The 57,671-nt window shown below is 69.1% G+C and carries 47 protein-coding genes (2 of these 47 only partly in view); 29 read left to right on the forward strand and 18 right to left on the reverse strand.

Annotation, left to right across the window (positions count from 1 at the left end; genetic code table 11):
- Positions 1-131: the 3' end of a hypothetical protein gene (locus tag H4W30_RS38690; RefSeq protein WP_126734726.1), read on the forward strand. It extends 241 nt beyond the left edge of the window; 131 of the gene's 372 nt are visible here — the last part of the coding sequence; its start codon lies beyond the left edge, outside the window; its stop codon occupies positions 129-131.
- Between the two features lie 29 nt (positions 132-160).
- Positions 161-880 carry a TetR/AcrR family transcriptional regulator gene (locus tag H4W30_RS38695; protein WP_192747278.1) on the forward strand — a complete coding sequence of 240 codons (720 nt, stop codon included), beginning with the start codon at positions 161-163 and terminating at the stop codon, positions 878-880.
- Here the strand turns inward: H4W30_RS38695 and H4W30_RS38700 are convergent, their stop codons facing one another.
- The 3 genes from H4W30_RS38700 to H4W30_RS38710 all read right to left on the reverse strand — a co-directional run bounded on the left by H4W30_RS38700 (position 881) and on the right by H4W30_RS38710 (position 5,877).
- A complete protein-coding gene (locus H4W30_RS38700; RefSeq protein WP_192747279.1) occupies positions 881-1,618 on the reverse strand; it encodes a 3-oxoacyl-ACP reductase family protein in 738 nt (245 codons plus the stop codon).
- Between the two features lie 90 nt (positions 1,619-1,708).
- A complete protein-coding gene (leuS, locus tag H4W30_RS38705; protein WP_192747280.1) occupies positions 1,709-4,555 on the reverse strand; it encodes a leucine--tRNA ligase in 2,847 nt (948 codons plus the stop codon).
- Between the two features lie 170 nt (positions 4,556-4,725).
- Positions 4,726-5,877, reverse strand: a complete 1,152-nt coding sequence (locus H4W30_RS38710) for an esterase-like activity of phytase family protein (RefSeq protein WP_192747281.1) — start codon at positions 5,875-5,877, stop codon at positions 4,726-4,728.
- 65 nt (positions 5,878-5,942) lie between these two features.
- On the opposite strand from H4W30_RS38710, the gene H4W30_RS38715 reads away from it, so the two are divergent.
- Both H4W30_RS38715 and H4W30_RS38720 read left to right on the forward strand, forming a co-directional pair.
- Positions 5,943-6,365: an SdpI family protein gene (locus H4W30_RS38715; RefSeq protein WP_192747282.1), complete on the forward strand. Its 423-nt coding sequence runs from the start codon at positions 5,943-5,945 to the stop codon at positions 6,363-6,365.
- Between the two features lie 69 nt (positions 6,366-6,434).
- The gene (locus H4W30_RS38720) at positions 6,435-6,866 is read left to right on the forward strand and encodes a DUF6892 domain-containing protein (protein WP_192747283.1); all 432 of its coding nucleotides are present in this window, start codon (positions 6,435-6,437) and stop codon (positions 6,864-6,866) included.
- A gap of 16 nt (positions 6,867-6,882) precedes the next feature.
- Here H4W30_RS38720 and H4W30_RS38725 read toward each other — a convergent pair whose 3' ends face one another.
- Positions 6,883-7,464: a YqgE/AlgH family protein gene (locus tag H4W30_RS38725; protein ID WP_007032276.1), complete on the reverse strand. Its 582-nt coding sequence runs from the start codon at positions 7,462-7,464 to the stop codon at positions 6,883-6,885.
- A 209-nt stretch (positions 7,465-7,673) separates the two neighbouring features.
- Here H4W30_RS38725 and H4W30_RS38730 point away from each other — a divergent pair, with 209 nt between their 5' ends.
- The 10 genes from H4W30_RS38730 to H4W30_RS38775 are packed head-to-tail and all read left to right on the forward strand — an operon-like array spanning position 7,674 to position 26,464.
- Positions 7,674-8,981 (forward strand): MFS transporter, encoded by a 1,308-nt coding sequence (locus tag H4W30_RS38730; RefSeq protein WP_192747284.1) that lies wholly within the window; start codon positions 7,674-7,676, stop codon positions 8,979-8,981.
- 55 nt (positions 8,982-9,036) lie between these two features.
- The gene (locus H4W30_RS38735; RefSeq protein WP_318780754.1) at positions 9,037-9,651 is read left to right on the forward strand and encodes a YbaB/EbfC family nucleoid-associated protein; all 615 of its coding nucleotides are present in this window, start codon (positions 9,037-9,039) and stop codon (positions 9,649-9,651) included.
- Positions 9,651-9,980 carry a WXG100 family type VII secretion target gene (locus H4W30_RS38740; RefSeq protein ID WP_126734733.1) on the forward strand — a complete coding sequence of 110 codons (330 nt, stop codon included), beginning with the start codon at positions 9,651-9,653 and terminating at the stop codon, positions 9,978-9,980. Before H4W30_RS38735 ends, H4W30_RS38740 begins: the two co-directional genes overlap by 1 nt.
- Positions 9,981-9,990: 10 nt before the next feature.
- Entirely contained in the window at positions 9,991-17,196 is a 7,206-nt protein-coding gene (locus tag H4W30_RS38745; protein ID WP_192747976.1) for a WXG100-like domain-containing protein, read from the forward strand.
- A complete protein-coding gene (locus tag H4W30_RS38750) occupies positions 17,193-17,639 on the forward strand; it encodes a hypothetical protein (RefSeq protein WP_192747285.1) in 447 nt (148 codons plus the stop codon). The genes H4W30_RS38745 and H4W30_RS38750 overlap by 4 nt, the downstream gene beginning before the upstream one ends.
- Before the next feature lie 5 nt (positions 17,640-17,644).
- Positions 17,645-19,114 carry a TNT domain-containing protein gene (locus tag H4W30_RS38755; RefSeq protein WP_192747286.1) on the forward strand — a complete coding sequence of 490 codons (1,470 nt, stop codon included), beginning with the start codon at positions 17,645-17,647 and terminating at the stop codon, positions 19,112-19,114.
- On the forward strand, positions 19,115-21,361 hold the full coding sequence (locus H4W30_RS44665) for an ADP-ribosylglycohydrolase family protein (protein WP_192747287.1): 2,247 nt from the start codon (positions 19,115-19,117) through the stop codon (positions 21,359-21,361).
- Between the two features lie 16 nt (positions 21,362-21,377).
- Positions 21,378-23,402: a YrhB domain-containing protein gene (locus H4W30_RS38765; protein ID WP_192747288.1), complete on the forward strand. Its 2,025-nt coding sequence runs from the start codon at positions 21,378-21,380 to the stop codon at positions 23,400-23,402.
- 4 nt (positions 23,403-23,406) lie between these two features.
- Positions 23,407-24,495 carry an ADP-ribosylglycohydrolase family protein gene (locus H4W30_RS38770; protein WP_192747289.1) on the forward strand — a complete coding sequence of 363 codons (1,089 nt, stop codon included), beginning with the start codon at positions 23,407-23,409 and terminating at the stop codon, positions 24,493-24,495.
- Between the two features lie 40 nt (positions 24,496-24,535).
- Positions 24,536-26,464, forward strand: coding sequence for a TNT domain-containing protein (locus tag H4W30_RS38775; RefSeq protein ID WP_192747290.1), 1,929 nt, complete (start codon positions 24,536-24,538; stop codon positions 26,462-26,464).
- A gap of 249 nt (positions 26,465-26,713) precedes the next feature.
- Here H4W30_RS38775 and H4W30_RS38780 read toward each other — a convergent pair whose 3' ends face one another.
- From H4W30_RS38780 to H4W30_RS38790, 3 genes are all read right to left on the reverse strand, one after another.
- Positions 26,714-27,565 carry a class I SAM-dependent methyltransferase gene (locus tag H4W30_RS38780; protein WP_192747291.1) on the reverse strand — a complete coding sequence of 284 codons (852 nt, stop codon included), beginning with the start codon at positions 27,563-27,565 and terminating at the stop codon, positions 26,714-26,716.
- Positions 27,566-27,581: 16 nt separating this feature from the next.
- Positions 27,582-28,889: a sensor histidine kinase gene (locus H4W30_RS38785; RefSeq protein WP_192747292.1), complete on the reverse strand. Its 1,308-nt coding sequence runs from the start codon at positions 28,887-28,889 to the stop codon at positions 27,582-27,584.
- 79 nt (positions 28,890-28,968) lie between these two features.
- On the reverse strand, positions 28,969-30,387 hold the full coding sequence (locus tag H4W30_RS38790; RefSeq protein ID WP_192747977.1) for a CCA tRNA nucleotidyltransferase: 1,419 nt from the start codon (positions 30,385-30,387) through the stop codon (positions 28,969-28,971).
- A 160-nt stretch (positions 30,388-30,547) separates the two neighbouring features.
- Between H4W30_RS38790 and H4W30_RS38795 the strand changes: the two genes are divergently transcribed.
- The 9 genes from H4W30_RS38795 (at position 30,548) to H4W30_RS38835 (ending at position 41,712) form a co-directional block, all read left to right on the forward strand.
- A complete protein-coding gene (locus tag H4W30_RS38795) occupies positions 30,548-31,072 on the forward strand; it encodes an NUDIX hydrolase (RefSeq protein ID WP_192747293.1) in 525 nt (174 codons plus the stop codon).
- Entirely contained in the window at positions 31,069-33,216 is a 2,148-nt protein-coding gene (locus H4W30_RS38800) for a DUF6049 family protein (RefSeq protein WP_192747294.1), read from the forward strand. Before H4W30_RS38795 ends, H4W30_RS38800 begins: the two co-directional genes overlap by 4 nt.
- A gap of 632 nt (positions 33,217-33,848) precedes the next feature.
- The gene (murJ, locus tag H4W30_RS38805) at positions 33,849-35,585 is read left to right on the forward strand and encodes a murein biosynthesis integral membrane protein MurJ (RefSeq protein WP_225950901.1); all 1,737 of its coding nucleotides are present in this window, start codon (positions 33,849-33,851) and stop codon (positions 35,583-35,585) included.
- A 120-nt stretch (positions 35,586-35,705) separates the two neighbouring features.
- Positions 35,706-37,262: a protein kinase family protein gene (locus H4W30_RS38810; protein ID WP_192747979.1), complete on the forward strand. Its 1,557-nt coding sequence runs from the start codon at positions 35,706-35,708 to the stop codon at positions 37,260-37,262.
- A gap of 31 nt (positions 37,263-37,293) precedes the next feature.
- Entirely contained in the window at positions 37,294-37,953 is a 660-nt protein-coding gene (gene sigM, locus H4W30_RS38815) for an RNA polymerase sigma factor SigM (RefSeq protein WP_126734747.1), read from the forward strand.
- The gene (locus H4W30_RS38820; protein WP_192747295.1) at positions 37,950-38,735 is read left to right on the forward strand and encodes a hypothetical protein; all 786 of its coding nucleotides are present in this window, start codon (positions 37,950-37,952) and stop codon (positions 38,733-38,735) included. Before sigM ends, H4W30_RS38820 begins: the two co-directional genes overlap by 4 nt.
- A gap of 215 nt (positions 38,736-38,950) precedes the next feature.
- Positions 38,951-39,946, forward strand: coding sequence for a thioredoxin-disulfide reductase (gene trxB, locus H4W30_RS38825; RefSeq protein ID WP_192747296.1), 996 nt, complete (start codon positions 38,951-38,953; stop codon positions 39,944-39,946).
- A 42-nt stretch (positions 39,947-39,988) separates the two neighbouring features.
- Positions 39,989-40,312: a thioredoxin gene (gene trxA / locus H4W30_RS38830; protein ID WP_101611569.1), complete on the forward strand. Its 324-nt coding sequence runs from the start codon at positions 39,989-39,991 to the stop codon at positions 40,310-40,312.
- 251 nt (positions 40,313-40,563) lie between these two features.
- Positions 40,564-41,712 (forward strand): N-acetylmuramoyl-L-alanine amidase, encoded by a 1,149-nt coding sequence (locus H4W30_RS38835; protein WP_007032252.1) that lies wholly within the window; start codon positions 40,564-40,566, stop codon positions 41,710-41,712.
- A gap of 288 nt (positions 41,713-42,000) precedes the next feature.
- Here the strand turns inward: H4W30_RS38835 and H4W30_RS38840 are convergent, their stop codons facing one another.
- On the reverse strand, positions 42,001-42,645 hold the full coding sequence (locus H4W30_RS38840; RefSeq protein WP_125679353.1) for a GNAT family N-acetyltransferase: 645 nt from the start codon (positions 42,643-42,645) through the stop codon (positions 42,001-42,003).
- Between the two features lie 196 nt (positions 42,646-42,841).
- Here H4W30_RS38840 and H4W30_RS38845 point away from each other — a divergent pair, with 196 nt between their 5' ends.
- Together H4W30_RS38845 and H4W30_RS38850 are read left to right on the forward strand one after the other, a co-directional pair.
- Positions 42,842-44,161 carry an aminotransferase-like domain-containing protein gene (locus tag H4W30_RS38845; RefSeq protein ID WP_192747297.1) on the forward strand — a complete coding sequence of 440 codons (1,320 nt, stop codon included), beginning with the start codon at positions 42,842-42,844 and terminating at the stop codon, positions 44,159-44,161.
- Between the two features lie 36 nt (positions 44,162-44,197).
- On the forward strand, positions 44,198-45,148 hold the full coding sequence (locus tag H4W30_RS38850) for a D-alanine--D-alanine ligase family protein (RefSeq protein WP_192747298.1): 951 nt from the start codon (positions 44,198-44,200) through the stop codon (positions 45,146-45,148).
- 49 nt (positions 45,149-45,197) lie between these two features.
- On the opposite strand, the gene H4W30_RS38855 is transcribed toward H4W30_RS38850, so the two are convergent.
- The 10 genes from H4W30_RS38855 to rpmH all read right to left on the reverse strand — a co-directional run bounded on the left by H4W30_RS38855 (position 45,198) and on the right by rpmH (position 51,787).
- The gene (locus tag H4W30_RS38855) at positions 45,198-45,584 is read right to left on the reverse strand and encodes a hypothetical protein (protein WP_192747299.1); all 387 of its coding nucleotides are present in this window, start codon (positions 45,582-45,584) and stop codon (positions 45,198-45,200) included.
- Positions 45,581-46,012, reverse strand: a complete 432-nt coding sequence (locus tag H4W30_RS38860) for an HAD hydrolase-like protein (protein WP_192747300.1) — start codon at positions 46,010-46,012, stop codon at positions 45,581-45,583. The genes H4W30_RS38855 and H4W30_RS38860 overlap by 4 nt, the downstream gene beginning before the upstream one ends.
- A 189-nt stretch (positions 46,013-46,201) precedes the next feature.
- Entirely contained in the window at positions 46,202-47,218 is a 1,017-nt protein-coding gene (locus tag H4W30_RS38865) for a ParB/RepB/Spo0J family partition protein (RefSeq protein ID WP_192747301.1), read from the reverse strand.
- The gene (locus H4W30_RS38870; RefSeq protein WP_016338354.1) at positions 47,215-48,144 is read right to left on the reverse strand and encodes a ParA family protein; all 930 of its coding nucleotides are present in this window, start codon (positions 48,142-48,144) and stop codon (positions 47,215-47,217) included. Before H4W30_RS38870 ends, H4W30_RS38865 begins: the two co-directional genes overlap by 4 nt.
- Before the next feature lie 64 nt (positions 48,145-48,208).
- A complete protein-coding gene (gene rsmG / locus H4W30_RS38875; protein WP_192747302.1) occupies positions 48,209-48,886 on the reverse strand; it encodes a 16S rRNA (guanine(527)-N(7))-methyltransferase RsmG in 678 nt (225 codons plus the stop codon).
- A gap of 335 nt (positions 48,887-49,221) precedes the next feature.
- Entirely contained in the window at positions 49,222-49,779 is a 558-nt protein-coding gene (locus H4W30_RS38880; RefSeq protein ID WP_192747303.1) for a Jag family protein, read from the reverse strand.
- A 30-nt stretch (positions 49,780-49,809) separates the two neighbouring features.
- A complete protein-coding gene (gene yidC / locus H4W30_RS38885) occupies positions 49,810-50,913 on the reverse strand; it encodes a membrane protein insertase YidC (protein ID WP_192747304.1) in 1,104 nt (367 codons plus the stop codon).
- A 4-nt stretch (positions 50,914-50,917) separates the two neighbouring features.
- Positions 50,918-51,223, reverse strand: a complete 306-nt coding sequence (yidD, locus tag H4W30_RS38890; RefSeq protein ID WP_016338357.1) for a membrane protein insertion efficiency factor YidD — start codon at positions 51,221-51,223, stop codon at positions 50,918-50,920.
- A 4-nt stretch (positions 51,224-51,227) separates the two neighbouring features.
- On the reverse strand, positions 51,228-51,620 hold the full coding sequence (gene rnpA / locus H4W30_RS38895; protein WP_126734759.1) for a ribonuclease P protein component: 393 nt from the start codon (positions 51,618-51,620) through the stop codon (positions 51,228-51,230).
- Between the two features lie 23 nt (positions 51,621-51,643).
- Positions 51,644-51,787 (reverse strand): 50S ribosomal protein L34, encoded by a 144-nt coding sequence (gene rpmH / locus H4W30_RS38900; RefSeq protein ID WP_005154511.1) that lies wholly within the window; start codon positions 51,785-51,787, stop codon positions 51,644-51,646.
- 603 nt (positions 51,788-52,390) lie between these two features.
- On the opposite strand from rpmH, the gene dnaA reads away from it, so the two are divergent.
- The 4 genes from dnaA to recF all read left to right on the forward strand — a co-directional run.
- A complete protein-coding gene (dnaA, locus tag H4W30_RS38905; RefSeq protein WP_126734760.1) occupies positions 52,391-54,025 on the forward strand; it encodes a chromosomal replication initiator protein DnaA in 1,635 nt (544 codons plus the stop codon).
- 1,124 nt (positions 54,026-55,149) lie between these two features.
- On the forward strand, positions 55,150-56,283 hold the full coding sequence (dnaN, locus tag H4W30_RS38910; RefSeq protein ID WP_016330460.1) for a DNA polymerase III subunit beta: 1,134 nt from the start codon (positions 55,150-55,152) through the stop codon (positions 56,281-56,283).
- A gap of 37 nt (positions 56,284-56,320) precedes the next feature.
- Entirely contained in the window at positions 56,321-57,211 is an 891-nt protein-coding gene (gene gnd / locus H4W30_RS38915; RefSeq protein ID WP_192747305.1) for a phosphogluconate dehydrogenase (NAD(+)-dependent, decarboxylating), read from the forward strand.
- A gap of 9 nt (positions 57,212-57,220) precedes the next feature.
- A protein-coding gene (gene recF / locus H4W30_RS38920) for a DNA replication/repair protein RecF (RefSeq protein ID WP_192747306.1) crosses the window boundary here: on the forward strand, positions 57,221-57,671 show its beginning. It continues 704 nt past the right edge of the window; the window shows 451 of its 1,155 coding nt (coding positions 1-451); it begins with the start codon at positions 57,221-57,223; its stop codon lies off the right edge, out of view.

Below are 57,671 nucleotides of genomic sequence, written 5' to 3' on the forward strand. Positions count from 1 at the left end.
AGGGCACGTGGGGTGGGCCGACGCTGGCGGGAGCGTGGATCGTGCACTTCCTCATCGCCGCCGGAATGGCCGTTCCGATCTTCCTGGCGCTCCGGCCGCTCACGAGGCTTCAGGCTCGCCTTCTGGGGTGATCCCCGTACTGACCACCTAGAATGCCCGGATGACCAACCCCAGCCGCAGGGTCCGCGAGCGGGCGGCGACGGATCAGGACATCCGCCGGACAGCGCGGACACTTCTGGTCGAGCATGGCCCGGAGGCCGTGACCCTGCGGGCGATCGCGCGCGAGCTCGGCATCACGGCGCCGGCGTTGTACCGCTACTACGGTTCCCGTGACGATCTGGTCGAGCATCTGCGCGCGGACGTCGTCGCGGATCTGGCGGCCGGGCTCGCCGAGGACATCGCGCAGTTGCCGGACGAGGGCGCGCTGCAACTTTTCGCCATCTGCAAGGGATTCCGGCGGTGGGCGCTCACGCACACCAAGGAGTTCACGCTGGTCTTCGCATCACCTGCGGGCGACGACACGTTGAGCAGGCTGGACGAGCCGTTCGGGCGGATCTTCCTGGCGGCGGCGGGGCAGGTGCTCGCGACACACGAGCTGGTGACGCCGTCGAACGACGTGGTCCCGGCCGAGCTGCGAGACGACCTCACGTCCTTCCAAGAGGAACTGCTCGCCGTGCTGAAGGAGTCCGGCGCGACGTTCCCGCTCGAAAAGCTCGACCTCGGCGTGACGTACCTGATGATCCAGTTCTGGGCCCGGCTCTACGGGCACGTCACGCTCGAGGTCTTCGGCAACTATCCGATCCCGTTCTCGAAACCGGACGTCCTCTTCGAGGCGATGCTGGCCGATCTCGCACGCGAGATCGGCCTGTCCACCGAGTAGCTACGCCGCGTGCCCGCCGTCGACCGAGACGGTCGAGCCGGTCACGTACTTGCTTTCCGGCCGCGCCAGGAACGACACGGTCGCGGCGACCTCCGACGGCGAGCCGTAGCGGTCGAACGCCGTCAGGCTCCGCTGGTCGGCGGCGTACGGGCCGTCGGCCGGGTTCATGTCGGTGTCGGTCGGTCCGGGGTGGACGATGTTCACGGTGATGCCGCGCGGCCCCAGTTCCCTGGCCAGGCCCTTGGTCATGCCCAGCAGCGCGGTCTTGCTCACCGCGTACAGCGACATCCCGGGGCCGGGCACCCGGTCCGAGACGCAGCTGCCGATGCTGATCACGCGCCCGCCGTCGCCGAGGTGCCGGGCAGCGGCCTGGGTGGCCACGTAGACACCGCGGACGTTGATCGCGAGCACGCGGTCGATGTCCTCCAGGCTCGTCTGGTCGAGCGGGCCGACGAAGCCGACGCCCCCGTTGTTGACCAGCACGTCGAGCCTGCCGAACTCGGCGACCGCGGTGTCGACCGCGGAAACCATGGCCGTGGCGTCGGCGCTGTCGGCCTGGATCGCCAGCGCGCGGCGGCCGAGCGCCTTGATCTTGTCCACGACACCGGCCGCGAGTTCGGCGTTGCTCTGGTAGGTGAGCGCGACGTCGGCGCCGTCCTCGGCGAGCCGGATCGCCGTGGCGGCACCGATCCCGCGGCTGCCGCCGGTCACCAAAGCCACCTTGCCGTCGAGGGTCATGAGGGTGTTCTCCGTTCGATTTCGTTGTCCTTGAACAACTCCATCGAATCGCCTCACGACCCTCGACGCTGGCGCGTTTCGGCCACGGCGTTACAGCACGATGTTGACCAACCGTCCGGGCACGACGATCACCTTGCGCGGCGTGCCGTCGCCGACCAGCGCGGCGACCTTCTCGTCGGCCAGCGCGGCCGCCTGCACGGCGTCCTTGCCCGCGTCGGCGGGCACGGTGACCCGCGAGCGCACCTTGCCGTTGACCTGGATCGGGTACTCCACGGAGTCCTCGACCAGGTACTTCTCGTCGACGACCGGGAACGGCCCGTGCACCAGGGAATCCGCGTGACCCAGCCGCTTCCACAGCTCCTCGGCCAGGTGCGGGGCCAGCGGCGCCAGCATCAGGACCAGCGGCTCCACCAGTTCCCGCGGCGTGGCCTCGGCCGAACCGTAGGTCTTGGTGACGTAGTTGTTCAGCTCGATCAGCTTCGCGCCGGCCGTGTTGAACCGCATCTCCGCGTAGTCCTCGCGGACCCCGGCGACCGTCTTGTGCAGCTGCTTGCGATCCTCGTCCGTGGCGTCCACATTGGACACACGCAGTTCGCCGGTCTCCTCGTCGACGACCAGGCGCCACAGCCGCTGCAGGAACCGCTGCGCGCCCACGACGTCCTTGGTCGCCCACGGCCGCGAGACGTCCAGCGGGCCCATCGACATCTCGTAGAAGCGGAAGGTGTCGGCACCGTAGTCGGCGGCCATCTGGTCAGGCGTCACGACATTCTTCAGGCTCTTGCCCATCTTGCCGTATTCCTGCTTGACCTCTTCGTCGCCGAAGAAGAACTTGCCGTCCCGCTCCTCGACCTGGTCGGCCTGGACGTAGACACCGCGCGCGTCCGTGTAGGCGTAGGCCTGGACGTAGCCCTGGTTGAACAGCTTCCGGTACGGCTCCTTGGACGACACGTGGCCCAGGTCGAACAGCACCTTGTGCCAGAACCGCGAGTACAGCAGGTGCAGCACCGCGTGCTCGACACCGCCGACGTACAGGTCCGTGCCGCCGGGGTCGTCGACGCCGTGTTCGGCGGGACGCGGGCCGACCCAGTAGGACTCGTTCTCCGGCGCGACGAACACGTCCGGGTTGGTCGGGTCCAGGTACCGCAGCTGATACCAGCAGGAACCCGCCCAGTTCGGCATCGTGTTGATGTCGCGACGGTAAGTCTTCTTGCCCTGCCCCAGGTCCAGTTCGACCTCGACCCAGTCGGTCGCGCGCGCCAGCGGCGAGGACGGCGTGCTGTCCTTGTCCTCCGGGTCGAACGTCACCGGCGAATAGTCGGCGACGTCGGGCAGTTCGACCGGCAGCATGCTGTCCGGCAGCGGGTGGACCTGGCCGTCCTCGTCGTAGACGACGGGGAACGGCTCGCCCCAGTAGCGCTGGCGCGAGAACAGCCAATCGCGCAGCTTGTACTGGACGGTGCCGCGGCCGTGGCCGTTCTCCTCCAGCCAGCCGATCATCGTCTTCTTGGCCTCGTCGACGCCCATGCCGTCCAGGAACCCGGAGTTGATCGCGGGCCCGTCGCCGGTGAACGCCTTGCCATCGAAGCCGTCCGACGGCTGGACGGTACGGATGATCTCCAGGCCGAACTTCTCGGCGAACTCCCAGTCACGGGTGTCCTGGCCGGGGACCGCCATGATCGCGCCGGTGCCGTAGCCCATCAGGACGTAGTCGGCGACGAAGACCGGGATCTCCTTGCCGTCGGCCGGATTCACCGCGTAGGAGCCGGTGAAGACACCGGTCTTCTCCTTGTTCTCCTGTCGGTCCAATTCGGACTTCCGCGCCGCCGCCGCACGGTAGGCGGCGATCGCTTCGGCGGGCGTCGCCGCGTCACCGGTCCAGCGGGCGTCGACGCCTTCCGGCCAGGTGGCGGCGGTCAGTTCGTCGACCAGCGGGTGCTCGGGCGCGACCACCAGGTACGTGGCGCCGAACAGGGTGTCGGGGCGGGTGGTGAAGACCTCGATGCGCTGCTCGCCGGCCTCGAACGACACGCGCGCACCGTGCGAGCGGCCGATCCAGTTGCGCTGCATGGACTTGACCTTTTCGGGCCAGTCCAGCAGGTCCAGGTCGTCGACCAGGCGGTCGGCGTACGCGGTGATCCGCATCATCCACTGACGCAGATTGCGGCGGAACACCGGGAAGTTGCCGCGCTCACTGCGGCCCTCGGAGGTGACCTCTTCGTTCGACAGCACCGTGCCCAGGCCGGGGCACCAGTTCACCGGCGCCTCGGACAGGTAGACCAGGCGATGCGAGTCGATGATCTTCAGCTGCTCGGCGCGGGTCAGCTCGCACCAGTTGCGGCCATCGGGCGTGCGGTGCTTGTCCTGCGCGTACTCGGTCTCCAGCTCGACGATCGGCCGGGCCTTGCCCGCCTTCTCGTCGTACCAGGAGTTGTAGATCTGCAGGAAGATCCACTGAGTCCACTTGTAGTAGTCCGGATCGATCGTCGAAATCCGGCGACGCTCGTCGTGACCCAGGCCCAGGCGCCGGATCTGGCGCAGGTAGGTCTCCATGTTCTCTTCGGTCGTCTTGCGCGGGTGCTGCCCCGTCTGCACCGCGTACTGCTCCGCCGGCAGGCCGAAGGCGTCGAAGCCCATCGTGTGCAGCACGTTGCGGCCGATCATGCGGTGATACCGCGCGAAGACGTCGGTCGCGATGAAGCCCAGCGGGTGCCCGACGTGCAGGCCGGCGCCCGACGGGTACGGGAACATGTCCTGGACGAACAGCTTGTCCGACGGGACCTCTCCGCTCTCGTCCGCGAGCGGGCCCACCGGGTTCGGTGCGTGGTAGGTGCCGTGGTCGGACCAGTAGTCCTGCCAGCGCTGCTCGATCTGGCCCGCCAGCTCCGCGGTGTAGCGGTGCTGAGGGGCCGCGTCGGCGCCTTCGCTCGCCTGGTTCATCGCCGAAATCCTCCGTGCTCATCCACGTCAAGCCACTCCAGAAACAACTCGACCCCTCAGCCCGGAGGGCATGAGGGGTCGCCGCGCTGGTCCCGGCCGTGGGGCCGAGTTCAGCGCGGCAGGCTAAGGAGCAGCCGAGCCGTGTTCATGAGTCCAGTTTAACGCGCTGGTCAAAGCCGTTCCGAGGGGACCGCCAGAGCGATGAACTGGGTCACCTGCGTCGCGGAGAAGTTGTTGTCGCTGACCAGCACCAGGCTGCGCTCGCCGTTCGGGAGGCGCGGCCCCCAGGTCATCCCCTCGATGTTGTCCACAGTGGACAACTTGAAGTCCGCGAGGTCCGCGAGCAGGCGCTTCTTCACCGGCTTGACCTTCTTCGCGTCGGCCAGCGACGGCGTGTCCAGGATGTTCGTGGCGCCCTTGGTGTCGATCTCGTAGATGCGGACCTTGTTGCCGACGCCGGTGACGAACGAACGCTCCATCACCAGGTAGCGCGTCGGATCGGCCTGGTCGACGGCCAGCAGCGACGAGATGCCCGTGGTCGCGAACGCGCCGGGCGGGTTCGGCGACGCGAAGACCTTCTCCTGCGGGTACGCGTACTGCGCGAGGACCGGCCCGAACCGCGACTGGAGGGTGATCCGGGAAAGGGCGCCCGACGTGGTGTTCGCCTCCGGGCCGTCCTGCAGCAGCGGCCCCTCGGCCGAGCTGGCGACCAGTGACCCGAAGCCCGCGAAGGTGAGGCCTTCGAGGGCGAGGTTCTGCCGCGGCCCGGTCGTCTCGGTCATCTTCTCGTTGGCGGGAATCGGCAGGTCACGGACGTAGACGCCGTCGCGCTTCGCCTCGCGGATCGACGGATCGATCCGGGCCGCGGCCGACCGCTCGCCTTCCTGCGACCAGACGTACCGGCCGGTCCAGGGGTCGACACGCAGCTCTTCGGGGTCGATGGTCTGCATGTTCGGCGGCTGCGCGGGGTCGTTCTTCGCCAGCGGCGGGTACGTCGTGCCGTCGGGACGCAGGAGCGGCTTGGTGCCGGTGAAGGTGACCGGGCCGAGTCCCTTGGCGTCGAGGGAGAACTTCGCCGTGTAGAACCGCGCCGGGTTGAGGGCGGAGCGGTCGTCGCAGATCAGCGCGTACTCGCCGGTGCGGGGGTCGTAATCGATGCTGGACAGGCCGCCGACGACGGTGCCCTCGTAGGACTGGGCGTTCGGGACGATCTGTTCCCCGATCAGGCGAAGCGGACGGTGACCCGCTTCGGCGGCCGGTGCGGCCATCAGGGTGAGGGGGACGGCCCCGATCAGGGCGGCAGTGAGAACTCGGCGTGACATGGCCTGTAGCACAGTCGATCAGGGTATCCGGCAGGTTGCCGGGACGTCACGCTTATCCTCGTGGAGTGTTCGTCATAGCGCTGGTCCCGATCGTGCTGGGTGTCCTCGTCGGCTGGGGTGGGTTCCTCGGCCTGCGCGAGAAGCTGCCGCGTGACCGCGGCGCCGGCGTGCGCACCGCCGCCACGATGCGCAGCGAGGACGCCTTCCGGCTCGGCAACAAGGTCGCCGGGGTCCCGACGCTGGCGGGCGGCGTGGTCGCCGTGCTCGCGGGGATCGCCGCGCTGGTCATGCCGACGACGTTCGGACTGCTGCTCGCCTCGTTCGTGGGCGTGATCGGGATGATCGCGCTGGTCGCGGCCGGGGGAGTGCTCGGCAACCGCGCCGCCGCGACGGTGCCGGAGCCCGAGCCGGAGCGGCCCGCCGGCTGCAGTGGCTGCGCTTGCGGCACCTGCGGCGTCTTCAAGAAGGCCGACACCGCCACCGCCTAGGCACGATTCGCCGATCAGAAGGTGTCTTGACCGCCCGGATTGTCGGAGCGGTCTGGTAGATCATGGGCCATGTTCCGCGACTTCAACTTCAAGCTGCTGGTCATCGACAAGCTCATGTACCAGGACAAGCTCATCCAGCCCCGTTTCCAGATCGCCGACGTCCTCCATGCCAAGGGCGTCACCGGCGACCTGTGGGAGTACCTGCACGAACAGGACCTGCTGAACACCGTCCTCGAGGAAGCCCGCCAGTACTTCACCGATCTGGAGATCACTCCCGACCAACTGGCCGCCGTGGACGAACTGATCACTGACGGCGGCTTGGACATCTACCACCAGTGCTCGCCGTTCTGGGACGGCGAGGACGACCTCTTCGACATCTCCTCACTGGACGACCTCGCCCTGCTACCCAACCTCCGCGTGATCCACGACATCGCCGATGTCATCACGACAGTCCCCGGCGTCGAGGACACGCTCAAGGCCCGCGGAATCGCCGTGCATTGAGCCCTTCTCATCCCGCCTAATTGCGCTGGAGGTCTCCCGGATGGGTGGCCAGCAGCGCCAGCGGGATGCCCTGACGACGCAGCACCTGACCCCAGAGGTCGTGGTGCGGCGAAGCGAGGACGTCGCTGGGCAGCGCCGGGACGATCACCCAGTCGTCGCGTTCGATCTCGTTGGCCAGCTGGCCGGAGTCCCAGCCCGCGTAGCCGGCGAAGACCCGCACACCGCGGACCTTCGGCACCAGGATCTCGGGATCGGTGTCGAGGTCGACCAGCGCGACCGGGCCGCGGACGGCGATCACGCCGGGCACGCTCGACGCCGTCTCGCCGGTCCGCAGCGCGGCCAGGCACAACGCGGTCTTCTTCTCGACCGGCCCGCCGACGAACACCGACTGCGGTTCGGCGACGTGCCCGCCCCAGTTGGGGAGCACGTCGTACACCGGGACGTCACTCGGCCGGTTGAGCACGACGCCGAGCGTTCCCTCGTCCCGGTGATCGATGACGAACACGACGGTCCGCCTGAAATTGGGATCGAACATCGTGGGGGCGGCGACCAGGAGCGTTCCCGGTTCGACCTCGGCGTCCGCTGGCACGTCCGCCATGATCCCACTTCGAGCGGAGACAAATCGTCCGGCTCTGGGAACAACAGCATCACGAGCACCGTTGGACACAACGGTCGGTGCGCTTTCCGTGTCCCCCGGGCTCACTGAAGAACCGCCTTTGTGGAATACCGTCCGGCTGGAGCCACACTGCGCATAGCCGCCGAGAGGCGACCTCAAAGCGCATCGGCCACCTTCAATAGGCTGGTGCCGTGACGACCACCGCCACGGCGCCCACCAGGGCGTTCGTCCGCGACCGTGACTTCCGCCGACTACTGTTCACGCGGTTCTCCGCGCACTGGGGCAACGGCATGTACCAGGCCGGGCTCGCCGGCGCCGTCCTCTTCAACCCCGAACGCGCCACCGACGCGCTCGCCATGGCGGGCGGGTTCGCGGCGTTGCTGCTTCCGTATTCGATCGTCGCCCCGTTCGCGGGCGCGCTGCTCGACCGCTGGGATCGGCGGAAGGTTCTGATCTTCGCAAGCCTTCTGCGGTCCTTCACCATCCTCGCGACGGCCGTCGCCGTCGGCACGGGAGCGGCCGGGATCGGACTGTTCTCCCTGGCCCTGGCGTCCGAAGGCATCTCGCGGTTCATCGGCTCGGGGCTGTCCGCGTCGCTTCCGCACGTCGTCGAGGAGAAGTCCGTCGTCGCCGCGAACGCCTTCGCCGCGACCTGGGGTTCGGTGCTCGCCGTCGTCGGTGGCGGCTGCGCGATCGGCCTCCGGGCGCTGACCGGCGCCGACGACGCCGGTTCCGCGTGGGTCACCGCCGTCGCCGCGCTGGGCGGGATCGGTGCCGCCGTCTTGGCCTCGGGGTTCGCGCGCGGCCTGCTCGGGCCATCGACGGTCGACGAGCCGTCGAACCCGGCACTCGCCGTCGCCCGAGGCCTGGCGGACGGCGCGAAGGCGGCCTGGCGGACGCCCAGCGTGACGGCCGGGTTCGTCGCGCTGTTCGCCCATCGCGCGTCGTACGGCATCTCGCTACTGGTGACCGTGCTGCTGATGCGCAACCACTTCACCGACGCGGGCATCTTCCGCGCCGGGATGGCGGGGCTCGGCCAGATGGCGGCGTTCGCCGGGGCGGGGATCCTGGTCGCCGGGCTGCTGACCGCCTGGCTGATCAAGCTGATCGGCAGGATCCGCGTCGTGGTGGGCGCGCTGGTGCTGGCGGCGGTCGCGCAACTCGCGCTCGGCCTGCCGATGGTGGTTCCGGCCGCGTTGCTCGCGGCGTTCGTGGTGACCGGCGCCGGGCAGGTGCTCAAACTCTGCGTCGACTCCTCGGTCCAGCTCGACGTCGCCGACGAGACGCGCGGGAGGGTCTTCGCGCTCTACGACACGCTCTTCAACATCACCCAGGTCGCCGCGGTCTCCCTGGCCGCGACGGTGATCCCGGACGACGGCCGGTCGCCGGAGCTCCTGATCGCGGCTGCCGTCCTGTACCTGGTGGGCGCCGCCGGATACCTGCTCGCGGTGCGAAAAAGGAGAACGGCTGATAAGCCTCCCCCGTTGGCATTAGGGTGACGCTTACCGACACCGGGTGGCGTATGCCCGGGATCAAGCACTCGCGGGGGCTCAAGTGACGACGGCCGGCGACGACAGCGCACGCCTCGAAGCGCGCAATGCCGCCATGAAGGACCAGGTCGACACGCTGCTCGAACAGTTCGAGCGGCAGACGGCCCAGCTCCGGGACGCGCAGGAAGCCGCTTCGCAGACGTCGGCGACGGTGGTCTCGCAGGACGGCCTCGTCCGCGCCACCATCGACGCGACCGGCACCCTCGCCAAACTCGAAATCCAGCCGAACGCCTTCGAGCGCACCAATCCCGCGCAGCTGGCCAACACCGTGCTGACCCTGGTCCGCCAGGGATCGCTGCAGGTCAAGCAGCAGGTCGCCGAGCTGATGGCCCCGATCACCGAGGGGCTGCCGGACCTGTCGGACCTCATCGAAGGCGCGCCTTCACTGCAAGGGCTGATGCCGGCGATCCCCGACTTCCTCGCGGCCGAAGAGGAAGAAGCGCCGGTGAAGTCCGACGAAGACTTCGACGCCCCGCTGATGATCAAGGACGACGCGCCGCCGCCTCCGCCGCCTGCCCCTCCCGCGCCGCCGACGCCGAAACCGGTGCCGAAGCGGGTGCGTCAGCAGGACGACGATGAGGAAGAGCCGCCCTCGAGCTGGCTGACCAGGGGAGTCTGATGCCGAACGGTGGGGGTGGCGCCGGGTTCACCGCGGACCCGGAAGCGGTGAAGACGGCCGCGGCCAAACTGGGGATCGCGGCCGACCAGCTGGACGAAGCGGGCAAGGAACTGCTGGCCGCGATGAACTCGCTCGGCCAGTGCTGGGGCAACGACGACGCGGGCAAGGAGTTCGCGAAGGACTACGAGCCCGGCGCGCAGGGCTCGTCCGAAGGGTTCGCGAACGTCGTCGAGGCGCTGCGGGGCATGCAGCACAACGTCGAACGGTCGATGACCGCGTACACGAACGCCGAGGAAGAGATCAAGTCGACGCTGGACAAGAAGGTCTAGCGCCGTGGGTATGGAGATGCCCGACGCGGTCAAGTGGCTCTTGCCGATCGTCGTCGGGGAAAGCTGGCCCGAAGGCGACGAGGACAAGCTCCGCGAACTGCGCGACGCCTGGCACAACGCGTCGAGGGCGATTCAGCCGATCGCCGACACCGCGACCAAGGGCGCCACCGAGGTCATCGGCGGCTGGAGCGGCGAGGGCGCGGAGAAGTTCGCCGAAGCCTGGAAGAAGTTCGTCGAGGGCGACGAGGCTTACTTCAAGTCGCTGGCCGATTCCTCGAAGGCGCTCGGCGACTCGTGCAACGCGACCGCGCTGGACGTCGAGTACACGAAGTACATGATCATCATCTCGCTGGTGATCCTGGCCGCGCAGATCGTCGCGATGATCGCGGCCGCGGCGGTGACGTTCGGCGGGTCGACGGCCGGGATCGCGCCGGCGCAGATCGCCACCCGCATGACCGTCCAGATGATCTTCCGGCAGCTGATGCAGAAGCTCGCGCAGGAAGGCTTCAAGAAGGTCGCGAAGGAACTCCTGGAGAAACTTCTCAAGGAGGGCCTGAAGAAGATCGGTAAAGAGGTCCTGCAGAACACGGCGATGAACCTCGCCATGGACGCGGGTATCCAGGGCCTGCAGATGGCCAAGGGCGACCGCGAGAGCTGGGACTTCAGCAAGACCAAGGATTCCGCGATCAGCGGCGCCGTCGACGGCGTGGTCGGCGCGGGCAGCAGCAGTATCGGCAAGGGCGCCACCAAGGGGCTTTCCGACAGCGTCGGCGGCCAGATCGTCGACAGCGCGGCGCGGGGTGCCGTGCGCGGTGCGGCGGAAGGGGTCGCCAGCACGGTCGGGCAGGCCGCCGTCACGGGGGATCTGGACAAGCTTTCGGCCAAGGACGTGCTGATGGGCGCGTCCGGCGGGGCCGTCGGCGGAGGTGTCGACGGGGCGAAGAGCCAGATCGGCGACATCAAGGCCGCGAACACGCCCGGCGACTCGGGTCCTTCCACGCCGGATGTGGATACCGGGGATGCGGGGACGGGTTCGCGTACTCCGGGGTCTTCGGATTCCGGCTCTTCTTCGGATTCCGGCTCTTCTTCGGACTCGCGGTCGTCCTCGGACTCGCGCTCTTCTTCCGACTCGCGTTCTTCGTCGGACTCGGACTCTTCGTCGGACTCGCGTTCTTCGTCTGGCTCGGATTCTTCTTCTTCGGACTCGCGTTCGTCTTCGGATTCGGGCACTTCATCGGAACCGCGTTCGTCTTCGGATTCCGGTTCCTCTTCGCGGTCGGACTCTTCGCCGGATCCGGCGCCACGGTCCACTTCGGACGGTCAGGCGGCTTCGAGCCGCGGTTCGGACGGCTCCGCCGACCCGCAGCCGCGCTCCGAAAGCGGCCCGCAGCGGGCGGCGGACAGCGACCGGATCAGCCAGTCCTCGACGCAGGCCCCGGAACGTCCGGCCGACACCCCGGCGAACACCGGTGACGGTCAGCGTGCGGCGCAGACCCACCAGAACGCTCCGGCGGCCGCCGCCGACAACGGTTCCGGTCAGCAGCAGCAAGCCGCTGCCGGTCAGCAGCAGGCACCGGCCCAGACACCGGCGGCCAGCCCTGCCCAGACACCGGCGAGTGGTCCGGCGCCGGCGCCCGCTTCGGGCCCAGCGCCGAGCCCGTCACAGGGCCCCGCGCCCGGTCCGGCACCGGGCCCGTCGCCGAGTCCTTCGCAGTCCAGCGCGATGCCGCCCGCCGCTTCCACGGGCGCGCCGTCGAGTTCGGGCGGGTACGGCATGGCGTCGAACCCGGGTTCGGGCTCGCCCGCTCCGTCGGGTGGCTACGGCATGGCACCCGGCGGCAACGGACCCACTCCCGGCGGTGGTTTCCCGCCCCCCGGGCACGATCCGTCCCGGCCGGTCCGGCCGAACGACAGCGTCCAGGCCGCGGGTTTCGCGGGCAACGGCGGGCCCCAGCAGCCGCGGTTCGACCAGCCGCCTGCCCCGATGCCCTTCCAGGGCCAGCAGCCGATGCAGCCGCCACCTCCGGGTGGTTTCGCGCCGCCGCCTCCGCCGCCTCCCGGTGGTGGTGGCCCCATGCCACCGCGAGGACCGCAGGGTCAGCCCGGTCCGATGGGCCCTCGCCCGCCGCAGCAGCACCCCGGTCAGGGTGGATACCCGCAGGACCGCGGGCCGCGTCAGCGTCCTCAGCAACCGCCGCAGCCGCCCGGACCGCAGGGTCCGCCGAGGCCGCCTCAGGGCTATCAGGGCAGGCCTGGACCTGGTCCGGGTCCGAACGGCGGGGTCCCGCCGCGTCCGCAGACACCTCCGCCCGGTCCGCCTTCGGGTAACCGCGGTCCGGCGGGCTATCCGCCGCCTCCGCCGCGGCCCCAGCACCCGGGCAACGGGCCGTTCCCGGGCAACCGCGGCCCCATGCCGCCGCCACCCGGTCACCACCCCGGTCAGCCGGGGCATCCGGGACAGCCCGGCAGGCCGATGCCGCCCGGTGCCGAGCCGCCGCGGTTCGGTGGTCCGCAGCGTCCGCCGCAGGTCCCGGCACCGCGTCCTGGCCACGACCCGAACGCGGGCCCTCAGCAGCCGCAGCGTCCGCCGCAGCAGCAGCAGCCGCCGGTGCGACCGGTGGAGCACGCGCCGCAGCAGGCACCTCAGGACCGCGGCCACGACAACCTGCCCAAGGACAGCGAGCTTCCGAAGGACGTCGCCGCTCCCAAGGACACCGGCACTCCGAAGGACGTCGAGGCTCCCAAGGACGTCGCCGCTCCCAAGGACACCGAGGCTCCGAAGGACACGGACGTCCCCAAGGACACCGAGACCCCCAAGGACGCCGAGGCGCCCCAGGACGTCACGCCCGACGACCGGACCACGGTCGACGAGCCGTACCTGACGGATCCGGACTTCCACACGGACGATCCCGCCGCCTACCGCGCACTCGCCGAAACGCAGATCGACAAGCGCGGTTTCGACAAGGACACCGGGGAAGCGCGGAGCGAACAGGTCCGCCGTGAAGGTCTCGCCAAACGCGACGCCCACGAGGATCCGCGCGTCAAGGAGATGTCGGATCAGGGCGCCTACGCGGTGCACAGCTACACGCGCACCGACATGGCCGAGCGGATCACGCACGCCCAGCGTCACGGCGGCGCGGAGCTGGAAGCGCTCCGTCCGCACATCGAGGCGATCACCTCCGGCCTCAACGAGATGCCCGCCTACGAAGGCCTCGTCTCGCGGCGGGTGAACTTCAACGGCAACGAGAGCGCGATCCGGGCCTTCCTCGAAGCGCACGCCGAGGGCAAGGTCATCGTCGACCCGCAGATGCTGAGCACGTCGCGGGTCACCGCCGAACATCCGCGCAGCACCTTCCCGGGTGAAGTCGAGATGCGCATCCAGTCGAAGACCGGACGCCACATCGAAGACCTCGCCTCGAAGAAGGAAGAACGCGAGGTCCTGATGAAATCGGCGACGCAGCTGCGCGTCACCGACGTCAAGATGGGTCCGGGGCATCCCGAGCATCCGGAGTACAAGAAGCGCCTCGACGACGGATCGCCCAACGACCTGCCGAAGTGGATCGTCGAATGCGAGGAGGTCGTCAAGGGCGACGACGGCCACCTGACCGCGGAGCAGGTGCAGCAGAAGGTCGCGGAACGGCGTGAGTACAACAACGCCGTGCAGGAGCGGTTGGCGCAGGAAGCCGCCGACCAGGAAGCCCAGCTGCGCCGCGATCACCCGGAGCTGTTCCAGAACAAGGGTCTCGCGGGGCTCGAAACCAAGGTCGCCGACGGCAAGGGCGGCTGGGTCGACGTCACCGACGCCCCGGTCCGGGAGCTTCCCAAGCCGCCGAGGGAACACGTCCCCGACGGTGGCTGGTCCGAGCTGGCGAAGCCGCTCGAAGAGGGCGGGACGCCGGTCATCCACGCCGGTTCGGCCGAGACGCCGCACCAGCAGGTCCGGCTGCTCATGGACGAGGTCCCCGCGATCGGCGAGGCCAACACCCGCAACTACTACGCGCCCGAATCGTGGAAGGACGGCTACCAGACGAACTCGGCCGAGGCGCTGGTCGCGTTCGAAGACCGGATGAACGGCGGAGACTCGGTCGCCGCGCCGTCGGCGGGCGGTTCACCGCTGCAGCACGTCAGCGACCGGCTCGGCGGGCAGTGGTCGGATCGCAACGGTTTCGCCGACATCGCTCGTGAGCTGGGCGAACGTCCGGTCGGCGCGCGGACCGCGGTGGCGTTCGAGCATCACGCCGCCGCCGATCCGAACGCGCCGGAAGGCTCGCCGCGGTCCAAGGACCGGATCGAGACCCGGATCGTCGCCGCGGTGAACACGCCGCACGGCGTGGTCTTCGCCGACCCGATGACCGGGCGGCTCGCGACGCTGCCCGACGATCCGACGTCGATCAAGGCGATGCCGATGGGCGGCGGCGACGCACCGCACACGCCGGAAGCACCGGAGCGCACGCACTCCGAAACGCCGGTCCAGGAGCAGGCGCCCAAGACCGAACTCGACATCGCCGACCGGCTCAAGGGCCCGGAAGAAACCCCCGCGCGAATCGACGAGAGCTACCTCTCCGACGACGGTTTCCGTGGCACGCCCGAGGATCACAAGAGCCTCCGGGACCGCTACGACAGCGCCGAACTCGCCGAGCAGGCTCGTGAGAAGGCGCTCAAGCGGCTCGAAGCCAGCCCGCTGAAGGACCGCGTCTCGCCCGAGGCCGCCGAAGCGATCTACTCGTACTCGCGCGAACACGCCTACGCGATCAACGAAGCCAACCGCAAGGGTGAAGCGCACCCCGACTTCGAGAACGCCCAGCGCAGCACCCGGGCGATCGTCGGCGCGCTCAACGAGCTGCCGGACTTCCACGGCGAGGCCATCCGCGGCATCGACACCAAGGGTGACATGCGGGCCGCGGCGATCATGGCGGCGCACTACGAACCCGGCCAGACCGTCCCCGAGCCGACGATGACCAGCTCGACCATCAAGACCTCGCCGGACACGAAGTCGAAATTCGGCGAAGACGTCGAGATCCACATCGTCTCGAAGACGGGCAAGGACGTCTCGTCGCTCGCCGAGAACCCGCGCGAGAACGAGGCCATCAACAAGCCGGCCACCCAGCTTTACGTGCACAGCAAGGAGTTCAAGACTCCGCCGCTGGTCGACCGGCCGAAGTGGGTCATCCACGCCGAAGAGGTCACTCCCGGCGACCCGCGCTACCTCGACCCCGAGACCGCCAAGCAGAAGATGGACGAGCGGCGGGCCCGGCACGCCGCGGAGGCGCCGGAACTCGCGCGTCTCGCCCAGGCGCAGTCGATGGCGCGCCTCGGCGGCTTCGACGAGCCGCAGACCCCGCACGTCACCACGGAGAACCCGGCGCAGCACAGCGTCGCGGACGCCGACAAGGGACCCGAGTACGGCGAGCAGCCCGTCACCGATGACACGATCGAGCTGCCCACGCCCGAGCGGGACTACTCGTCGATGGCGGTCGCGACGAACCCGCCGAGCGAACCGGCGATCCACGCCGGTTCGGCGAGCCCCGCGCAGCAGGCCGCGTACATCGCCGACCGGCACCCGCGGCTCGGCGAGGTCAACCCGCATTTCAACGACCCCGACGCGCTGGCGAACGGCTACCGCTCCAACTGCACCCGCACGCCGGGCGCGTACATGGACCGGCTGAACGGCATCGACTCGACCGCCGACCCGCTGCTCGTGCACGAGATGGACAGCCGCGGCACGCTGGAGCACGTCGAAGAGCGGTTCGGCGGGCAGTTCTCCGACCGCGCCGACTACGACACCGTCATCCGCGAGATGCGGGGCATGCCGACCGATCACCACGCGGTCGTGGCGGTGAAGTACCTCGACGAGAACGGCGTCGAGCGCGGACACGTCGCGATGGTGGCGAACACGCGGGACGGCGTCGCGTTCATCGACCCGCAGTCCGGCGCGCTGATGAACCTGCCGCATCCGCCGCTGAGCATGAAGCTGATGCACGTCGGCGTCCCGGAGGGCCCGGCCGCGCAGCACGTCGACCCGCGCATCGCTTACGCCATGGAAAACACGCCCGACGTGCAGCCGTCGCGGATCGGGCCGGACGGCCGTCCGATCGTGACGCCGCCGCACGACGCGGGCTACGGCATGGCCCACGACGAGCCGGCCCAGAACGACCGGGCCGATGCCGAGCGGTTCCTGAACGATCCCGAGGTCGCGGCCGCGGTGGACGGGCTGGACCCGGACAAGAAGCGGGCCGTCCACGAGGACGAGAACGGGGTCAAGCACGACGTCGGGCCGATGCGGGACTTCATCCGCGAACATCTGCCCGCGCATCCGGAACTCGTCCGGCTGATGGAGCACCCGGACAACGCGTACCTGCGGGCTTCGTTGCTGAACAACCCGATGACCATCGGCAGCCTGCTGCTGCATCCGGAAGCCATCCCGATCCTCGAAGACGCCCTGCGTGACGTCGAGGAACGCGGCTACCAGATGATCGACGACGTCCGCGAGGACGGCCCCGGTGACACTCCGCTGACGCAGGAGCAGCGGGACCTCGCGAACGCGGCGGCGGACATCGCCGCCGACGTGGAGCCCGGCGATCAGTACCACGCCGGCTTCGATCGCGCGGACAAGGGCGACGACGCGAAGATCCAGGAATTCCTGGACGCCGAGCGGCAGGCGTGGCCCCAGAACCAGGGCGACCTGAACCGGATCGCCGAACGGATCGCGGAGGAGAACAACGGCGACGCGTCGGGCAGGCCCGGTCCGAAGGACGACGACCGCGCCAAGGCGAAGATCGCGGGCTACGACGGTGACGCGTCGAAACTGACCGACCTGGTGGGCGTGAAGATCCAGTTCGAGACGCTGGCCGACGTCTACAACGCGCTGAACGCGGTGATGGACGATCCGGACCTGGAGATCGTCAGCTTCGACGACCGGTTCGCGAATCCGCAGGACAGCGGGTACCGCGATCTGCAGATGAACGTCCGGCTGCCGAACGGGCACGTCGCCGAACTGCGGCTGCACCTGAAGCACATCGACACCGTGTCGGCCTACGAGCACGCCTTGTACGAGGTCCGCCGCGACTTCCCGACGTACAACCGGACACTGGACGAGAACAACAAGAAGAGGTTGTCCCCGGAACAGGCCCTGCTGGAAGCCGCGTTGATGGACCGGGTCCGGGAGAAGTTCATGGCCGGTCTCCGCAAGGGCCTGCCTCCTGAGGAGAACACGTGAGCCAGACGCCGTCCTTCTACACGTACTTCGGGAAGACCTACCGCGTCGAGCCGACCCCCGACGGGGGCCTGACCGGTTTCCTCCTCAACCTGAGCACCGGCGAGTTCGACGAAAAGCCGGAGCACGTGCGTGAGGTCATGTGGGCGATGGCGAGTTCGGACATCAGCAAGGTGTCCGAAGAGAAGTTCGTCCAGGAGACCGAGCGCGCCCGTGCGTACGAACTCAAGGGCGGCGGACCGATCTTCGCGCTCTACGAGACCATCGACGGCTTGTACGCGCAGGCGAAGCGGGAGAACCGCCGCGTGGAACCGCAGGAATCGGCGCTGATCCAGTCGCTGCGCAAACGCACCTTCAAGATGTGGGAGGACGAGCTGGCCCGCCGCGCCGCCGGGGAGCCGCCGACCTTCCAGGCGGAACCACGTTTCCCGAACCGGGCGCGATGATTCACGTGGAACAACTCACTCCGGAACAGCAACGCGGGCTGCTGGTCGAGATCGGCAAGCTCATCCGCTCGGGTGCCGCCGACGCGGCGCATCCGGCCGTCGCCGATTTCCGGCAGGCCGGGGACCACACCGAACTCGAGGGCCACAACTGCACGCCCGCGCCCGAGCTGACCGATCTCTTCGGCAGGCTGCGCACCGGCATGTACGCGATCGGCCGTGGGACCTGGCTCCAGTCGCGGTTCACGCTGAAACCCGACGGCACCTTCGACTTCGACTTCACCCTCGACGACGAACCGGCGTGGACCCGGCCTCCGGGGGCCTCGGCGTACCCGGACGAGCTGGCCGCGTTCCCGCGCGACGACGAGCATGTCCCCGACTGGTGGCGCCTGCGCGCGCAGCTGCCCTTGCGCGTCGAGTTCCGGCACGCCCGGATCGTCGACGCGTACACCGAGGGCCAGCCGCCTGTGGTGGACAGACCGGAGCTCGACGAGTCCGAAGCCCCGCTGATCGCGCAGTACCTGGAGCGTGAGCCGGCGATCCTCTCCGGCAGCGGGCTCGGGAAGGACATCTTCGATCCCGAAGCCGACGCCGACGTCCCCGAGAGCTACCACACCGACGGCACCTGGATCTGGCACGCGTCCGTGCCGCACTACCTGCGGAAATACGGGATCCCGCCGGAGCCGGACCTGGTCGCGCACATCCGCGGCCAGCGGTTCCAGCCGCCGTACGTCGAGCACCTCGTGCGGCGGACCGCGGAGGCGGATCTGCTCGGCAAACCGCGGCCGAAGCCGGGCCGCTCCGACGTCAAGAAGACCGAAGGCGACATCGCCGCGGAGCTGGAGACGTCGCCGAATCCGGTGCTGACCGACGAAGAACTCCTGGTCGTGCTGGTGAGCAGGCTCGGCGAGCACGCCGTCTGGCCGGAGGCGTACCGCATCGGCGACCGCGCGGACGGCGCCTGGTGCCTCAACTTCACCGAGAAGGGCTGGGAGGTCGCGGCCTATTCGGACGGCTCTCCAGTGTCGCCGAAGTACTTCGACAAGCTCGAAGACGCGTCACATCAGCTTCTCGGCGCGCTCCTCCTGCATCCGGCGAGGATGACCGCCGGACACGAGACACCACTGGAGACGGCGAAGGAACTCGCCGACTGGCCGGTGCAGGCGGCGCCGGGTGAGCCTCCCCTCACCTTGCTCCGCAACAAGCGCGTGAGCCGGATGGTCGCCGGTACGGTCGTACTGCGGTTCGGCGAGGAGACCGGCAATCTGGTTCACCACGGAGGGGTACGGTTCGCCACGACGTCCCTGCCGCTGGAACGGGAGCGCGTCGGTGGGACCTACCGGCTGCGCCGCCCGCTCCACGTGATCATCGGTGTCACCGTCCCCTGGGCGAACATGCCCGGCGGGGCGGTGGCCTACGTGCTCCCGAGGACCATCGCCGAGCACGTGTCCGACGGCAGCCTGGAGAGGATCGAGTAGGTGGAATCGGCGGAAGCGGTAGCCAAGGTCGAAGAGTGGCTGCGCGCGGTCCACGGTCCGGACGTGTCCGAACCGGGCGGCGCCGGCCTGCGCGTCGACCACGAGAAGGTCCTGCGCATCCCCGAGGGCTGGTCGGTCCCCTACAACACGATCGCCTTCCTCGACGAGGGTCATGCCGAGAAGGAGATCTTCCCGCCGCCGTCGGTGATCGTCCGCGAACCGGACGGCGAGCTGCGCCAGGCGCATCCGCAGCCCGGCGGGCTCAGCGTCCCGGTCGCGTTCCCCGGTCAGGAGGCCTGGCGCGAGGTCGTCGACCCGGAGTACGCCAAGGCCGGGCTCGGTGACCTCGGTGTCCCGCCGCCGGTCGTCGCGGGCTGGGTCAAGGTCAACGCGGAAGGCGTGCAGACCGGGGAGGAACGGGAGAACCCGGAGTACAAGGCCGGTCCTGTCCGCCGCGGCTACCCGAAGCCGGAGAACAAGCTCGAAACGCTGCTGTCGTTCGCCAGCGTCGGCTGGCTGACCAGGGAACAGCTGCTCATCGGGCTGCTGCGCTGCGAGGTCTACGTCCCGCTCGACCTGGCGTCGGGCAAGACGGAACGGTTCTACTTCAACGAGGAACGCGCCGAGCTGCGGGTGTTCAGCTCGACCAGGAACCTCCCGTCCCGTGAGCACGGGTACTGGAAGGTCGACATCGCCACCCTCGCGGGTTACGAGAGCCCGCCGAACCTGGTGATCAACGGCGGTCCCGCGACGTTCGAGGACGTCAGCGGCGCCGAACTCGCCGAGACCGCGCTCCGGTTCCCGCGCCGGGGCCCCGGCGTCGACGTCAACGAGCGCTGCCCGGAGGCCGACCCGGAGCTGGAGGCGCTGGCCGTCGACACCGCCGCGAAGATGGGCCTGTCCGAGCCGGTCAAGCCGCCGCTGGCCGCCGCCGAACGGGCCCGCCGCCGCGGGTTCGAGCTGAGCGCCGAGGAATGCCAGAAGACCGTCCTCGGGCAGTCGTGGCTGGCTCGGCTCCGGCAGCCGGAACCGCCCCGCGGCCGTCCGAACGACCTGCGTGCCAACGGCCTGGCGCCGGGCTACGACAACGAGGGCCAGATCCAGCCGCGTCTGGACACCTTCGGCAAGTACTTCGAGCGAGACCGCTCCAGCTCGCGTTACGGCTGGCAGCGCGTCACGGGCGCGTACGTCGGCTTCGCGCTCGGCGAGGCGCTCGGCGCGGCCGTCGACCGGATGCGGCTCGACGAGATCCACAGCACCTACGGCCCGGACGGCGTCACCGATCTGCCGGTCGCGTTCGACCTGCCCGGCCGGATCGGGCCGCTCACCCAGCGGCTGCTGTTCTACACCGAGGCCGTGATCCGCAGCCCGCATCGCGAGCAGCCGGAGAACCGCGACGCCGAAAAGGCACTCGGGACGGTCGCGCGCAACTCGCTGATGCGCTGGCTGCACACCCAGGGCGCGCCGCTGGACAACGCCGACGGCTGGCTCGTGAAGGTGCCGGAGCTGCGCGTCCGCCGCACCCCCGACGACGCCGAACTGAACGCCTATCACGCGCTGGCGACTATCTCGCCCACGGCGATGCCCATGAGCGGACCGGACGCACTGGTCGCGGCGCTGCCGGCGGCGATGACCGCGGCCGGACCGGGGACCGCGATGAGCGGCGGCGTCCGCCAGGCGGTGCGCGACCTCGTCGCGGTGACCCACCCGGGTGAGGTCGACGTCGAAGCGGCGACCTACCTGACCTGGCTGTTCGAGCCCGCGCTGACCGCGGAGGCGTTCAGCTACCCGGTCTGGAACACCTCCCGGGAGATCTTCAGCGACCAGAACCCGCACCAGCGGGGGCCGGTCTGGGCGGATCTCAAGGCGATGGTCGCGGAATCGGTGCCGTTCTTCGGCAAGCACGGCCTGCCCGATCTGCGGGTCCCGGAGCTGATCGGCGACGGCAAGGGCACGCTTTCGGTGCTGGGCCGCGCGTTCGCGGCGCTGTCCGGTTTCGAGAACTACCCGGAGCAGGCGCTGCTGCGGGCGGTCAACCACTCCGGCCGCAGCGCGATCACCGGTGCCATCGCCGGTGCCCTGCTCGGCGCCCGCACCGGCATCCCGGGGCTGCCGCAGAAGTGGGTCGAGCAGCTGGAACTGCGTTACCTGGTGGAGAACATCGCCACGGACGCGTTCTGGCATTTCGACCGCCACTCGGCGCTGCACGAGGTCGACGGCTGGGCCCAGCGGTATCCGCGCTGGTGAAACTGGAATGGGGACGATGAACGAAGAGGAAGCCGTCAGCCGCGTCGAGGAGTGGCTGGCGGGCCGAGGCGGGGAGGGCACCGGCGCGCTGCGGGTGCGCCGCGACTACGTCGTGCGCGCGACCGACGGCTGGAACGTCACGTACAACACCGTCGGCTGGCTCGACGGGACCGACCCCGGCGCCGGCCTGTTCCCCAGCCCGGTCGCCTTCGTCCCGGACGACGGCGGCGAGATCCGCCTCGACCTGGAGCTGATGGCCGTTTCGGCGGCAGGCGAAGATACCGACGCGTTCACCCGGTGGGCGGAGATCGTCGATCCCGAGTTCGATCCGAACGCGGTACCCGGCCTGCCCGTGCCGAAGGCGGCGATCCTGCGCTGGGAGCAGCACACCCTGTACGGCGAGCCGACCGGCGCGGTCCGCGCGAACCCCGATCACCGGCCGGGGCCGCGGTTCTCCGGCCGCCCGGCACCGGAAAGCCCGGTCGAGACGCTGCTCGGATACCTGCGCGTCGAGTGGATCACGCCGGAGGAGTTCGTCCACTGGATGCTCGACCTCGACGTCCTCGCCCCGATCAAGGACGGTCACCTGCAGGCCCGCGACTTCGGTGACGCGGGCGCGCGGTTCGTCGTCTACACGTCCGAAGCGCAAATGCCGTCCGAGTACACGGCGTGGCAGCGGGTCCAGCCCCGCGCGCTCCTGCGCCGGGCCAAGGACAACCCCGGGGTCGGCCTGCTGGTCAACCCCGGCCGTCCGGAGACCTTCAACGTCTATCCGGAAACGCTGCGGCAGGTCGCCGACCTCGGCCTTCCGTCGGGCACCGAGCGTCCCGAGTCCGTCGGGCGTCCCGCGTACTTCAGCGGGGAGTACGCCTCTCCGGCCGTCGCGAACCTGCGGAGCCTCGTCGATCAGGCCCGAGACAACGGCTACCCCTTGAGCAGCGAAGAGCTCACCCGCTACACGCAGGCGGCGACGCTGGCGTTCGAGCGCTCCCGGGCGAAGCACGACGGCCGCCCGCTGCCGGAACTGCCCGAGGATCTGTTCGCCAACGGCCTCGTGACGCACTTCTACGACAACGGCGAACCTCGCCCCGCCGCCTGGACCTTCGGGAAGTTCTACGACCCGACGCTCCCCATCGGCAGTTTCGCGTACCCGCGGCTCCTCGGCGCGTACGTCGGCTTCGCGCTCGGAGACGCCCTGGGCTCCGGCGCCGATCCCGCCGGCGGCCTGCCACTCGGCGGGCTGACCCGGCAGTTGCTGTTCCACACCGAATCGGTGATCCGCGGCTTGGACCCGACGCCGGACAAGCCCGAGATCCCGGCGTCGCTGCCCGCGGGCGGGCGTCCGGACGGCTGGGTCGCCAAGGCCACCGAAGGCGCGGGGCCTGCCCCTGCGGAGTTCTCGGCCATGTTGGCGACCGCGCTCGCCGCGACGGTGACCGGCGGTGTGCAGGGTCCGGCCGACAGCACGTTCTACGCGATGAAGGTCGTCCGAGAGCTGGTCGGATCCGCCGCGGGGCACGAGGTCGTCCACGGCGCCGAACTGCTGGTGAACGTGTTCCGCGCTCAGCTCGCCGCCCGGAACGGCGAACCGGCGGTCGCGAACTTCCTCGAAGGCTTCGACGAGTACAGCGGCGAGGTCGGCGAGCTGGTCAAGACCGTGCTCGACCTCCGGAATGACGTTGACGGCACTGACGGCGATGACGTCGAGCAGTTCGACAGCATCGGTGACGGCCGGACACCGCTTTCGGTGCTCGGCCGGGCGCTGTTCGCCGCCGCGAAACGCGGTTACGACGCCGAAGCGGCGCTGGCGCTGGCCGCGCGCGGCGGCACCGTGACCGCGGCGCTGACCGGGGCGATGGTGGGCGCCAGGCTCACCGTGCCCGGTCTGCCGGAGTCCTGGCTCGCCGCGTTCGCCGACCTCGGCGTCGTCGACGCCATGGCGGGCGACGCGTATTACTACTTCAACCGCTTCGGCCTGCCCCGCGAGCCCGAAGAGCGGCGGCGCTGGGACGCGAACCGGTATCCACGAGGAGATCAGTAGAGAAATGCGCGAGTGGCTTCAAGATCCGGCGACCAGGTCGCGGCTGCGCGGCAGCCTGTTCGCCGGCGCGATCGGTGACGCGCTCGGCGCGAAGACCGAGTTCGACTCGATCGACCGTATCCGGGAGATCGCCGGACCCGCCGGGATCACCGACCTCATCCCCGCGTACGGCGGCGTCGGCCGGATCACCGACGACACCCAGATGACGCTGTTCACCCTGGAAGGCCTGATCCGCGCCCACCACGGGACCGAGCCCGTCGAGCAGTCGCTCCAGCTGGCCTACCAGCGCTGGCTGCACACCCAGGGCGTCTCGTGGGAGCGCGCCCGCGGGCCGAAGGACACGAGCGCGGAGCCGGACGGCTGGCTGATCACGAACCGTGAGCTCTTCAGCCGCCGCGCGCCCGGCCTCACCTGCTTCAGCGAGCTGGAGGCGTACGGCAAGACGGGCGTGCGCGCCGGTATGGACAAGCCGGTGAACAACTCGAAGGGCTGCGGCGGCATCATGCGCGCCGCACCGGTCGCGTTGTGGTCGGACGACCTGGCCGAGGTGTTCCGCCTCGGTGCCGAGAGCGCGGCCCTGACGCACGGTCACCCGAGTGGGTATCTCTCGTCGGGTGCCTTCGCGGTGATCGTGCGCGAACTGCTGGTCGGGAAACCGCTGCTCGACGCCGTCGCGACCGCCCGCGCCGAGCTGGAGAAGTACCAGGGGCACGAAGAGCAGAGCGTCGCGCTGGACCAGGCGCTCGCACTGGCCGAAGAAGGCGCCCCGACGCCGGAGAAGCTCGAATCGCTCGGGCAGGGGAACATCGGCGAAACCGCGCTCTCCATGTCGGTCTACGTCGCCTTGACCACCACGGACGCGAACACCGCGCTGCTCGTGTCGGTGAACCACAGCGGCGACAGCGACTCGACGGGGTCGGTCTGCGGGAACCTCGTCGGCGCGATGTACGGCGAACAGGCCTTGCGGACGGACTGGCTCGAGAAGCTGGAACTGGCCGAGGTGATCGGACGGCTGGCGGACGACGCGCTCGCGGAGTTCGGCGGGAGCGCACCGGGTGACGACCGGTGGTACGCCCGCTATCCGGCCCACTAGATTTACCTCCGGTTTGGGGTACTTGGGGAGGGGACACATAGTGCGTTACCGGGTTCAAGCGGCGGAGCGGCCGGATGGCCTGTACGCCGTCTGGGGGGACACCGTCTTCGCAGCCCAGCGGTCGACCGAAGACGGCACGCTGCTGCTCATCGCGCCGCCGGGGGAAGCGGCGCCCGAGGGTTTCGATCGCGACTGGAACGGCCGTCCGGCCAGGGTCGTGCTGAACGGCGAGGTCGGCGCGACCTTCAGCCTCCAGTCGTACGGCCGGTTCGACGACGAGCACTTCCAGATCGCGCCGAACACCGGCGGCGGCGATCTGACCTTGCGCTGGGCAGGCGAGGACGCGGCCCGCGCGGCCGAACTGGGCCTGACGGATTTCTCGACCACCGTCTCGCCGTCGCGGCTGACGGCGTTGTGGCAGACCAGGCACGACTTCGTCGAGACACCGGACGCCCGTCCGGCGATCGGCACGGGCGACCAGGGCGCGCTGCTGCGGGCCATCGGCCGGACCCTGCTGCGGGTGCTGCCGCCGGGCTGGCAGCGCGTCGGCGCCCAGTTCCGGCAGGTCGGCGACTACTCCGAGCTCGAGGTCCGCTCGGTCGGCGACGAGGGCAACGGCCCGGTGTCGGTGTCGATCGCGGCCCCGCCGGAGCTCGGTTCGCTGTTCGCGCGGCTGCGTGCGGCGATGCACCAGCCCGAGACCGGCACCTGGTTCCAGGGCACCTTCACGCTCGACTCGGAATCGCATTTCGACTTCGACTTCGACGCCGAGCAGGAACCGACCTGGCGGCTCGCGCCGAACGAGGGCGGGAAGCCGTCGCCGCGCGCGTACGCGACCGAGCTCGCGATCTTCCCGCGCGACACGAAACACGTCCCGGCCTGGCTTTCGGCCAAGGCGGGACTGCCGCTGGACGTCGTGTTCCGGCACGCGAAGGTCGTCGACGCGCACAACGAGGGCGAACGCCCGGTCGTCAACCGGCCGCCGGTGCCGCCGGAGATGATGCGCGGCGTCCTCGACTACCTCTTCCGCTCGCCGGTGGCGCTGACCCGGCCGGGTCCGCAGCCCGACATCTTCACCCCGAACGGCCCGCCGGACGTGCCGAACGCCTTCCACACCGACGGCGTGTGGATCTGGCCCGCGGCGGTTCCGCACTACCTGCGCAAGTACGGGGTGCCGCCGGAGCCGGAGCTGATCGAGCACATCCGGGCCGCCGGATTCCGGCCGCCGCTGATCGGCGAGCTGGTGCGGGCGACCGCGGAGGCGGAGATCGTCGGCAAGCCACGGCCGCCGCAGACCGCCGCGGACCTGCCGGACGAAAGTGCCCGCACCCGCGTCGAACGCGACGGTGAGCCCACGCGCGACATCCGGGCCGTCGAGGTGCTGGACGTGCTGTACCAGCGGCTGGCCGAGCACGGGGTGGCGCCGACGTCGTACCGGATCGGCGCGAACGCGGTACCGGAGCCGGGCCTGTGGACCCTGCGCCGCACCGAGAGCGGCTGGGAGGTCTCGCGTCCGCCGACGGACGAGCCGGTGGTGTTCGCGAAACTCGAAGAGGCGGCGCGCTTCTTCCTCGGCACCCTGCTGCTGTACCCGGCGCGAGGCGCGGTGGGCGCGAACGAGGAGTCCGACAACCCGGCCGACTGGCCGATCCTGCCGTTGCGCGGCGAGCCGCCGCTGAACTTCTTCCGCCGCAAGCGGATCGTCGTCCTGCCGTCGGGCACCACGGTGCAGCGGTTCGGCAACGAGACCGGCAACCTCGTGCACGCCGAATCGGCGCGGTTCATCGAGACGTCGCTGGCCGCGGACCGCGAACGCGAGCGCCGGCTCTACCGCGTCGTGCGGCCGCTGCGCGTGGTCACCGGCATCACCGCGCCGTGGAACGGGACGCCGGGCGGGGCCGTGGCCTACGTGCTGCCCCGGCCGCTCGCCCAGCACCTCGAAACCGGTGCGATTTCCCGCGTCCAGTAGGTGCGCCGAGACCGAACATGCGTGTCCGGGGGCGTAACTCGCGTGATTGAAGGTGATCCGGCTCTGATCACGCGAGTTACGCCTTCAATCACGCGTGTGTCGCCTTCAATCACGCGAGTGGCGGGGTTCCAGCATCTGTGCACACGTGACTGAAGCCGGAACTCACGTGCCTGGGGGCGTAACTCGCGTGACTGGAGGCGTAACTCGCGTGATTGGGGGCGTAACTCGCGAGATCCGGCGTGATCCGGCTCAGGAAGCGGTGATCAGCACCGCGGGCGACCACCAGTAGTCCGCGAGCGGCTCGATCCGGATGCCGGTGAAGCCCGCTTCCTTGAGCTGCGAAGCCCAATCGGTGGCGGGCTGTTCCCAGTTCGTGCGGTCCGCCCCCGGTTTGACCAGGCCGAGCAGGATCGGCAGCAGGAACCCCTGCGCCACCAGTGACGCCTCCTTGCCGTACTCGGCGATCCCGCGTTCGTAGCGGGTGACCAGGGAAAGCAGGTACTCGGGGGAGCCCTCGTCGAACTCGGGCACATCGAACTCCGCGAGCACGAGACACGACGTACGCGGCCGCAGCGCCCGCAGGACCTCGGTCCGCTCGCCGGTCGGGATCGACTGGAGCGCGAAGGTCGACTGCGTCAGCTGCCACTGCCGGTCGTCGTCGCGGGCGAGGAACTCCTGCGCGGTCGCGTCCCAGGTGTGCAGGCCGTGGGTGCCGTCGAGCTGCTTCCGCGTTTCCGCGAGCAGGGCGCTCGACGGCTCGACCAGATCGATCCGGCCCGGCTGCCGGTCCGCCTGTTCGAGCGCGGGGACGACGGCGAGCCCGTCGCCGCAGCCGAGGTCGAGCAGCGAACCGACACTGCCGTAGCGCCGGGCGAGCATGGCGCTGAGCTGCCGGTAGAGCTTGACGTTCCCGCCCCCGCGGATGAACGCCGTGAACGCGGCGGGCTGGTCGTACACGTCACCGCCGCCGCCTTCGGTCAGGTACCGGTGCAGTTCGATGCCGAGCGTGGATCCGGCACGCTCCGCGAGGTCCGCTGCCGTGGCCCGGTCACCGTCTCGGTACGCGGTGAGCGCTTCGGCCAGGAGGTCCGATTTCTTCATGTTCTCCTGTTTACCGTCAGAAAGGCACCCAAAGGGTGACTCTGGTGCCATTGCCCGGAGCCGACTCCACCCTGGCGGTCCCGCCGACCTCGTTCAGCCGGGCGGTGATGGACTCGCTGATGCCGAATCCGGCGGGCCGGGAGTCGGGGCTGAACCCGGCGCCGTGATCACGGGTGATCACCGCGACGCCGCCTTCCTGCTCCTCGACCCGGACGACGACCTTGTCCGTCCCGGCGTGTTTGAGGGTGTTGCGCAGGGATTCGCGGACGGCGTCGCGGATGGCGATCTGCCGGACCTCCGAAAGCGTGTCGTCGTCGAGTTCGGCGATCACCAGCTGGGCGCGCAACCCGTCCCGCGCCATCTCCGCCGCCAGCGACGCGAGCTTCTCGCCCAGCGGCCGCGAACCGGCCTCCGACCGTTCCGAGGCCTCGGTCTCGATCGTCCGCCGCAGCTCCAGCGACTGCGCCCGCGCCAGCCGCTGTACCTCGTCGAGGCGCGTGGCCGGGTCGCCCTTGTTGGCCAGCGCGATCGCTTCGAGGGTCTGCAGCACGGAGTCGTGGAGCATCCGGTGCTGGCGGGCGCGTTCGGCGATGCGGCCGTTGCGGATGCCGTACGCGAGGGCGAGCCGCGTGCCGAGCCCGATCAGGACCAGGGCGCCGCTGGCGGTGAAGAGGACGCCGAGGATCGACGGGAAGGTGGCCATGGCGTCGCCGGGCGCGGCTTGGCCGGTGCCGAGCAGGGACGCGAGCATCCGCACCGGGAAGCTGCCGACGGCGAGCGCCGCCGCGGCGGGCATGCCCAGCGCGAGCGCCAGCAGGGCGACCTCGCCGAGCAGGTGCTTGCCGGGGATCGCCATCGCCTCGGTGAACACCGAAGCCGGCACCAGCGCCCCGACCGCGAGCGGCGCGAGCAGCGTGAACACGAGGTCGATCGCCAGCAGCCGGACGGCGTGCTGCGGGCGGAACGGCGCCGAGCGCAGCATCCACCGGATGCCGTACAGCGAGAGCGCCGCCGAGCCGAGGGCCACCAGCCCGACCGGCCCGATCCCGATCATGCCGTGCGTGGAGACGTAGACGCCGAACGCGCCGGGCACCGCGAAGAGCCGGTACACCAGCGGAACGAGGGCGACGTAGCGGGCGGCTCTGAGCAGCAGGTTGTCGCGATGGGCCGTGTCGATGGGACCCGACATGTGCTGGATCCGCCGGAGCGCGCGCATCGGCGTCGGATCGCCGACCTCGTCCGACAGCTCGCTCGTCGCCGTCGCCAGCGCGGGCGCGCCACGACGCAGCAACGTCACCAGAAAACTGGGCGGCCGCTTCGCCATGGATCTTCCCCCTGCCCGGAGCACCGGCAGGAGTATCTCGGGTTACGCCGCGTGGATCCAGAGACCAACGGGGTTTATCTCAGCCTATGCCGTTCTCGGCGGCCCACTTCCGCAGTTCGGCCACCGCCTCGTCGTGCTCCAGCGGACCGCGGTCGAGCCGCAGTTCCTTCAGGTGCTTCCACGCCTTGCCGACGTCCGGCCCGGGCTTGAGGCCGAGGATCCGCATGATCTCCTCGCCGTTGAGGTCCGGGCGGACCCGGTCGAGGTCCTCCTGCGCCTGGATGGCTTCGATCCTCCGCTCGAGGTCGTCGTAGGTCGCCTGCAGCGCGGCCGCCTTCTTGCGGTTGCGCGTGGTGCAGTCGGCGCGCACCAGCTTGTGCAGCCGGGGCAGCAGATCGCCGGCGTCGGTGACGTAGCGCCGCACCGCGGAATCCGTCCACTCGCCCTTACCGTAGCCGTGGAACCGCAGGTGGAGAAACACGAGCTGGCTGACGTCCTGGACGATCTCCTTCGAGAACTTCAGCGCGCGCAAACGCTTGCGCGCCATCTTCGCGCCGACGACCTCGTGGTGGTGGAAGCTCACGCCGCCACCGGGCTGGAACTCGCGCGTCGCGGGCTTGCCGATGTCGTGCAGAAGCGCCGCGAGCCGCAGGATCAGATCCGGCTCGGAAGTCGGCTCGTGCGTCTTCTCCAGGTCGATCGCCTGCGCGAGCACGGTCAGCGAGTGCTGGTAGACGTCCTTGTGCTGGTGGTGCTCGTCGATCGCCAGCCGCATCCCTGGCACCTCGGGCAGCACGCGGTCGGCGAGGCGGGTGTCGACCAGCAGCTCGATCCCGGGCCGGGGGTCGTCCGCCAGCAGCAGCTTCGACAGCTCGGTCTGCACACGCTCGGCGGTGATCCGGTCGATCTCCTCGGCCATCGACGACATCGCGTCGACCACGCGCGGCGCCGCGGTGAATCCGAGCTGCGCGGAGAACCGCGCGGCCCGCAGCATGCGCAGCGGGTCGTCGGCGAAGGACTCCTGCGGGGTCGCGGGCGTGTCGAGCACCTTGTCCTGCAGGGCCTGGAGGCCGTCGTGCGGGTCGACGAAGGTCTTGTTGGCGAGGTCGATCGCCATCGCGTTGACGGTGAAGTCGCGGCGGAGCAGATCTCCCTCGATGCTGTCGCCGAAGGTGACCTCGGGATTGCGGCCGACGCGGTCGTAGCTGTCGGCGCGGAACGTGGTGATCTCCAGGGTCATGCCCTGTTTGGTCACGCCGACGGTGCCGAACGCGATACCGACGTCCCACACCGCGTCGCCCCAGGTGCTGACGATCTTGAGCACCTGGTCCGGACGGGCGTCGGTGGTGAAGTCGAGGTCGCTCGACAGCCTTCGGAGCATCATGTCCCGGACGCTGCCGCCGACCAGGTACAGGCTGTGCCCCGCCTTCGCGAACAGCTTCGCGAGCTCGTCCGCCAGCGGGGAGATGCGCATCAGCTCGGTCACGGCGTTCTGCATCGCAGTGCTCTTCCCCGCAATCGCCTGCCCGGCGACCACCTTGTTCACGACAATCCCACCACGATTTGGATGTACTTACTGAGGTACTTACTACGACCCTGCCCACCATGGGCACGGAGAGCCAGCGTACCTGTACCGCCGTTTGCTCTAGCATCGCAGCATGTCTGGATCAGCCGGGCGCTCCGGCGCTCCGAAGCCGGGCCGCCGGCGGAGGCGCAGGCGGGGAAGGCGGCTGACCACGGTCGACGAAACCTCGGCCGGCGGACTCGTCGTCGACGCCGAACGGGCGAACGCCGCGCTGATCGGGCGGCTCGACCGGCACGGCAGACTGCTGTGGTCGCTGCCGAAGGGCCACATCGAGGACGGTGAAACGGTGGAGCAGACGGCTGTGCGCGAGGTGAAAGAGGAGACGGGCATCTCCGCGCAGGTCCTGGAGCCCCTCGGCACCATCGACTACTGGTTCGTGGCCGAGCGACGGCGCGTGCACAAGACGGTGCACCATTTCATCCTGGAATCCACCGGCGGCGAACTTTCGGACGAGGATGTCGAGGTGACCGAGGTCGCCTGGGTCCCGCTCGCCGACCTGGAGACCAAACTCGCCTACTCCGACGAGCGCAAGCTGGTCCGGAAGGCCAAAGAACTCTTCGCGCAGCAACAGCACACCGCCGAGGGAGCACCTGAGTGAAGCGGCTTGCCGCCACTGTCCTGTCGATCCTGTTCCTGGTCTTCACCGTGTTGCCCGTCGCGGGCGCGCAGGCCCAGGAGCAGCCCCGGCTGCGCGTGGACCTCGACCAGCTGAACCCCCGCGTGATCAGCTCGACGTCGGCTTCGCTCGCCGTCACCGGCCGGGTCACCAACGTCGGTGACCGGCGGATCAGCAAACTGGGTGTCCGGCTGCAGCTGGGCACGCGGCTCCAGACCGAGCAGCAGATCGGTGACGTCCTCGCCGGCGACAAGTTCAAGGATCTCGCCGCGACCGAGTTCGTCGACCTCGAGCCGGACGAGCTGGAGCCCGGGCAGAGCGCCGCGCTGAACCTGTCCGTGCCGCTCGGCCCGTCGTCGAAGCTCCAGTTCCCGAAGACCGGCGTGTACCCGCTGCTGGTCAACGTCAACGGCACCCCGGATTTCGGCGGTCCGGAACGGCTGGCGGCGGTCACCCTGCTGATGCCGGTGCTCGGCGTTCCCGGCAAGGCTCCCGGGTCACGTCCGCCGTCGGCGCCGTCCACGAGCCTCCTGTGGCCGATCGCGAACAGCGCAGTGCACGTCGTCTCCGCCCCGCTCGGCGGCCCGCTGACCCTGGCGGACGAGCGGCTGGCCGACGAACTGGCCGCCGGCGGACGGCTGGACTCGCTGGTCGAGGCGGCGCGCGCGGCCGAGGCCGACACGAAGGTCTCGTCGTCGTTGTGCCTGGCCATCGACCCCGACCTGGTCGCGACCGTCGACGGGATGACCCGCGGCTACCAGATCGCCGGCGGTGCCCCCGGCAAGGGTGTCGAGACCGCGAAGAACTGGCTCGGCAGGCTGAAGGCGCTGGTCGCGGGCCGGTGTGTGGTCACCCTCCCGTTCGCCGACGCCGACCTCACCGCGCTGACGAAGGTCCGCGCCGGTGACGCCACCGACACCGCGCTCATGACCACCGCGCTCGGCGGCGCGGGGACGATCAAGAACCTGCTCGGTATCCAGCCGCAGGACGGCGTCCTGTGGCCCGGCGGCGCCCTCGACTCGCAGACGCTCGAAGCGATCGGCAAGGCCGGCGTCAAGACCGTGCTGACCGATTCGGGCAAGCTCCAGTCCCGTACGCCGCTTTCGAGCGGGGTGTCGATCGAGGGGACGGACCTGCGCGCGCAGCCGATCGACGCGCTGATCTCGTCCGCGCTGAACGGCTCGGAGTCGACCCAGAACGGGCTCGGCGCCATCGCCTTCCGCGCCGGGCTCGGCGGGCAGAACGAGGGGCCGGGGCGCTCGCGGCTGCTGATCGCGCCCCCGCGGCACTGGGCCGCGACCGGCACCGAACTCACCACGTTCCTGGAGCGGATGGGCGACTTCTACACCGCCGGTCTCCTCAAGTCGGCGCCGCTGCCCGAGCTGCTCGGCGAAAGCCCCTCCGGGACGGCGTCGGTCAACTACGACCCGAAGGATTTGTCGGCCGCGACCAGCGGCGACGTCACCGCGAAGATGTCCCAGCTGGACAACGAGACCCTGGGTCTGTCGTCCGCGATGACGATGGACGCCACCAAACGGGTGAATCCGGCCGACGTGATCGCCCCGGTGCGGCTCGCCCTCATCCGGGCCGCGTCGACGTCGTGGCGCGGCGCGGACGCCGCCACCGTCACCGGCAACGCCCGCGGCGATCTGGAGGCGATCCGCAGCCAGGTCACCGTCGAGCGGCCGAAGCAGACGATCGCGCTGGCGTCCGGCGCGGCGCCGCTGCCGGTGTTCATCACCAACAACCTGCCGGTCGGCGTCGCCGTCCAGGTCGCGCTGAAGAACAACGTCGGCCTTCGCCCGACCGACGACACCCTGTTGCAGGCGCAGATGGTCCCGGCCAACAGCGCCCGTAACCGGCTGCTCCCGGTCGAGGCGCTGCGGGCGGGCCGGTTCAGCGTCGACGTCTCGCTGACCACGCCCGACGGGACCCCGCTCGGTTCGGCCGCGCGCTTCGAGCTGACGTCCACGGAATACGGCGCGATCACCATCATCATCACCATCACCGCGGCCGGCGCGCTGCTGCTCCTGTCGTCCCGGCGGATCTACCGGAGGATCAAGGACTCGCGAGCCGATCGGGCGAACGAAACCGCCCCGCGTGTGACCGAGGACGCACAGGTTTAAGTGTTTCCGGCCGTTGCCGATTACCCTGGGTCGAACGATGCCGCCGGGCATCACGTAGCCGAGCACCGAGGATTGGGCACGCGTTGGAAAGAGAGCCGGGTGTACCGCCCGAGCGTGCAGGCCGTCCCCGGCGCGAAGGCACTCCGCCACCGCCCCGCCGCACCGATGGGCCGGCACGCCGTCCGGAGCGTCGCCAGCCGCCCCCGCAGCAGCCTCCGCCCGAACGCGGTGAGCGGCCGCGGCGGGCCACGCCGCCGCCCCCACCGCCGGTCGACGGCCGCCGCCAGCGGGTGGCGGGCCGTCCCGACGACGAGACACGGCGGCTGAGGCCACCGCAGACCCCGCCCCAGGCACCGCCGCGGAAGGCGCCTCCTGCCCAGGGGACGCCTCCGCCGCCGACCCGCCGTCAGCCGGTTCCGCCGCCGCAGGGCCCGCCGCTGCCGCAGCCGTCACAGAACCCGCCGCCGCGGCGTCCGGCGGCACCTCCGGCCCAACCGCCTCAGGCGCTCCACCAGACACCGCCGCCGCCGCATCGCGGGCGCCGTCAGCCGCCACCGGTCCGCCCGTGGCAGGTCGACCGGCGCGACGAACCCGACGCGACCCGGTTCATCCCGCGCACCCCCGGCGTCCCGATGGGATCGCGCTGGCCGGTCGCCGACCCCGACGTCCTCCGCCCGTACGACCAGCTCGCCACGCAGGTCATGCCGGCGATCAAGGACGCGCCGCTGGTCAAACCGCGGCCGGGGGACACCGGCGAGCAGGATGTCGCCGCTCCGGCGAAGGCGCCGTCGATCGCGAAGTCCAGCGGACGGATGGCGATCGCCTCGCTGATCAGCCGCATCACCGGCTTCGCGTGGAAGCTGCTGCTGGTCGCGGCCATCGGCGCCCAGGTGGAGAACGACTCGTTCAACGTCGCCAACACGATGCCGAACATCATCTTCGAACTGCTGATGGGCGGCGTGCTGTCGAGCCTCGTGGTCCCGCTGCTCGTGCGGTCGCAGGACGACAAGGACGGCGGCGAGGCGTACACCCAGCGGCTGGTCACGGTGGCGGGCACGCTGCTCGTGGTCGGGACGACGATCGCCGTCTTCGCGGCGCCATGGATCACCAAGCTCTACGTCGACGACAAGGGCCAGGCGAATCCCGAGCTGGTCACCGCGTTCGCGTACCTGCTGCTGCCGCAGATCTTCTTCTACGGCGTGTTCGCGCTGCTGTCCGCGGTGCTGAACGCGAAGAACATCTTCGGCCCGACGGCGTGGGCGCCGGTGATCAACAACCTCGTCGTCATCTTCACGATCCTCGTCGTGTGGATCATGCCGGGGAACATCTCCACCGATCCGGTGTCGATCACCGACCCGAAGCTGCTGACGCTGGGCATCGGCGTGACCTCGGGCATCGTGGCGCAGTCGGTGCTGCTGATCCCGCCGCTGCTGCGGTCGGGGTTCAAGTTCAAATGGCGCTGGGGCATCGACAAGCGCATGAAGGAGTTCGGCGGGCTGGCGCTGTGGACCGTCGGCTACGTCGCGGTCAGCCAGATCGGCTACACGATCACGACCCGCGTCCTGACCAGCGGTTCGCAGGGTGGTGTGACCGCGTACAGCAACGCGTGGCTGCTGTTCCAGCTGCCGTACGGCGTCATCGGCGTGTCGCTGCTGACCGCGATCATGCCGAGGATGAGCCGCGCGGCCGCGGACGGCGACCACAAGAAGCTGATCGGCGACCTGTCCTACGCGTCCCGCATCTCGACGGTGATGCTCGTGCCGATTTCCGCCGTGATGACCGTGGTGGGCGGTTCGGTCGGTATCGCCCTGTTCACCTTGGGCAAGGGCACCGTCGAGGACGCGTCACGGATGGGCGAGGCGCTGGCCATCTCCGCGTTCGCGCTGCTGCCGTACGCGCTGGTCATGCTGCAGATGCGGGTGTTCTACGCGATGAAGGACGCGCGGACGCCGGTGCTGATCATGATCGTGATGACCGTGGTGAAGGTGCCGCTGCTGTACCTGTGCCCCGCGCTGCTCTCGCCGGACAACATCGTGCTCGGCGTGATGATGGTCAACGGCCTCACGTTCGTCGTCGGGGCGATCCTCGGTCAGGTCTGGCTGTGGGTGACGCTCGGGAATCTCCGGAGCAAGCGGGTTCTCGGGGTGATCCTCTTCACGGTCGTCGCGAGTGTGCTCGGGGTCGGCGCGGCGTGGCTCGCCGGGCAGATCGTCCCCGACTCGTTCGGGCCTACTTTCCATGCCTGGGTGAAACTTCTGCTGCAGACGGCGGTCGGGATCGTGGTGTCGTTCGGCGTGCTCATGGCCTTGAAGGTCGAGGAATTGAAGCCCGCCACGGCGAGGATCACCCGGTTGATCAAGCGCGGATAACGATTCACGTACGGATGGCGCGCGTTCACGGGTCGTATTCTGGGTACCCTCGGGGCGGGAGCTACGCGGGAGAGTGCGGTGGATACGAGACGGAGCGAACAGGCAGGGGAGGCCAGCCAGATGGGCATCCGGGCCCAAGGCGGGTCGCTGGCCCCTGGCCGGGTCGTCGGTGACGGCCGGTATCGCCTGCTCGCACAGTTCGGGGTGGACGAGCGGGCCGCCGCGCATCTTTGGCGTGCCCGCGATGGGCAGCTGAAGCGGGATGTGGCGCTGACGCTGCTGGTCGGCGACCCCGCGGACGCGGAAGCCGCCCGGCTGGCGCGCCGGACGCTGGAGCGTGCCGCGCACGCCTCGAAGTTCGGCCACGGCGGGGTCGCGCGCGTCCTCGACGTGCTCAGTCTCGGCAGCGGCGTCACCTCGAGCGAAGGTCTGCTCGGTGTCGTCGTCGCGGAATGGACCAAGGGCAGTGACCTGGTCGACCTGGTGGCGCAGCGCCCGGTGGCGCCCGCCGCGGCGGCCAGGATGGTGCAGGCGCTGGCGGAAGCCGTCGACCACGCCCATCAGAACGGTCTCGTCCTCGGCCTCGATCATCCGCAGCGTCTCCGGCTCACCCCGGACGGCGCGCTGAAGCTCGCCTTCCCGGGCCCGTTGCCCGAAGCGACCCTTCGCGACGACGTCAAGGCACTCGGCGCCGTCCTGTACCTGCTGCTGACCGGCCGTTGGGCCCTTCCCGGCGGCCCGGCCGCGATCCCGGCGGCGCCGCACGCGCCGACCGGCCGCGTCATCCCGCCGCGTTCGCTGGTCCCGACGGTGCCGGTCGAGCTGTCCTCACTCGCCGTCCGCACCATCGAGGACGGCGGCCACGGCGGCATCCGCACCAGCGCGGCCATCCTGCGCGTGCTGGACCAGGTCGCCGAAGCCGAAGAGCGCACCCAGCTGATCAAGGCCGTCGGCGAGGAAGAGGCCGTCGCCGAATCGGACGGCACGGTCTGGACGACGAAGAAGCCGGTCAAGGACGTCGCGCGGCGCAAGAAGCTGGCGTTCGGCGTGACCGTGCTGGTCGTCGCGACCGTGGTCATCCTCGCCTGGGGCGGGATGATGCTGATCAACCTGTTCCAGGGCGAGTCGAAGTCCAGCGGTCCGAAGATCAACGTCGCCGCGTCCTCCTCGCAGGCCGCGCCGCCGTCGGGCGAGCAGCCGCCGCCCGCTCAGCAGAAGCCGTCCCCCGCCGTGGGTGCCGCGGTGAAGCCGTCGGCCGTGGCCGTCTTCAACCCGGGCAGCAAGGGCGACAGCCCCGGCAAGGCCAGGAACGCCACCGACGGCGACACGGTCACCTCGTGGAAGACCGACCAGTACGACAAGCAGTTCCCGGTGCTCAAGGACGGCGTCGGGCTGGTCGTGACCTTCAAGGACCCGATCAACCTCACCCAGGTCAAACTCGACGCGGCGAGCCCCGGCTCGAAGGTCGAAATCCGCTCCGCCGACAAGAAGAACCCGAAGCTCGACGAGACGAAGGTCGTCGGTGCCGGGGACCTCGCGGCGGGCGAGTCGACCATCGCTTTGCAGCAGCCTCAGCAGGGTCAGTACTTCATCATCTGGATCACTCAGCTGGGTGAAGACGAGGGCGGCAAGTTCGTCACCGAACTGAAAGAGCTGACCTTCCTGCCTGCGGGGTGACGACGGACACCGGGTCAGTAGGCTCTCCCGGGTGACAGCTGCAGCTCCCACGGACGCGGATCTCATAGCGGCGCATGCCGCCGGAGACCCGCACGCGTTCAGTGAACTGGTCCAGCGACATCGAGACCGCATGTGGGCGGTAGCCCTGCGCACCTTGCGGGATCCGGAAGAAGCCGCGGACGCCCTGCAGGACGCCTTCATCTCCGCGTTCCGAGCAGCGGGCAACTTCAGAGCGGAATCGCAGGTCACGACGTGGTTGCACCGTATCGTCGTGAACGCGTGCCTCGACCGCATCCGGCGGGGCAAGGCAAGGCCGACCGTCCCGCTGCCCGAGACCGGGCAGTTCAACGAGCCCGCCTCGCCGCGTGACTCGATGTCGGAACGAGAGACGAGCCTGGTCGTCAAGGAAGCCCTCGACCAGCTCCCCGAAGACCAGCGTGCCCCGATCGTGTTGGTCGACGTAGAGGGATACTCCGTCGCCGAGACGGCGAAGATGCTCGGTATCGCCGAGGGCACGGTCAAGAGCCGATGTGCCCGAGGTCGCGGAAAGCTCGCGAAGGTTCTCGGACATCTACGGAACCCCGATGCGATTGCGAACGTCCCAACTCACGAAAGCAAACGAGAGCGCGCTACCCCGCAACGGGGTGCCAGGCGTCCTCAGGGCACGCCGGGTGACGGGGAGGGACGATGACAGACGAGAGCAGGGGGATCGGTGGGACCGTCGGTCCGCCGTGGTCTGTCGATGTGCTCGCCGACCTGCACGCAGGTGTGCTGGACGAGCGAGAAGCGGCCGAGCTGTGGCCGCGGGTGAACGCCGACCCCGAAGCACTGGCGATCATCGAAGCACTCGAAGCGACCACGGCCGACCTCGCGGAACTCGCGAACGAGCCGGTCGCGCCGATGCCGGCGGAGTACGCGGCACGGATCGACGCCGCGCTGGCCGCCGAAATGCGGGCGACGCCTGCGTTTCAAGGCGCATCTGAACGGCCGCAGGAGCAGGTCGCCCCGGTGGTGGACCTCGCGGCCGCACGGCGGCGGCGGAACAAGCGGATCGGCTGGGGCGCCGGGATAGCGACCGTGGCGGCGGCGGCCATCGCCGCCGTGGCGATCGTCGTCCCGACCACGAGGGAGCCGGATTCGGGCGGTATTGCGCAGCCCGCGCCATCGGCTTCCGGACCTTCGGTCGGCGGAGACGGCGGCGGGGCCGAAGCCCTCGTCGGCAAGGCGATCGGCGTCCGCGACTTCGGCTCGCTGAAGACCGAAGAGCGCCTCGACGCCTGCGTCGCCGCCGCCGGAATGGACGCCGACGTGCGGCCGGAGGGCATCCGGCCGGTGAACGTCGCGGGCAAGGACGGCGTGATGGTGATCTACACCACAGGCAAACTCGCCCAGTTCCGCATCGTCGCCTTCGGTGCCGACTGCGGCCCGGGCAACCCGGCGGTCCTCTTCGACAAAATCATCGGAGCGAAGTAACCGCCCGAGACCTCACTGGTCCCTCGCTCCCCACCAGCCCCATTTCGGGGGGAGCGAGGGACCTTTGCTACCGCGCTAGCTTTCCTAGCGGCGCTAGAGGTCGGATCTCCGCCGAGGCGCAGGGCAGGAGAAAGTAGCGCCGGTCACCACGGGAACACCGGCCCTTACGATCGTGTTGAGCCTGGTGAACAGGTCACTACGAGCGGAGGTCACGGGTGGCTGCCGAGGAGATCAGGAACCTGATCATTGTGGGATCGGGTCCTGCGGGTTACACCGCCGCTGTCTACGCGGCACGAGCGCAGCTCGAACCGCTGGTGTTCGAGGGCACTCAGTTCGGCGGTGCGCTGATGACGACGACGGAGGTCGAGAACTTCCCCGGCTTCCGCGAAGGCATCCAGGGGCCCGACCTCATGGAAGAGATGCGCGAGCAGGCCAAGCGGTTCGGCGCCGACCTGCGCCAGGAGGACGTCGAGTCCGTCGAGCTGACCGGTGACGTCAAGTACGTCGTCGCGAACGGCAAGCGCTACGCGGCCCGCGCGGTCGTGCTCTCGATGGGCGCCGCGGCCCGCTATCTGAACGTGCCCGGCGAGCAGGAGCTGCTCGGCCGCGGTGTTTCGGCCTGTGCCACCTGCGACGGTTTCTTCTTCCGCGACCACGACATCGTGGTCGCCGGCGGCGGCGACTCGGCGATGGAGGAGGCGACCTTCCTGACGAAGTTCGCCAAGTCCGTCACGATCGTCCACCGCCGCGAGGAGTTCCGCGCCTCCAAGATCATGCTGGAGCGCGCCCGCGAGAACGAGAAGATCAAGTGGGCGCTCAACAAGCAGATCACCGAAGTCGAGGGTGAGGGCAAGGTCGAGGGCCTGAAGCTCAAGGACACGGTCACCGGCGAGGAGTCCAAGCTGGACGTGACCGGGTTCTTCGTCGCGATCGGTCACGACCCGCGCAGCGAGCTGGTGCGCGGCCAGGTGGACCTCGACGAGGACGGTTACGTGCTCACGAAGGGCCGCACCTCGTACACGAACCTTCCCGGCGTTTTCGCCGCGGGCGACCTGGTCGACCGCACGTACCGGCAGGCGATCACCGCCGCGGGTTCGGGCTGCGCCGCGGCGATCGACGCGGAACGATGGCTGGCGGAGCACGCCGGTGTCGAGGCCGCCCAGGAGACCCCTGAGCTGGTCGGTGGCGGCTACGGCGCCACCACCAACTGACTTTCCCATCACCGGAGTTTCACCACCCCAGAAGGAGACACCATGGCCAACACCGTGACGGTGACCGACAAGACGTTCGTCGACGACGTGCTGACGAGCGAGAAGCCCGTCCTGGTCGACTTCTGGGCGACCTGGTGCGGTCCGTGCAAGATGGTCGCCCCGGTGCTCGAGGAGATCGCGGCGGAGAACGGCGAAAAGCTGACCGTCGCGAAGCTCGACATCGACGCCAACCCGAACACTGCGCGTGACTACCAGGTGATGTCGATCCCGACGCTGATCCTGTTCCAGGGCGGCAAGCCCGTGAAGCAGATCGTCGGCGCCAAGCCGAAGGCCGCGCTGCTGTCGGACCTCGCCGACGTCCTCTGATCTCGCGTTTCACCTGCCGAAACCCGGGGCCTGCCCAGGCTCCGGGTTTCGTCGTCACGGGGAATGGGTAGATTTCTCCGTTACGGGAACGCCTGGACGAGTTCCACGAACGGGCACTTGACGCACCGACCGGGCCTCCGCGCTCACCGAGAGTTCACAGGGCACAATAGAGCACCGGGGTTCGCCCCGCAGGGTTTTCATAGTCGTGCATCGAGCTCGATCGGTGCCCCAAAGGGAAGAGCGAGGAGTGCATGCGGGTACTCCGCCGCGGTGACGCCGGACCGGACGTCGCCGAGATCAGGTCCACGCTGGCGGCGATGGAGCTGCTCCCGCCGGTGACCGAATCCGGGGAGTACGAGGTCTTCGACACGGCGATGGAACATGCCGTGCGGGCGTTCCAGCAGCGCCGTGGGCTCATCACCGACGGTCTGGTGGGTCCGGCCACCTATCAGGCGCTTCGCGGCGCCGGCTTCCATCTCGGCAGCCGGCCGCTGACCTACATGTTCTCCGCGCCCATGCAGGGCGACGACGTTTTCGCGCTCCAGGAGCGGCTGACCGAGCTCGGCTTCGACGCCGGCCGCCCGGACGGGCACTTCGGTCCCCAGACCGAGCGCGCGCTCAAGACCTTCCAGCGCGACATGCGCCTGGTCGCCGACGGTATGTGCGGCCCGGCCACCATCCGTGAGCTGCACCGGCTCTCTTCGCCGCGCGCCCGCGGCGGCCGCCCCGTCTTCCTGCGCGAGCAGGAGCAGGTGCGGCAGGCGGGCCCCCGGCTGCGCGGCAAGCGCATCGTGATCGACCCGGGGCACGGCGGCGAGGACCTCGGGGTCGTGGCCGGCGGCCTGCGTGAGGCGGACATCGCCTGGGATCTGGCGCGGCGGCTCGAAGGCCGGATGCAGGCCACGGGCATGGAGGCGCTGATCTCGCGCGGCCCGAACCAGAGCCCGAGCGAGGGCGACAGGGCGAAGTTCGCGAACGAGGCGGGCGCCGACCTGTTCCTTTCGCTGCACAACGACAAGAACCCCTCGCCCAAGGCGCAGGGGGTCGCGAGCTTCCACTTCGGCACCGGCAACGGCACCACGTCGACCGTCGGTGAGCTGCTGGCGGGCTTCATCCAGCGCGAGCTGGCCGCCCGCACCGGCATGCTCGACTGCCGCACGCACTACAAGACCTGGGAGATCTTCACCCGCACCCGCTGCCCGGCGGTGCGGATCGAGATCGGCTACCTGACCAACCCGGAGGACAGCCGCAAACTGGCGGACCCGGCTTTCCGCGACGTCGTCGCCGAAGGCATCCTGGTCGCCGTGAAGCGCCTGTACCTCCTCGGCGAAGGGGACCAGCCGACCGGCACGTTCACCTTCGCGGACGTGCTGGCCCACGAGCTCGCCAAAGCGGAGTAGCCAGTCCTCCACAGCCGCACGCGGGCGCACACCTCACTGTCGATGCCCTCGGCACAACCGGTTGTGTGCCCCCTCGCCCGAGCACGCCACCCCTAGCTCCACCCCGGCGCGCAGCCCCCGCCCTTCCCGGGGGGCGTCCCCAGGTCCAGCCTACCCATCCACAGATTTTCCACCGCTCCTATCAGCGATCTGTGGATAACTCGGCGGGTTACCCACAGCTGTCCCCAGGCCGGGGGATGGCTGCTGCGCGCGCTCTGGAACTCTGCTAAAGCGGGGGACGAAAGAAGGTCAGGCGCGGCCCATGCTCGGCTCGGCCGTCGTGATGGAGACCTGGCCGAGCAGCCGCTCGAGGGCCGCCTCCACGTCTTCCTTCCATGAGATCGCCGATCGCAGTTCCAGTCGCAGCCGCGGCCACCGCGGATGCGGCCGCACGGTCTTGAACCCGACGCTCTGCAGGAACGCGGCGGGCAGGACACAACTGTGCCCGCCGTCCGGATCGGTCTCGTCGGGCTTGGCGTCCCCGAACGCTTCGATCGCGCGGACACCGCGTTTGGTGAGGTCCTTGGCGACGGCCTGCACCAGCATCCGGCCGAGGCCGCCGCCCTGGAATTCGGGAAGCACCTGGAAGGCGGTCAGCAGGACCGCGTCGGGACCAGGGGGCGAAGTCGGGAAGGCCAGCGAGCGCGGCACGGCGTTCGGCGGCGCGTAGAGCACGAAACCGACGGGCAGGGTGTCGCTGTAGACGATCCGGCCGCAGGAACCCCACTCCAGCAGCACGCTGGAGACCCAGGCTTCCTTCTCGACCTCTGTCGCGCCGTATTCCTCCGCCTGCGCCTTCATATGCGGCGCCAGCTCCCAGTACACGCAGCGGCGGCAGCTCTTGGGCAGGTGTTCGAGGTTGTCCAGGGTTACGCCCACGACGCGACGCGACACAGACAAACCTCCCTGAATGAAGATCACCCGACGCGGCCTTGTCCCGAGCAGGGCTCACCGAAGGGGTCCGGTCCCGAGGATAGGCCGATGTGATGAACACCGAAAGGCCAGGGCCCCTCAAGGGAGGGTGGTTACACTCGATGGAACTACCAGTCGGTAGCGACTATGTCCACTTCGAAGCCGGGTGAAGCGCCTGATGACCGAGAACCGCCCTGTCCGGCCGGAACCCGGCCGACACAACCTCGACCCTCATCTCGACCGCTACGCCGCGCGTACGGCCGGGATGACTGCTTCCGAGATCAGGGCCTTGTTCGCGGTGGCCAGTCGCCCCGAGGTGGTGTCGCTCGCCGGCGGGATGCCGAACCTCGCGGCGCTCCCGTTGGACACGCTGTCCGCGCAGGTCGGCGAGCTCATCGCCAAGGAAGGCCTGGTCGCGCTCCAGTACGGTTCCGCGCACGGCGTCCCGGCGCTGCGCGAGCAGATCTGCGAAATCATGGCGCTCGAAGGCATCAAGGCCCACCCGGACGACGTCGTCGTGACGGTCGGCTCCCAGATGGGGCTCGACATGGTCACCCGGCTGTTCTGCGATCCGGGTGACGTCATCATCGCCGAGGGCCCGTCGTACGTCGGCGCGCTCGGCTCGTTCGCCGCGTACCAGGCGGACGTCGTCCACGTCGCGATGGACGACCACGGCCTGGTCCCCGAAGGGCTCCGTGCCGCGCTCGCGGAAACGCGGAAAGCGGGCCGCCGGGTCAAATTCCTCTACACGATCCCGAACTTCCACAACCCCGGCGGCGTCACGCTGGCCGTCGAGCGGCGCGCGGAGATCGTGGAGATCTGCCGCGAGAACGACATCCTCATCGTCGAGGACAACCCGTACGGGCTGCTCGGCTTCAGCGGGCAGACGTATCCCGCGCTCCGCTCGATCGACCCCGACAACGTCGTTTACCTGGGCTCTTTCTCGAAGACCTTCGCTTCAGGCCTGCGGGTCGGCTGGGTGCTCGCGCCGCACGCCGTCCGGGAGAAACTCGTGCTCGCGGCCGAGTCCGCGACGCTTTGTCCGCCGACGCTTAACCAGTTGATCGTGTCGCGATACCTCGCGACGCACGACTGGATGGGTCAGATCAAGACGTTCCGCGAGAACTACCGGGAGCGCCGGGACGCGATCCTGTCCGCGCTCGATCAGCACATGCCGGCCGGCTGCAGCTGGACCAAACCCGATGGCGGTTTCTACGTCTGGATGACCGTGCCCGAAGGCGTGGACACGAAGGCGATGTTGCCGAGGGCGGTCACGGCCCGCGTCGCATACGCCTCCGGAACCGGTTTCTACGCCGACGGTTTCGGCAGCAGACAGCTCCGGCTTTCCTACTGTTACCCGACGCCCGAGCGGATCCGCGAAGGCGTCCGGCGGCTCGCCGCGGTGCTCGAGTCCGAAATGGACTTGGCGCGTACCTTCGGTAACGTGAGCCCACGCTCGATCTCGGGGCCGCAGAACCCCTCTCCGGACACGGTCTGATCGGCCGGACGTCCCCAAGCACAAAAGGAGTCCTCGGTGGTCGACCGCACCGTTGCCGTACTCGCAGGCGGACTTTCCCACGAACGCGATGTCTCTCTCCGCTCCGGGCGCCGGCTCTCGGTCGCGTTGCGGGCCGAAGGTCTCATCGTCGAGGAGTGGGACACCGACGCGGGGCTGCTCGAACGCCTTCGCACCCAGCGCCCGGACGCGGCCATCGTCGCCCTTCACGGTGGTGAAGGGGAAAATGGCGCGGTGCAGACGGTGCTGGAGATGCTCGACGTGCCCTACGTCGGCACCAGTTCGCAGGGCTGCCGGCGCGCGTGGGACAAGCCGACGGCCAAGGCGCTCGTCGCCGACGCGGGCTTCACCACGCCGGACTGGGTCGTGCTGCCGCACAGCACCTTCCGTGAACTCGGCGCGCAGGCCGTGCTCGACTCGATGGTCGACACGCTGGGTCTGCCCATGATCCTCAAGCCGGACCAGGGCGGTTCGGCGCTGGGCGCCCAGGTGGTCAAGGAAGCCGCCGAAATGCCCGGCGCGATGGTCGGCTGCTTCGCTTACGGCGACACGGTTCTCGCGGAGAAGTTCGTATCCGGCGTTGAGGTGGCCGTGACGGTCATCGAAGGCGAAGAAGGCCCCGAGGCCCTGCCCGCGGTCGAAATCGTGCCTGAGAGCGGCGTGTACGACTACAAAGCCCGCTACACCGCCGGGCTGACCGACTTCTTCACCCCCGCGAGGATTCCTGACGACGCCGCCAAGGCGGTCAGCGAGCTGGCCGTCGCCGTCCACCGGCAACTCGGGCTTCGCGACATCTCCCGCACCGACGCCGTGGTCGGCGAAGACGGCACGGTCTACTTCCTCGCGGTGAACCTGTCGCCGGGCCTGACCGAGACTTCGATCGTCCCGGTGGCGATCGAGGCGTCCGGGGCCACTCTCGGATCGGTCTTCGCCGGCCTCGTCGGACGGGCGATTTCCCGCAAGAGCTGAATCGGATTCACGGAAGGGGACTTGCCCAGCGTGGGCGAGTCCCCTTTTCCTATCGCCGGGCCACGACGACGATCTGGTGCTCGTCCTCGTAGACGATCTGTCCCGGGTTCGCCGACCAGACGGTTTCACACAGAACTTCGTGCGTCTCCAGGATCGACAGATAGCCATCGACTCGCTCGATGAAGACGCGAGCGGTCGCCTTGAACCACGCCGCGGCCCCTGGGTTGACCTCCGCGTCGTAGACGCTCGGATCGGCGTGCGCGGGATTGATGAAGTTCGCGTCGTACCAGTCGTTGTTCGTCCGGCGGAACGCTTCCTGCTCGGCGGTGAGGCGACCGGCGCGAGCGAGCCCGTTGACGAGACCGAAGACCCCGGTGAAGTTCCCTCGTTCATCGCGGGTCGGACTCTGGAAGCGGACGAAGGGGAGGCCGGTCATCGCCGGGGCCATCCACGCACCCACGACAACAGCTCTTCGTCGCGCAGGGAGCCGATCACGACATCGGCGGAGAAGTCCTGACGCTTCGACGCGGGGGGCTCGAACGCCAACGCGTCGACGGGAACGGCCCCAAGCGAAGTACAAGCGGTCGGGTACATCTCCGGATCGGGCTTCGGTGCGGTCACCTCCTCGGCGGCCAGTTTCACGGGAAACATCTCCGAAAGCCCACCGCGAACGAGCGCGGCTTCGAGGAGCGCCCGGTGCGAGTTGCTCGCGACGGCGACCGGGACGGCGGCGGCGGTCAGTTCCACCAACTCACGTGCGCCGGGCATCGCCTCCGCTTTCGCGATGACGACTTCGGTCACCAACCTCAGCAACTCGTCCGCGATCTCCGCGCCGCCCTCGGGTTCGCCGAACGCCTCCGTCATCGCGCCGGCGGCGGGCCGAAGTGCAGACCTCGCCAGGCGAACAGTTCGGTCTCGGCGACGAAGACGACCGCGCCCGGATTTCGACCGCCAAAACGCGTGTTCACACTTGCCCCCAGTTCAAGCACGCACCGTCATCGAACCATCAGCACTCAGCAATCGTCACCGTGACAAAACGACCCGGGGTGATCCCTAATCGGTTTCACGTGTCTGATTTGCCTGATTTTGGTCCATCAGCGCGACGATGCGTTCAAGATCGTCGACCGACCCGAATTCGAGCGTGATCCGCCCCTTGCGCCGCCCCAAGTCGACCTTCACGCGAGTGTCGAACCGGTCCGAAAGCCGGTTCGCCAGTTCCTGAAGACCGGGAGCCTGGATCGGCTTGCGGGGAGCGGGCTTCGGCTTGGCCGGCTTCTCGCTCTTCTTGAGCGTGACGGCTTCCTCGGTCGCGCGAACCGACATGCCTTCCGCGACGATCCGGGCGGCCAGCTCTTCCTGACTGTCGGCGTCCTCGAGGGAGAGCAGCGCCCGCGCGTGGCCCGCCGAAAGCACCCCGGCCGCGACCCGGCGCTGGACCGCGAGGGGGAGTTTGAGCAAGCGGATCGTGTTCGTGATGACCGGCCGGCTGCGCCCGATCCGGCCCGCCAGCTCCTCGTGCGTGACCGCGAATTCGTCGAGCAGTTGCTGATACGCGGCGGCCTCTTCGAGCGGGTTGAGCTGAACGCGGTGGATGTTCTCGAGCAGCGCGTCGCGCAGCATCGCCTCGTCGGCGGTCTGGCGAACGATCGCCGGGATCGCCTCCAGCTCCGCCAGCTGGGAGGCACGCAGGCGCCGCTCGCCCATGACGAGTTCGTACTCGTCGGTGCCGAGCTCCCGGACCACGATGGGCTGCATGAGCCCGAACTCGCGGATCGAGTGCTCCAGCTCGTTGAGCGCGTCCTCGTCGAAGACCTGCCGCGGCTGCTTCGGGTTCGGCTTGATCTGGCTGACCGGCACCTCACGGTAGACCGCGCCGGCGACCGTTCCACCGTGCGAACCGGCCGCGCCGTTGGCCGCGAACCAGCCCTTGTCGTCCGGCCCCGCGGGCTTGCTCGCGGGCGCGGACGGGACGGGGGAGCCGTTCTCGGCGGGTGCCGCCGAACCCGGCGGCGGGCCCGTGGGGATCAGGGCGGCGAGCCCGCGCCCGAGCCCCCCTCTGCGCTCGCTCATGCCGTACCGCTCCTTTCCTTCATCTCCACCCCGCGTTGCGCGATCTCCTTGGCCGCGTCCACGTAACTCATCGCACCCCGGGAACCGGGGTCGTACGCGAGGACCGTCTGCCCGTATCCGGGGGCCTCGGAGACCTTCACGCTGCGCGGGATCACCGTCTTGAGAACAGTGTCCCCGAAGTGGTTCCGGACCTCGTTCGTCACCTGATCGGCCAGCTTCGTCCGGCCGTCGTACATGGTGAGCAGGATCGTGGAGACGCTCAGCTCGCGGTTCAGGTGCGCCTGGACGAGCTCGATGTTGCTCAGCAGCTGACCCAGACCTTCGAGCGCGTAGTACTCGCACTGGATCGGGATCAGCACCTCCTGCGCGGCGACCATCGCGTTGACGGTCAGCAGGCCGAGCGACGGCGGGCAGTCGATGAAGACGTAGTCGACGCCGATCTCGTCGAGGATCTCGGACGACAGCGCCTCCTTGAGCCGCATCTCGCGGGACGCCATGGAGACGAGTTCGATCTCGGCACCGGCGAGGTCGATGGTCGCGGGCACGCAGTAGAGGTTGGGCGACTGCTCGCTCTGAGCCGCGGCCTCGGCGAGCGACACCTCGCCGATCAGCACCTCGTAGATCGACGGCGTGCCGGAGCGGTGGTCGATGTCGAGCGCGGTGCTCGCGTTGCCCTGGGGGTCGAGGTCGATCACGAGCGTCTTGAGCCCGTGGACGGCCAGGGCGGCGGCGAGGTTCACCGTGCTCGTCGTCTTGCCGACGCCGCCCTTCTGGTTGGCGACCGTCAGCACTCGCCGGCGGTTCGGCCGGGGGAGCGCACCCTCCTTGGGATGCAGCACGCTGGCGGCGCGGACGGCTTCTTCGGCGATGGGCGTCCAGCCGAGTTCCTGGCCGGCGCTCGCAGGGTCGGACGGCGGGGGAGTCACCGGTCTCGAGCCTCCTCTGTATTGGACGTGGGAGTCGTTCTGCGTTGTTTCACGTGGAACCGGTCTAGCTACGCCTGCGCGATCGAGACGGTTTCGGGGGCAGACGATGGATCACGACGACCGTGCTCGGAACCTCGAGCACCTTGGTGCCGCACTCGAAGACTTCCGGTTCGCCACCGCCGGCCTTCCGGACGGCGACGCGATCGCGTTCGATTTCCTCTCCAGCGCTCGCTCCTTTGAGGGCGACCAGAGCACCTTCGGGACGCACGAGCGGGAGGCACCAGTTCGCGAGCCGGGCCAACGGAGCGACCGCCCGGGCGGTGACGACATCCGCGCCACCGAGCTCCTCACGTACCTGCCGCTCCTCCGCGCGCCCGCGGACAACGGTGATGGGGAGTTCCAGCTTCTCGGCAACCTCGGCCAGCCAGTCGACCCGGCGGGCCATCGGTTCGAGCAGAACGATATCGAGGTCCGGCCGGCTGATCGCGAGCGGTACACCCGGAAGCCCCGCCCCCGAGCCGACGTCGACCACGCGGGCGCCGTCGGGGATCCGCTCGCCGATCACGGCGGAGTTGAGGACGTGGCGTTCCCACAGCCGGTCGACCTCGCGGGGTCCGATGAGCCCGCGCTCGACACCGTGCCGCTCCAGGAGTTCGACATAGCCGACGGCTTGCTCGACGCGGTCTCCGAATACTTCCGACGCCGCACTCCGTACCGATGCGGCGACCCCGTCCAAGCCCACTCTCTCTCCTCAACCTCGACGCCGTTTCACGTGAAACGCGCTCCACTGATTGTCCATGACGCCGACCGCAATGCGGGGAGACAGACCGAAGTTGTGGACAACTCCACTCGCCTTCCCCAACCGAGGACGGGCACAAGTGTGGTCGAACGGTTTGGTGGCCAACGACGGCGTGCTGCTGAGCCGGACGACCTTCCCCTATGTCTCCGGTTGGGGCGACCAAGACAGTGCCGTGGTGATCGTCGCGTTTCACGTGAAACGCCACGCGTGTAATTCACCCCGGAAACGACGAAGCGGCCCGCCGGATGACCGGCGGGCCGCTTCGTTCGAGTAAACCGTCAGGCGGGGAAGATGACGACCCGACGCTTCGGGTCCTCTCCTTCACTCTCGCTCTTGACCCCGTCGACTGCGGCGACCGCGTCGTGCACGACCTTCCGCTCGAACGGGCTCATCGGCTGCAGCCGGACACGCTCACCGGAGGAGAGCACCGTCTCGGCGGTCGAGCGGCCGAGCTCGCGGAGCTCCTCGCGACGGTCCGCGCGCCAGCCCGCGATGTCCAGCATCAGCCGGCTACGCGAACCGGTCTCCTGCTGCACCGCCAGACGCGTCAGCTCCTGCAGCGCCTCGAGGACGGTGCCGCGAGCGCCGACGAGCTTCTCCAGGTCTTCGCCGCCGTCGATGCTGACGATCGCGCGGCCCGCTTCGACATCGAGGTCGATGTCGCCGTCGTAGTCCAAAAGGTCGAGCAACCGCTCGAGGTAGTCACCGGCGATGTCGCCCTCCTTCACGAGGACGTCGTCGTCGACACCTCCCTTGCGAGTGGTCTCTTCAGCGGCGCCCTCAACCTCGGCCGCGCTGTTCTCCTCGGCGTCGATCGTGTCGATCGTCTCCGCCATTACTGGTCTCCTCTCCGGCCCGGATCGGCGTCAGCGACGCTTCCGGCCCGATTTCTTAGTCGAGTCCGAGATGAGACCGGGCACGTCCGCACCGTTCTCCTTCGAGCCGTTCGTCGACGACTCGGCCGTTCCGTCTTTGGTGTCCTTCTTCTCCGCGGGGGAGGAGTCGGTCTGCGCGAAGCCGTGCGGCGAGCCCGCCTTCTTGACCTGACCGCCGGAGGACTGCTTGTTCCTCTTCTGCTGGACCGGCTTCTGACCGGGGCGCGGCGCGGTCGGCTTCTGGCCGGGCTTCGGACCGAGGTTCGAGCGCTTCTCCTTCTCGGCCGCCTTGCGGGCCTCTTCTTCCTTGTCGATCTTCGTGTAGACGAGGCGCTGCTGCATCAGGGTCCAGCCGTTGTTGGCGAGCCAGTAGATGAGCAGACCGATCGGGAAGAGCGCACCGAAGATGAGGACACCGAGCGGGAAGATGTACATCGTCAGCTTGTTCATCATCGCGGTCTGCGGCGTGGCCGACTCGGGGTTCTGACGCTGGACCGAGTGACGCGCGGTGAGGTGCGTGGCGATGCTGGCGACGATCATCAGCGGGATCGCGACCGGGGCGACGCCCCAGTGGAAGCCGGTCTCCGCGTTGCCACCGCTGACCATGTCGACACCGGTGTAAATGGCGTCACCGAGGTTCGTGCCGAACAGCTTCGCGTGGACGTACGACTCGACGCCGGCCTGATCGAAGAAGTAGTTCTCGGTCTTCGGGCCGCCGTACGGGTTGATCGTGAACATCCGCAGGACGTGGTTCAGACCGATGAAGACCGGGATCTGAAGCAGCATCGGCAGGCAGCTGCCCAGCGGGTTGACGCCGTGCTCCTTCTGGAGCTTCTGCATCTCCATCGCCTGGCGCTGGCGATCGTTCGCGTACTTCTTCTGGATCTTCTTCATTTCCGGCGCGAAGTCCTGCATCTTCTTCATCGACCGGACCTGGTTCACGAACGGCTTGAACATGATGCCGCGGACCGTGAACGTGAGGAAGATGATCGCGAGGACCCAGGAGAACGCGTTCGCCTCGCCGAACACGAACCCGAAGACCTTGTGCCAACACCACAAGATGAAGGACACAGGGTAGTAGATGAAGTCGAGCACTGAGCTACTCCTCGATCGGTGTTTCAGGTCGGCGGTGGCGCCACGAGAACGTCTCGGGTACCGGGTCGCGCCCGGGCATGGTCCACGGGCCACAGCGCAGCAGGCGCCGGACCGCGAGATAAGTGCCGCGGCCGGCGCCGTGCCGGGTCAGTGCCTCGACGGCGTACGCGCTACAGCTCGGGTAGAACCGGCACGCCGGAGGAAGGAAGGGGGAGATCGCCTTGCGGTACAGCTTGATGGGCAGGAGCAGCACCCATGCCACCGGTCCGGGCCTGGCGTCTTCGGTGGTCTCGTTCTCGGTGGCTCGCATGCCGTTACACCGCTGATCCGTTGTCGGGTGGTCGCGTCTGGCGGGACTTCCCGGACAGCCCGAGACGCCGCAACGACGCGTCGAGGTCCGAACCGAGTTCCGCGCTGGACGCGTCCGCGGCCGGAGGTAGTGCCCGTATCACCAACGAGCTGCCCGGCGGCAGTGTTCCGAGCCTGGCGGAAACAAGATGCCTCAACCGCCGGGTGACCCGGTGGCGGACCACCGAGTTCCCCACGGCCTTGCTCACCACAAAACCCGCCCGCGCCGCTTCGGCGGCATCGGGCGGGTCCGTGGTCAACGCATGGACGACGAGGCGGCGCCTGCCTGCCTTGGCCCCACGCCGCATCACGGCACGGAAATCCTCACTGCGCCGCAACCTCGCGGCGGCCGGCAGCACGACGTCCCTCGACGACGGCCGGATCAGGCGGACAGCGCGCCGCGGCCCTTGCGACGACGAGCCGCCAGGATGGCCCGGCCGGCGCGGGTCCGCATGCGCAGCCGGAATCCGTGGACCCGGGCGCGGCGGCGGTTGTTCGGCTGGAAGGTGCGCTTACCCTTGCTCACGACTAACTTCTCCTGTTTCTCGGCCGCCGGGAACGGTTCGACCCGTTCCTGGCGTGTCGTGCTGACGCACGGCAGTCTCTGGTGTCTCCTACCAACGTGTGGCCTCGTCACGTCGAGCGACGACAACGTGGGCACGCGAAACGCCCCCGCTGTATACGGGAGACCTTACGAGGGTACGCACCCACCGCCCGGGCCTGGCAGGCACCCCCTCGACCACGCACCGCGACGGTACGTGGAGAGTGATCACCGACGACGCGAGGGCATCGAATGGCAACACGCCGTACACCGTGAAATGCTTGCGCGCGAGGACGCCTTGTGGCAACGAGCGGGGCTTGTTAGCGTGCCCCTCCCGGGTTTTCGCCGAGGTGGAACGGTGCAGGCACCCGGGTGTCCTTGGGGATGTGGAGGCGTCCCGTCGGCATACGTCGAGCCCGCAGGTGGCGTCACCGCGGGCCGCCGTACATTAGTGCACAGCTGTGGACAACTATGTGGATATTTGCTGTGCGCATGAGCCGATCGGGCCAGGATGACGCTCGACCCGGCGTTTCGGGCCGCTGAGTGATCTCGCCGCAGCGCACCGATGAGGGGAGGGGAGTCAGGCAGGTGTCCGATCACCAGCACAATCTTGGCGTCATCTGGGAACAGGTCGTGCGCGAGCTGTCGGACGGCACCCTCTCCCCGCAGCAGCGCGCCTGGATGCGGGTGACCCGGCCGATCGGCCTGCTCGACGGCACCGCACTGCTCGCCGCCCCCAGCGACTTCGCCAAGGAAGCGATCGAGCGCGCCCTTCGCGGCGCCATCACCGAAGCCCTTTCGCGCCGGCTCGGCCGCGCGGTCTCGCTCGCGGTGAAGGTCGACAGCACCGAGCCCTCGATGCCTCCGCCGCCGCCATCGCCCGGCCCCCGCTACGAACCGACGTCACCCAGCCGGGTGGAAAACGGCTCCGGACCGGTGCCGGGTACTCCTCCGCTGCCCGACGGCGACGGCATGCTGTCCCCGACCAGGCCCCGGCCCGAGCCTCCGAAACCGAGGCCGCCGCGGCAGCAGCCGGTGGACAACAGCCTCAACGATGGCGATGACAGCGATGAAGAAGTCGACGAAGAGGGCGAGGCCCTCGCCGCCGTGACCGAGATCTGGCCGACCTTCTCCGGGCAGCCGATCGCGGGCCAGCCGTACACCGCGCCGGCGCAGCCGCAGACGTCGAAGACGAAGCTGAACGAGAAGTACACGTTCGACACGTTCGTCATCGGCGCGTCGAACCGCTTCGCGCACGCGGCCGCGGTCGCCGTCGCCGAAGCACCGGCGCGCGCGTACAACCCGTTGTTCATCTGGGGAGAATCCGGGCTCGGGAAGACCCACCTGCTGCACGCGGTCGGGCACTACGCCCAGCGGCTGTTCCCCGGTATGCGCGTGCGGTACGTGTCGACCGAAGAGTTCACCAACGACTTCATCAACTCGCTGCGCGACGACCGCAAGGTCGCGTTCCAGCGCCGCTACCGCGACATCGACATCCTGCTCGTCGACGACATCCAGTTCCTGGAAGGCAAAGAAGGTACGCAGGAAGAGTTCTTCCACACCTTCAACACCCTCCACAACGCGAACAAGCAGATCGTCGTCTCCTCCGACCGCCCGCCGAAGCGCCTCGAAACGCTGGAAGACCGGTTGCGCACGCGGTTCGAGTGGGGCCTCATCACCGACATCCAGCCGCCGGAACTCGAAACCCGGATCGCGATCCTTCGCAAGAAGGCCGCACAGGACCGGCTCGCGGTTCCCGGTGAGGTCCTGGAGTTCATCGCTTCGCGCGTCGAGGCGAACATCCGGGAACTCGAAGGCGCGCTCATCCGCGTCACCGCCTTCGCGTCGTTGAACCAGCAGCCCGTCGATGTGGCTCTCGCCGAGATCGTGCTCCGGGACCTCATCCCGGATTCGCACGCGCCGGAGATCACCGCACCGACCATCATGGGCGTCACGTCCGAGTTCTTCGACGTGACCCTCGACGACCTCTGCGGCCCCGGCAAGACGAAGGCGCTCGCGACCGCGCGCCAGATCGCGATGTACCTCTGCCGCGAGCTGACCGACATGTCGTTGCCGAAGATCGGGCAGACCTTCGGTGGCCGCGACCACACGACCGTCATGCACGCGGACAAGAAGATCCGCAAGGAGATGGCCGAACGGCGCCGCATCTACGACCAGGTGCAGGAACTCACTTCACGGATCAAGCAACGCGCCAGGCAGTGATTTTTGATCTCGCACTGGCTGTGTTTGTCTGTCGAGCGCTGACTGTGTTCTCTGTCGAGCGCTGACGAAAAGCGCGCCGAAGGGGCGTCGTTCCGCTTCCACCTCGAGGTGAGCGGGAAGGCGCCCCTTCATCGCGTTTTCGTGGGCCTTCGGCCCAAGGGAGGGCGCTCGACGGTGAAGTCTCCGTCGGGCGCGGGGCGCCCTTGGGGAGACCGTGGGGTCGCCTGAGTATCGGTTACGTTGGCTGACAAGGGTTTCGGGGCTCTCGCCGGTGGGTGGGAGCCCCTTCTTCGTGTCCACATAGGGCCGAAGCGTGTGTAGAGGCGCGTAGGGCGGGTACATGAGGAGAAGCGGCGAAGGGGGTGAAGCAGCCTCGGCGTGCTTCGCGATTTTCCTTGTGTACAAAGGGAATCCACAGGGTGTGGGCAGACTGTGCACAACTCCGGTGGGTTCGGGAGCTGCGGCGACCGGGTTTCCGTCCACATCGCACTCACAGGGAATCCACAGCATTTCCACACCAAGATCCACACCCTGTCCCCAGGTTGCCCACATCTTGTGCACAAGGGTGACGCGAGCTGCACGGATCACTCTCCCGAGCGATTCCGGTCACGAACGCCGCCCACAACCCTGGGGACGAACCGGCGCACAACTGGGGATAACCGTGGGGACAACTGTGGATGACTGTGGACAGATCGAGCGCCGCCCGAATCCATCCACCGACGGCCCGAGCTGTCCACCGTCCGTACACACCCGGAGTCCACAGCCTCCGAGGCGCCCGGACCTGCGCGAACGAGCCTTGTCCACACAATCCACAACGCCTATTACTACTGCTGTCTTTTCTTCTTCTCTAGAAGAGAACAAAACAAAAACAGGCGAAGGACGAATCTGGGGACAGCCGGTGAGCCGTGTCGTCTTGTCGACAAAAGCAAGGGGAGGCCGAGGTGACGCGGACCCCGGGGACGGCCTAACGTGGGTCCCTGCACCTGGTCTGCGTGTCGACGTGCGTTCGCGTCCTCGCTCGGACCGAACACACCTGCGAGGCACCTGGCCATCGCGCTCTCCGGCCGAGGTGACCCGTTGAGCTTTCGAGCCGTCAGGGGCTCGGCTGTCGAAAGGAAGCGCGCATGAAGATCCGCGTCGAGCGTGACGGGCTGGCCGACGCCGTCGCGTGGGTGGCGAGAAGCCTCCCGTCGCGGCCTCCGGTCCCGGTGCTGGGCGGTGTCCTGCTCGATGCGGGATCCGACGGGACGAGTGACGCCCTCACCGTCTCCGGATTCGACTACGAGGTCTCCGCCACGGTCGGCGTCCCGGCCACCATCGCCGACGGCGGCCGTCTCCTGGTCTCCGGCCGCCTGCTGGCCGACATCACCAAGTCGCTGCCCGCGCAGCCGGTCGAGATCTCCGTCGACGGCGCCCGCGCGACCATCACCTGCGGCTCCGCGCGCTTCTCCCTGCCGACCATGCCGGTCGAGGACTACCCGCAGCTCCCGTCCCAGCCCGCCTTCGCCGGTGAACTCACCGGCGACGCGTTCGGCCAGGCCGTCACCCAGGTCGTCGTCGCCGCGGGCAAGGACGACACCCTCCCGATGCTGACCGGGATGCGGCTGGAGATCTCCGGCTCCTCGCTGACCCTGGTCGCCACCGACCGCTTCCGCCTCGCGATGCGCGAGTTCACCTGGGAGCCGGCCGAGGGCCTGTCCGACGCCGCGGTCCTCGTCCCGGCGCGCACGCTCGCCGAGGCCGCGAAGACGCTCGGCGCCAGCGGCTCCAAGATCCGCCTCGCGCTCGCCAGCGGTGAAGGCCTCCTCGGTCTCTCCGGCTCCGGCCGCTACACCACGACCCGCCTCCTCGACGCGGAGTTCCCGCCGTACCGGCAGTTGCTGCCGGCGCAGCACACGTCGCGCGCGGTCATCGAGGTCTCCGCGCTCGCCGAGTCCATCAAGCGTGTTTCGCTGGTCGCCGAGCGTGGCACCCAGGTGCGGCTGGAGTTCAACGACGGTTCGCTGCGGCTTTCCGCCGGTGGCGACGACGAGGGTTCGGCCGAAGAAGAGCTTCAGGTCGACTACGAGGGTGAGCCGGTGACCATCGCGTTCAACCCGGGTTACCTCGTCGACGGGCTCGGCGCGCTGAACGCGAACCGGGCGGAACTGACGTTCACCACCCCGAACCGGCCGGCGCTGATCAAGCCAGCCGACGAGGAGGGCAACGTCGTCCCCGGCTACCTGTACCTCCTGATGCCGGTCCGCCTCCCGGGCTGACCGGCCGCCATTTCTGTTCGCACCAAAGGGGATCTTCATGGCTCAGCTGGGACTCATCGGCCTCGGCAAGATGGGGTTCAACATGCGTGAGCGGCTGCGCGCGGCCGGTCACGAGGTGGTCGGCTACGACCGCAACCCCGACGTCACCGACTCCACCTCACTCGAGGACATGGTGTCCAAACTGGACGGTCCCCGGATCGTCTGGATCATGGTGCCCGCCGGCGAACCCACCCGGCAGACCGTCGCGGAGCTCGGCAACCTGCTGTCCGAGGGCGACCTCGTGATCGACGGCGGCAACTCGAAGTACACCGACGACCGGATCAACGCGGACCTGCTCGCGACGAAGAAGATCGGCTACCTCGACTGCGGGGTTTCCGGTGGCGTGTGGGGCAAGGACAACGGCTACGGCCTGATGGTCGGCGGCGCGGCTTCGGACGTCGAGAAGGCCATGCCGATCTTCGACGCGCTTCGCCCCGAAGGCCCGCGTGACGAAGGCTTCTCGCACGCCGGCGCCGTCGGCTCCGGTCACTACGCGAAGATGATCCACAACGGCATCGAGTACGGCATGATGCAGGCCTTCGCCGAAGGTTTCGAGCTGCTCGAAGCCGCGAAGGTCGTCGAGAACGTGCCCGCGGTGATCAAGGGCTGGCAGCGGGGGACCGTCGTCCGCTCGTGGCTGCTCGACCTGCTCGTCCGCGCGCTCGACGAGGACCCGGAGCTGGACGACCTCGAGGGCTACGTCGAGGATTCCGGCGAAGGCCGGTGGACGCTGGAAGAGGCGATCAACAACGCGGTTCCGGCGCCGGTCATCTCGGCCGCGCTGTTCGCCCGGTTCGCTTCGCGCCAGGAGGATTCCGCCGCCATGCGGGCCGTGGCCGCGCTGCGCAACCAGTTCGGCGGGCACGCCGTCAAGAAAGCCGGCGACTAGGCAGGACGGTTGTACCTCAGACACCTCCAGGTCACCGACTTCCGGTCCTGGCCACAAGCCGATCTCGCGCTCGAACCCGGCCCGACCGTCCTCGTCGGACAGAACGGCCGCGGCAAGACGAACCTCCTGGAGGCGATCGGCTACATCGCGACCCTCGGCTCGCACCGCGTCGCGACCGACGCGCCGTTGGTGCGACACGGGTGCGAACGCGCGCTGATCAGGGTCGCGGTGGTCAACGAGGACCGCGAGCTGACGGTCGAGCTGGAGATCACGCCCGGCAAGGCGAACCGCGCGCGGGTCAACCGCGGCGCGGTCGGCAAGCCCCGCGACGTACTCGGGATCCTGCGCACGGTGCTGTTCTCCCCGGAGGACCTGGCGCTCGTGCGCGGGGATCCCGGGGAGCGCCGCCGCTTCATGGACGAGCTCCTCGTGCTGCGCGCGCCCCGGTACGCCGGGGTCC

Origin of the sequence: Amycolatopsis roodepoortensis, assembly GCF_014873915.1 — a bacterium.
Lineage (GTDB): Bacteria > Actinomycetota > Actinomycetes > Mycobacteriales > Pseudonocardiaceae > Amycolatopsis > Amycolatopsis roodepoortensis.

Coding starts and splice junctions, on each gene's coding strand:
- H4W30_RS38820 (WP_192747295.1), top strand. CDS start 37,950: ATGACAGACGAGAGCAGGGGGATCGGTGGGACCGTCGGTCCGCCGTGG.
- H4W30_RS38835 (WP_007032252.1), top strand. CDS start 40,564: ATGCGGGTACTCCGCCGCGGTGACGCCGGACCGGACGTCGCCGAGATC.
- dnaN (WP_016330460.1), top strand. CDS start 55,150: ATGAAGATCCGCGTCGAGCGTGACGGGCTGGCCGACGCCGTCGCGTGG.
- H4W30_RS38845 (WP_192747297.1), top strand. CDS start 42,842: ATGACCGAGAACCGCCCTGTCCGGCCGGAACCCGGCCGACACAACCTC.
- gnd (WP_192747305.1), top strand. CDS start 56,321: ATGGCTCAGCTGGGACTCATCGGCCTCGGCAAGATGGGGTTCAACATG.
- yidD (WP_016338357.1), bottom strand. CDS start 51,223: ATGCGAGCCACCGAGAACGAGACCACCGAAGACGCCAGGCCCGGACCG.
- H4W30_RS38865 (WP_192747301.1), bottom strand. CDS start 47,218: ATGAGCGAGCGCAGAGGGGGGCTCGGGCGCGGGCTCGCCGCCCTGATC.
- H4W30_RS38745 (WP_192747976.1), top strand. CDS start 9,991: ATGGAGATGCCCGACGCGGTCAAGTGGCTCTTGCCGATCGTCGTCGGG.
- trxA (WP_101611569.1), top strand. CDS start 39,989: ATGGCCAACACCGTGACGGTGACCGACAAGACGTTCGTCGACGACGTG.
- H4W30_RS38720 (WP_192747283.1), top strand. CDS start 6,435: ATGTTCCGCGACTTCAACTTCAAGCTGCTGGTCATCGACAAGCTCATG.
- H4W30_RS38710 (WP_192747281.1), bottom strand. CDS start 5,877: ATGTCACGCCGAGTTCTCACTGCCGCCCTGATCGGGGCCGTCCCCCTC.
- H4W30_RS38795 (WP_192747293.1), top strand. CDS start 30,548: ATGTCTGGATCAGCCGGGCGCTCCGGCGCTCCGAAGCCGGGCCGCCGG.
- H4W30_RS38785 (WP_192747292.1), bottom strand. CDS start 28,889: ATGGCGAAGCGGCCGCCCAGTTTTCTGGTGACGTTGCTGCGTCGTGGC.
- H4W30_RS38765 (WP_192747288.1), top strand. CDS start 21,378: ATGAACGAAGAGGAAGCCGTCAGCCGCGTCGAGGAGTGGCTGGCGGGC.
- H4W30_RS38880 (WP_192747303.1), bottom strand. CDS start 49,779: ATGGCGGAGACGATCGACACGATCGACGCCGAGGAGAACAGCGCGGCC.
- H4W30_RS38700 (WP_192747279.1), bottom strand. CDS start 1,618: ATGACCCTCGACGGCAAGGTGGCTTTGGTGACCGGCGGCAGCCGCGGG.
- H4W30_RS38780 (WP_192747291.1), bottom strand. CDS start 27,565: ATGAAGAAATCGGACCTCCTGGCCGAAGCGCTCACCGCGTACCGAGAC.
- H4W30_RS38860 (WP_192747300.1), bottom strand. CDS start 46,012: ATGACGGAGGCGTTCGGCGAACCCGAGGGCGGCGCGGAGATCGCGGAC.
- H4W30_RS38770 (WP_192747289.1), top strand. CDS start 23,407: ATGCGCGAGTGGCTTCAAGATCCGGCGACCAGGTCGCGGCTGCGCGGC.
- H4W30_RS38790 (WP_192747977.1), bottom strand. CDS start 30,387: ATGCAGAACGCCGTGACCGAGCTGATGCGCATCTCCCCGCTGGCGGAC.
- H4W30_RS38725 (WP_007032276.1), bottom strand. CDS start 7,464: ATGGCGGACGTGCCAGCGGACGCCGAGGTCGAACCGGGAACGCTCCTG.
- murJ (WP_225950901.1), top strand. CDS start 33,849: ATGGGATCGCGCTGGCCGGTCGCCGACCCCGACGTCCTCCGCCCGTAC.
- H4W30_RS38740 (WP_126734733.1), top strand. CDS start 9,651: ATGCCGAACGGTGGGGGTGGCGCCGGGTTCACCGCGGACCCGGAAGCG.
- H4W30_RS38695 (WP_192747278.1), top strand. CDS start 161: ATGACCAACCCCAGCCGCAGGGTCCGCGAGCGGGCGGCGACGGATCAG.
- leuS (WP_192747280.1), bottom strand. CDS start 4,555: ATGAACCAGGCGAGCGAAGGCGCCGACGCGGCCCCTCAGCACCGCTAC.
- H4W30_RS38855 (WP_192747299.1), bottom strand. CDS start 45,584: ATGACCGGCCTCCCCTTCGTCCGCTTCCAGAGTCCGACCCGCGATGAA.
- H4W30_RS38810 (WP_192747979.1), top strand. CDS start 35,706: ATGGGCATCCGGGCCCAAGGCGGGTCGCTGGCCCCTGGCCGGGTCGTC.